The following is a 55720-nucleotide window of genomic DNA, read 5'->3' as shown; positions in this document are numbered from 1 at the left end:
CGCCATTGCTGTGACGATGACAACCCGCACACCAGTTCCGCCCCGAACAACACGATCATCCAGGACAGATAGACCCACAACAGAAACAGCGGCACTGCGGCAAACGCCCCGTAGATCAGCTGATAGCTGGGGAAATAGCTGACATACAAGCCGAACAATTGCTTCGCCGTTTCGAAAAGCACAGCGGTAAACGTCCCACCTACCAATGCATGCCGCAGCGGCACTCGAGTGTTCGGCACAGCTGCATAGATCAATGTGAATGCCGCGACACTGAGCAACAAGGGCATCGCTTTTAAAACGGTGCGCGCGCCAATCAGCGCATGCGGGCCCGATATCAGCGACAACGACGTGATATAGGTGCTCATGGCAAATCCCGCACCCAGCAGCAACGGGCCGAGACTAAGGATCGCCCAGTACAGCAGAAAGCTTGAGATCCCGCGGCGCGGTTGGCGCACCCGCCAGATCACGTTGAACGCCTTTTCGATGGTCAAAAGCATCATCAGCGCGGTTGCCATCAGAAACCCCACGCCGAACCAGGTCAGCTGCCTCGCCTGATCAGTGAAGGCAACCAGATAGTCCTGAATGGTAGCGCCCGTGGAAGGAATGAAGTTGCTGAAGATATATATCTGGATCTGCTCGCCGATCCCCTGAAACGCAGGAATGGCGGAAAGCATGGCGAATGTCACCGTCATCATCGGCACCACTGCGAACAGGGTGGTATAGGTCAATGCGGCAGCGCTGTGTGGGCCGCGATCCGCGAGGAAACGCTGCACCAAGAAACGACCGAACTCCACAAAATCCTTGATCCGCTGTTGCATTCAATCCCCTCGGTGTCAGTCGCGATCGCCGAAACCCGGTTATCCGCAGGCCTGTAGCAAGTAAAAGCCTACCTTGGCAGACAGCCCTCCGCGACCACCGTTTCAAGCGCCACAGCTTTGAGGGTTAGAATGGCCACCTAAATTGGCGCGAAGCAACCCAAATGACCGAATTGATCCTTTACCACAACCCACGCTGTTCGAAATCACGAAGTGCCCTGGAACTGCTCGAACAACGCGGCCTCTCCCCTTCCGTCATCCGGTATCTCGAAACGCCTCCGTCGGCTGCTGAGCTCCAGCAGATACTTGCCAGGCTGGGCATCAGCCCACGCCAGCTGCTACGCAGCGGCGAGGAAGAGTACAAAACCCTGAACCTCGCCGACCCGACGCTCACTGATGGGCAGATCATCGACGCCATGGTCGCTCACCCGAAACTTATCGAACGGCCGATACTGGTAGCCGGTGATGTGGCGGTGATTGGTCGACCGCCGGAAAAGGTACTGGAGATCCTGCCATGAGTGCACCGTACGTCCTTGTGCTGTATTACAGCCGTCACGGCGCCACTGCGGAAATGGCCCGGCAAATTGCCCGAGGCGTCGAACAGGCAGGGCTTGAGGCACGATTGCGCACCGTACCGGCCGTGTCTGCCGAATGCGAGACGGTTGCGCCTGCGATTCCCGAGCATGGCGCCATTTACGCAACGCTGGATGACCTGAAGCATTGCTCCGGCCTCGCTCTTGGTAGCCCGACCCGCTTTGGCAACATGGCCGCCCCGCTGAAATACTTCCTCGACGGCACCAGCGGACTCTGGCTGACCGGCGAACTGGTCGGTAAACCTGCTGGCGTGTTTACCTCCACCTCCAGCTTGCATGGCGGTCAGGAGACCACGTTGCTGTCCATGCTATTACCCCTACTGCACCACGGCATGTTGCTGCTCGGCCTGCCGTACAGCCAAAACGCCTTGCTTGAAACTCGTGGCGGCGGCACCCCCTACGGCCCCAGCCACCATGCCGGAGCAGATGGCAAGCGTGCATTAGATGAGCATGAAATCAGTCTTTGCCGCGCACTGGGCCAACGCCTCGCCGAAACCGCCAAGCGTCTGGAGAATAACCGTGGCTAGAAAGCCGAAACCCCTGCCGTCGCTCGAATGGCTGACGCCACGGGTAAAACTCAGCCGCGCGATCAGCCTGGCCAGTTTCATTGGACTGGCCGTGCTATTGGTGGTCTGGAATCTGGCATTTGCCGATCTGCACGGCGCGCGCACCTGGGTGGTGGTCAGCATTCAGCTGATTCCGCTCCTTCTGGTGGCCCCTGGCATGATCTCCGGAAGCCCGCGCGCCCATGCCTGGACCTGTTTTATCGTCAATCTGTACTTCATTCAGGGCGTGCTTGCCGCTATCAACCCCGCCCGGATGGTATACGGCTGGCTGGAAGCAATCATCAGCCTGACGCTCTTCATAAGCGCCCTGCTCTATACCCGCTGGGCTTATCAGTACGGTCGCAAAGCGGCAGGTGAAAGCTGAGACGAGCAGGAGGCACAGCGAGGCGAAGCGTCAGGTTCTCAGGTAACGTTGGACAGCGTCGGTGGGCTGAAGCCCACCCTACTCCAGCAGTTCAACCTACTCTCGGGTGAGCCGCATGACGACGTTTCGGTTCAGCTTGGCCGTGCTGACCTGCAAAGCCGGGCCGAACTCAACAGCCTGCTGCCAGCGTTCCTACCAGCCGAGCGTTTCCTTGAGAAACGGGATGGTCAGTTTGCGTTGCGCCTGGAGGGAGGCCTGATCGAGCCGGTCGAGCAACTCGAACAATGCGCTCATGCTGCGGGCACCGCGAGTCAGGATGAAGCGGCCTACATCGTCCGGCAGGTTCAAACCGCGGCGCGATGCTCGAAGCTGCAAGGCGCGCAGCTTGTCCTCATCCGAGAGTTCCTGCAGTTGAAACACCAGCGATAGACTCAAACGGGACTTGAGATCTGGAAGCTGTACAGCGATCTCTCGCGGAGAGGCATCGGCGGCGAGCAACAGGCGTCGACCACTGTCGCGAAGCCGATTGAACAGATGGAACAAGGCTTCTTCCCACACCGGATCGCCCGCTATGGCATCCAGATCATCCAGACAGACCAGCTCGCTCTGTTCCAGATCATCCAGAAGCGCCGGGCCGTATTCCGCCACTTCCGCCAACGGCAGATACACGGCCAGTTCACCACGTTGTTCGACGCGCAAACAGGCGGCCTGAAGCAAATGACTGCGCCCGACGCCAGTACCGCCCCACAGATAGATCAATTCATCGGACCAACCAGCCGCAGGCGAACAGACTCGCTCGACATAGCCAAGCGCGGCCGCATTGGCGCCCGGGTAGAAGTTGGCAAAGGTGGCATCGTCACGAAGACGAATGCCCAGGGGAAGCTGAATGGGTTTCATGGTTGGCGGGGTGGGTCGGCCGGCGGCTCTGCATAAAGATCCGAGAGTTTATAGAGATCATGCACATGGCGCAGCAGGACCATGATCACCGCCGCAACTGGCAATGCCAGGAGCACGCCGGTAAAACCAAACAGCTGCCCCCCAGCCAGCACCGCGAAGATCACCGCAACGGGGTGCAGGCCGATACGGTCACCCACCAGCAGCGGGGTTAGCAGCATGCCTTCCATCATCTGCCCTACTGTGAACACCGCCGCGACGCCCAGCAGGGGATAGAGCTCCAGACCAAACTGGAACAGCACGGCAATCACTGCTGCGCCTATACCCACCACGAACCCCATGTACGGCACGATGCTGGCGAGGCCAGCCAAGACACCGATCAACAGTCCCAATTCGACACCGACCAACATGAGACCAGCGGAATAGACGACAGCCAGCGCCAACATAACCAGCAGCTGACCACGCAGAAACGCGCCGATGACCTCGTGGCATTCGCGCATCAGCGCCATGACAGTATCCTCGCGCCGCCGCGGTAGAAGCGTGCGCAGTTTGGCCATGATCAGGTCCCAGTCCCGCAGTAAATAGAAACACACCACCGGCACCAGCAGGAGATTCGCCAACCAGGCCAGCAAGGCGATGCTCGACGCCGTAGCCTGACTGAGGATGATCGCTACCACGTCCTTGGTGCTGCCGAGATTGGCGGAAAACGCGCTCTTGAGCTGATCGACGCGCCAGAAATCGTCGTCGAGGCCAAACCGCGCTTGCACCCAGGGCAGCGCCGTCAGCTGCAGCCAGTCCAGGCCCAGCGGTGCAAGCTCATAGAGATGCATCAGCTGCTTGCCGAGCATCGGAACCAACACCAGCAGCAGCAACAGACACAGCAGTGTGAACAGTGAGAAAACCAGAATCACACCCCAGGTTCGGGACAGCTTCCAACGCTCCAGCCGGTCTACCAGTGGGTCGCCCAGATAAGCCAGCAGGATGCCGACCAGAAAAGGCGAAAGGATGGGTGATAGCTGATAGATCAACCAGCCAATCAAAAACAGCGCCACCAGCCATAGCCAGCGGTTGTTGTGGGTGATGGTCATGTTCTAAACGTCTTGTTTGGGTGATCTGAGGCCGCTGGCTACAGCAGGCGAAAGGGGAAACCGTGAATCGATGAATGCCATGGGTCGCAAAGCCCACTCCGACTTACTGTCGGGCGGATAACCTCTACCAACGGTAGCGCAGTAACGTGCCCTGATCTGCCGGCTCGGATTGCTCGCTTGCCGGTGCGCCAGGCTCGTCGAGAGGAGAATGGGTATTGCTTGGCTGCGCTTCAGCGTCGCCGGCCGACACGTCACCGTCGCCGATGGGCTCGACGTCAGCATCGGCGCCCGCGGCGTCTATCGTTTGCACGTCGATTTCATCGGGAGCGACTTCCTGCAGTCGCGCCAAGGCTAGCTGAGCCCGCAGTTGCTCTGGACTGGCGCTGAGGCGATACACCAGCCGATCGCTTTCGACCCGCTGCAAGCGTGCGCCGAAGGGTTCAAGCAGGCGATCTAGCTCGGCGAAACGCTCCACGTCAGCCCCAAGCACCTCTAGCGTGATCTCCGTTCTGTCGCCGGGCTTAACGCGGTACTGCGGCGCCAGGAATGTGCTTACGGCAAGCATGACCTCATCGGCCAGCGCGGATCGGGTGTCGCCACTCGCCTTGCCCTGCGTCTGTTTGTCGCCAACCCAGAGACGCCAGTTGGCTTGCCAGGTTTCGCCGGACTGTTTAGCCATGACGGTTAGCAGCCCATCTGCATCGTACCGCTCCGACACATCGCGAAGCGCCTGTGGATCCTTTGCTGTGACGGTCTCGGGGGTGGCCACGAGCTGCTCACTCAGATCGGCCAACGGCAAACGCAACGGCAGGCCACGATGCTGGGCGGCCGCCCGTAAGTCGGATGAGCCCTCCTGCGCATCGCCAACAAGCTGCGAGCCGTTAGCCGACTCGCCCAGCCACCAGGTCAGGATGCTCGGGCGCTCAGCGCCCCATAATGAAAGCCCCGCTGACCGCAGCGCACGCTCGGTAGTCACCGGATCGAAGTTAACGATGACTGCGTCGCCCTCGTAGGCATAGCGGCTCACCAATTGCTGCGGATCGTTGCGCAATTGCGCAACGGAGCCCTGATCAGAGCTGGTGTCGCCGGTCAGACGCAGCACCAGCGTATCGAAGGCGTTTCGTAGCGCCTCTTCGCGCTCGGCTGGTTGTTGGCTGGCAACCGGCTCACGCACTTTGTAGAGATCGCTGACGGGTGCCGCCATGCCATGAGCGGACACAACTGCGCAGCACAGTGCGAGAAGACGGGAAGTTACGCGCATATTTTAGAAACTCGCTGGCTAGCCAGTCATGAGGGCCTGCCGGCCCCCTGCGGCGACCGGGTTCGGAATGATCAAGCGTTATACCTTAAACAGGCACCTAACTCGGGGCAACCGCAGCAGTCACCGCCTGCGTATCGCACCGCGGAAAACCGCGCCTGTCTCTGGCAAACCTATTCGACATCACCGATCACGGGATGGTCGCTGTGCGGCAAGCCTGATAAAATCGCGCGCTTTCCGCAGACCGGTCCGGCGCCCTCGCAGCGTCGCGACAGAAACCTGATTCTGACCCGGTCGCCCCCGCACTTCCCTTCACAGGTCCGGATTCTTATGAGCAAGCAACCCTCCATCAGCTACAAGGACGCCGGTGTCGACATCGATGCAGGCGAAGCGCTGGTCGAACGCATCAAAGGCGTGGCCAAGCGCACCGCTCGTCCTGAGGTCATGGGTGGCCTGGGCGGCTTTGGCGCGCTCTGTGAAATTCCGGCTGGTTACAAGCAGCCCGTTCTGGTTTCGGGCACCGATGGGGTCGGCACCAAGCTGCGCTTGGCATTGAATCTCAACCAGCACGACAGCATTGGCCAGGATCTGGTCGCCATGTGCGTGAACGACCTGGTGGTCTGCGGTGCCGAGCCGCTGTTCTTTCTTGACTATTACGCCACCGGCAAGCTCAACGTCGACATCGCCGCAACGGTTGTAACGGGTATCGGGGCTGGCTGCGAACTGGCCGGTTGCTCGCTGGTGGGCGGCGAAACCGCCGAGATGCCAGGCATGTACGAAGGCGAAGATTACGACCTGGCCGGTTTTTGTGTAGGCGTCGTGGAAAAAAGCGAAATTATCGACGGCTCACAAGTAGCCGCCGGCGATGCTCTGATTGCCCTTCCGTCGTCCGGCCCACATTCCAACGGCTATTCGCTGATCCGCAAGATCATCGAGGTAGCCGGCACCGATATCGAAACCACACAACTCGACGGCAAGCCGCTCACCGAATTGTTGATGGCGCCGACACGTATCTACGTGAAGCCACTACTCAAGCTGATCAAGGAAACCGGTGCGGTGAAAGCGATGGCGCACATCACCGGTGGCGGTCTGCTGGACAACATCCCACGCGTTCTGCCCGAAGGCAGCCAGGCGGTCATAGATGTCGCCAGCTGGCAGCGTCCGGCTGTTTTCAACTGGCTGCAGCAGCAAGGTAATGTCGATGAGCATGAAATGCATCGCGTACTGAACTGTGGCGTCGGCATGGTGATCTGTGTCGCCCAGGATCAGGTCGAAGCCGTGCTCGCCAATCTACGCACCTCCGGCGAAAACCCCTGGGTCATCGGCGAAATTGGCTCGGCTGACGAAGGTGCTGAACGCGTCCTGCTGAATAACCTGAAAACCCAGTAATGCACGCACCTTGTAATGTTGTCGTGCTGATCTCTGGGTCTGGCAGCAATCTCCAGGCTCTGATCGAAAGCCTCGACGAAGACAACAGCCCCGCGCGTATCCGCGCGGTGGTTTCGAACCGTGCAGAGGCCTTCGGCCTGCAGCGTGCGCAAGCGGCCGACATCGATACGCACGTTGTGCAGCACAAGGATTTTGCTGATCGCGAAGCATTCGACGCGGCTCTGATGGAAATCATCGACACATACCAGCCGCAGCTGGTGGTGCTAGCCGGCTTCATGCGCATTCTCACCGCAGGCTTCGTTCGCCATTACCAGGGTCGCCTGCTCAACATCCATCCGTCCCTGCTACCGAAATACAAGGGACTGGATACCCACCGCCGGGCACTCGACGCCGGTGACCAGGAACATGGTTGCAGCGTGCACTTCGTTACCGAAGAGCTCGACGGCGGCCCTGTGGCCATACAGGCCTGGTTAAAGATTGAACCCAACGAAAGCATCGACAAGCTGACCGATAGAGTGCATGCAGCCGAGCACATCATCTATCCGTTGGCTGTTCGCTGGTTTGCCGAGGGCCGCTTGCGCCTTGCCAAGCAAGGCGCGATGCTGGACGACATGCTGTTGCCGGCCACCGGCCATCTATTAAGAATTTAGGAGACATTATGCGTCGTGCCTTGCTGCTCGCCCTCGCCGTGCTGGCCCTGCCGGTCCAGGCTCTTGAGCTGAAGCCTTTCTCCGCTAGCTACACCGCGGACTGGAAACAGGTACCTGTCAGTGGCACAGCCCAGCGCAGCCTGGAAAAACGCGATGACAATACCTGGGAACTGGATTTCGAAGCCTCGATGCTGGTCGCCAGCTTCAATGAGCGCAGCGTTTTCACAGTCGAAGGCGAGACCTTCCTACCACAGAAATACCGACTCAAACGCAGCGGGCTGGGCAAGGGCAAATCCATCGAGCACGACTTTGACTGGCAAGCCAAGCAGGTAGTCGGAGAAGACCGTGGTGACCCGGTGAAGCTTCCGCTGAATCGCGGCCTGCTGGACAAGTCCACCTATCAGATCGCTCTTCAGCACGCGGTTGCAGCGGGCGAGAAGAGCATGAGCTATCAGGTCGTAGATGGCGACGAGATCGAAACCTACGATTTCCGCGTCCTTGGTGAGGAAAAAGTCAGCACGAAGGCCGGTCAGGTCGATGCGATCAAGGTCGAGCGCGTGCGCGATCCGACGCAGAGCAAGCGACAGACCATCCTCTGGTTCGCGAAGAATTGGGACTACATGCTGGTCCGCTTGCATCAGGTCGAAAAGGACGGCAAGGAGTACCAGATCATGCTCGAAGAAGGTACCGTCGACGGCCGACCCGTCAAAGGTAGCTGACCCATCTGCGCCAGCCCCACTGGCGCAGCATTGCCCCGCCTGAATTCGAGCCCGCCCATGATCGCACCCCGCGCTTTACTGCTCAGTCTCCTACCGGTTTTTGCCGGGTGTCAGTCACTGCAATGGGACGACCAGCCTCCGGCGCGACCGACCGAGCGACTGCAGGGCACCATCACCCAGCAGGACGGCAGATTGCAGTTCAGCAGCTGCCAGGGCCGACGCAACCTCGCGTTGCTCGACAGCGGCGCGACAGGACTGCCCGACGATGCACAGCCGCTGATGGCCGGAAGCAACCAGCCTTTATTTGCTGACATCCGTGGCAGTTTGATCACCCAAATTGGCGAAAGCGACCAGTTTCAGCTGACTAACGTGTATCGCCTGCAGACAGAGGGGCCGGGTTGCAGCGACGACACTTTCAACCGGTTGCTCCTGCGCGCGACGGGTCACGAGCCAGGCTGGAGCGTGAAGATCACCAGCGGCGGCTTGCTCCTTGAACGTCCCGGCCAACCGGCCTTGGCCTTGCCCTATCTGGAAGAGCAACTGCCCGGTGGGCAGACCAGCTTCAGTACCGAAGCCAACGATCAGCGCCTCGATCTGTGGGTAGCCCCGCAACGCTGCCTGGACAGCGCGACCGGCGCAGTCAGCCATCTGACTGCCGAGCTACGCCTGGACGGCCAGACCTTACGCGGCTGCGCCTACTACGGCGGCGCCCGCCAAGACTGAATCAATCGAGGCGCAGCCTGGCGCCTCTCGACGTTTTGAAGACCTGACCATGAATGACGCCTTGACCCTGTTGCAGCCCTATCCTTTCGAAAAACTGCGCGGCCTGCTTGCCGGTGCGCAGCCGCCAGCAGACAAGCGCGCAATCGCGCTGTCGATCGGAGAGCCGAAACACCGCTCGCCGGATTTCGTCGCTCAAGCACTGGCCGACAACCTTGACCAGCTTGCGGTGTACCCCACCACGCAGGGCATCCCGGCGTTGCGCGAGTCGATCGCCCGCTGGTGCGAGCGACGCTTTGGTGTGGCTCAAGGCTCAGTCGACCCGGCACGGCATGTATTGCCGGTCAACGGCACCCGTGAAGCGCTGTTCGCCTTCACCCAAGCCGTGGTCAACCGCGAACAGGGTGCGCTGGTGGTCAGCCCCAACCCCTTCTATCAGATCTACGAAGGTGCGGCACTTCTGGCCGGCGCCACGCCGCATTATTTGCCTTGCACTGCCGAAAATGGCTTCAATCCAGACTTCGACGCGGTTTCGGCAGAGGTCTGGCAGCAGACGCAGATCCTTTTCCTCTGCTCCCCGGGGAACCCGACCGGCGCCCTGGTCCCGCTTGAAACGCTGAAGAAGCTGATCGCATTAGCGGACGAATTCGATTTCGTCATCGCAGCCGACGAATGCTACAGCGAGCTGTATTTCGACGAAGACCAAGCGCCCGCTGGGCTGTTGACTGCATGCGCAGCGCTCGGACGCAACGATTTCAAGCGCTGCGTGGTTTTTCACAGCCTTTCCAAACGCTCGAACCTGCCGGGGCTGCGCTCCGGGTTTGTCGCGGGCGATGCCGACATTCTCAAAGCGTTTCTGCTGTACCGCACCTACCACGGCTGCGCCATGCCAGTGCAAACCCAACTGGCTAGCATCGCGGCTTGGAACGATGAGGTTCATGTGCAGGCCAATCGGCAGCTGTACCGGGAGAAATTCGACGCGATGCTGGAGATCCTCTCGCCGGTGATGGACGTGCAGCGACCGGACGGCGGCTTCTATCTGTGGCCGAAGTCGCCAGTGGACGACCAGCTTTTCACCCGCGAGCTGTATGCACGCGAGCACGTCACGGTGGTCCCGGGGTCCTACCTGTCACGCGAGGTAGACGGCGTCAGCCCAGGAACGGGCCGTGTGCGCATGGCGCTTGTGGCGCCGCTGGAGGATTGCGTCGAGGCCGCGGAGCGAATCCGCGCGTTCATCACGACGCTTTGACGTCATAGCCGGACGCCACGGCGTCCAGCTCAGCGCGTCAGGCGACACCTGGCGGAATCATGTCTTTGCCATAGTCGCGCAGTTTCTCCAGATTTTCCGGCTTCATGTGTTCGGGAACGTCAGCCTTCGTGTTTTCATCCTGCTTACCCTGCTCGTCCGTGTTCGGCTTTTCCGATTCGCTCATGACACCCTCCCGTCAGATCGCATTTTCTTCCCAGATCAGCTCACCTTCATCGCTGACCTCCATGACCTTGGTCAGCGCTGCCTCCGCGGCCACGTCAGCCTCGGACGCGAGGTCGTAACGGCGCCCGTTAGCGACTTTGAAAACATGTGCATTTTCGTCCGTGCCGCGACGCTTGATGGCGATCACCGCCTCGAACCCCTCATCAGCAGGAACGGCGGATGAAATGGCCTCGTGGTTCTCGAAATGCTTGCGTGCCATACATGACCTCATCGTTACGATTGTGATCAATGGACAACATCTTGGGGGGAAAAGGTCGAGCCTCTTTACTCGGGTGGCAAGCGCATGCGACAGGGAGGTCAGGCCGGCTTCGCGCCACAGACGGCAGGCTTCGTCTCATCGTGGCATAATCCGCGGCCCAGTTTGGCCGGAGAATGCGGAGCTGTTATGCCCGATAAAAGCAAAGGACGCTGCCTGTACGGCATCAAGGCGTGCGACACCATGAAAAAAGCCCGTACCTGGCTCGACCAGCAGGGGCTAAGCTATGAATTTCACGACTACAAGAGCGCTGGGATCGACCGCGCCCACCTGGAAGCCTGGTGCAATGAACATGGTTGGCAGATCGTACTCAACCGTGCTGGCACGACCTTCCGCAAGCTGGACGATGAGCAGAAAGCCGATCTTGACCAGGCAAAGGCCATCGAACTGATGCTGGCCCAGCCGTCGATGATCAAGCGCCCAATTCTGGATCTGGGCCACAAGACGCTCGTTGGCTTCAAGCCAGACACCTATGCTGCCGAGCTGGCAGCCAAGAACTGAGACCCGCTCGCCGAGACGAGCGCGACTGATAAAGGACTCCCCCTATGAGCAATTCCCTCTTCAGCCTGGCGTTTGGCGTCGGCACCCAGAACCGCCAGGGCAGCTGGCTGGAAGTTTTCTATGCGCAGCCACTGCTGCACCCGAGCGGCGAGCTGGTCGCCGCCATTGCGCCCCTGCTGAATTATGAAGGTGGCAATCAGGCCGTCACCATCAATACCACCCAGGCGGCTCAACTGGCCGATGCCATCAAGCCACTCGACACCGCTCAACATGCATTGTTGACCCGCCTTGCCGAAAGCCAGCGCCCGTTGGTCGTGACCTTGCTCGCCGAGGATGCAGCACTGACCTCCACCCCTGAGGCCTATCTCAAGCTGCATTTGATTTCCCATCGTCTGGTCAAGCCGCACGGCTTGAACCTCACTGGCATCTTCCCGCTACTGCCTAACGTCGCCTGGACCAATCAGGGCGCCGTCGATCTGGCCGAGCTGGCCGAGCGCCAACTGGAAGCGCGCCTGAAGGGCTATCTGCTGGAAGTCGTCTCGGTCGACAAAATCCCGAAGATGACCGACTACGTGGTGCCGGCCGGTGTTCGTATCGCCGACAGCGCGCGTATCCGCCTCGGCGCCTACGTCGGTGAAGGCACCACGGTGATGCATGAAGGCTTCATCAACTTCAACGCTGGCACCGAAGGCCCGGGCATGATCGAAGGCCGTGTCTCCGCTGGCGTGTTCGTCGGCAAGGGCTCGGATCTGGGCGGCGGCTGCTCGACCATGGGCACCCTGTCCGGTGGCGGCAACATCGTCATTTCGGTCGGCGAAGGCTGCCTGATCGGCGCAAACGCGGGGATCGGCATTCCGTTGGGCGACCGAAACACCGTGGAATCCGGCCTCTACATCACAGCCGGCACCAAGGTGAATCTGCTTGATGAGCAAGGCGAGCTGGTCAAGGTCGTCAAGGCGCGCGAACTGGCCGGCCAGACGGATCTGCTATTCCGCCGCAATTCGCTGAGCGGTGCGGTCGAATGCAAGACGCACAAGTCTGCGATCGAGCTGAACGAGGCGCTGCACGCGCACAACTAAACGCAGCGTCAAAACGTCGACAGGCCGGCGCTAGCTCGCCAGCCTGGTTTACGCAGTTCCTCCATCAGGCGTCCCGTCCTGCCTTCAGGAGTCCCCATGCCGCTGACATCCCCCTGGCGCGCCGATTTTCCCGCCTTGGCTATCCTTGAGGCGCAAGGTCAGACCTATCTGGACAGCGCTGCCACTTCGCAGAAGCCGCAGGCACTGATCGATGCCCTCACCGGCTACTACACCAGTGGCACCGCCAATGTGCATCGAGCCCAACACCAACCGGCAGAACGGGCGACCCGCGCATTCGAGGACTCACGTATCAAGGTGGCGCGCTGGCTCAACGCCGCATGTCCGACCGAAATCGTTTTTACACGCGGCGTTACCGAAGCACTGAATCTCCTGGCCTACGGGCTTGAGCACCTGATTTCAGCTGGCGATGAAATCGTCGTCAGCGCCCTTGAGCACCATGCCAACCTGCTGCCTTGGCAGCAATTGGCCAAGCGACGTGCCGCCAAGCTTGTCGTACTGCCGCTCGACGAGCGCGGCATTATCGACATCGAGGCAGCAGCCAGCCTGATCGGCCCGCGCACCCGCCTGCTTGCCGTCAGCCAGCTATCGAACGTGTTGGGCGCGTGGCAGCCATTGCGCGAGTTGCTGCCAATGGCCAAGGCGCAGGGCGCGCTCAGCATAGTCGACGGTGCCCAAGGCGTGGTTCACGGCCGACATGACCTGCAGGCGCTGGACTGCGATTTCTATGTGCTCTCCAGTCACAAGCTGTACGGCCCGGAAGGTGTTGGCGCGCTCTACGGCCGGGGCGAGTCATTGCTCAAACTCAAGCATTGGCAATTCGGCGGGGAAATGGTCCGTGTCGCTGATTTCCAGCATGCCGACTTCCACGCGGCCCCATTGGGTTTCGAAGCCGGAACCCCGCCCATCGGGGGTGTGATCGGCCTGGGCGCCACGCTGGACTACCTGTCGAAACTGGATGCCGATACCGTTGACCGGCACGAGCTCGCCCTGCATAGCGCGTTGCGCACAGGTTTGACCGAACGGGCAGGCCTGCGACTGCTCGGCGATCCGCAGCTGGCGCTGGCAAGCTTTACGGTCGACGGCGTCCATCACGGAGATCTGGCCCACCTGCTGACCGAACAAGGTATCGCCATACGCAGCGGCACCCATTGTGCGCAGCCCTTGATGAAAAGACTGGATATCGAAGGCGCGATTCGCGTATCGCTCGGGCTGTATAACGACGGACTCGATCTGGAGCGATTCTTCGATGCGCTGGATCGGGCACTGGAAATGTTGCGATGACCGCGCTTCCCGAAGCCGCCGCCGAAACGCTGCAAGCCTTTCAGTTGGCTGCCGGCTGGGAACAACGGGCGCGGCTGTTGATGCAATGGGGTGATCGCCTTGAGCCCCTGAGCGACACCGAACGCAACGCGCTCAACCTGGTTGCCGGATGCGACAGCAAGCTCTGGCTAGTCGGCGAGCGACAGGACAACCACTGGCATTTCCGCGGCACCAGCGAGGCGCGTCTGTTGCGTGGGCTGCTCGCCGTGCTGCTGGTTCGCGTCAATGGCCTGAATGTCAGCGAGCTACAGCAGCTCGACATAGCGGAATGGTTCAGCCAGCTTGGCCTCTCACGTCAGCTTTCGCCATCACGGGCCAATGGGATGAATGCCGTTATTGGCAGAATGCGAGAGCTGGCAGCCGCTACCTGACCGGCGCTAACAGAGGCCAGACAAACGCCGCTATCAGGTTTTCAGACGCTCCGCCGGCCGCCGCGCCCCGGCGACCAGCTTGTCTACCGCCTTAGCCGCCGCGACCAGACCGAAACTGGCCGTCACCATCATCGACGCGCCGAACCCGCCGGCACAGTCGAGCTTCACCCCTTCACCGACGAAGCTTTTGCTTTGACAGACGCCACCATCTGGCTTGGGGTAGCGCAGCTGTTCGGTGGAAAACACACACGGCACGCTGTAGGTCCGACCAGGGGTTCGAGAGAAATTGTATTCACGCCGTAATAGCGAACGCGCTTTCGCCGCGAGGGGGTCGTTGAACGTTTTGTTCAAATCAGCGACCTGGATCTGGGTGGGGTCCACCTGTCCGCCCGCGCCCCCAGTGGCGATGATCTGGATCTTGCGACGTTTGCACCAGGCGATGAGCGCGGCCTTGGCCGGCACGCTGTCGATGCAGTCAATAACGCAATCCAGCTGCTCGGTGATGTACTCGGCCATGGTTTCGCGAGTCACGAAGTCGGCCACGGCGTGAACCACACACGCCGGGTTGATCGCCTTTATCCGCGCCGACATTTCATCCACCTTTGGCTTGCCCACCGCGCCTTCGAGCGCATGGACCTGCCGGTTGGTGTTGGTGATGCAGACATCATCGAGATCGAACAGACTGATTTCACCGACGCCACTGCGCGCCAGCGCTTCGGCCGCCCAAGAGCCGACCCCGCCGATACCGACCACCGCGACATGCGCAGCCGCTAAACGCTGCAGCCCCTCGGAGCCGTACAGACGGGCAATGCCGCCGAAACGTTGATCGTCGATAGACATGTCATACCTCAAACAAGACGTTTGCCGATTATAGGCCCGAGCCCCACGTCGTCGCAGCCAGGCATACCGAGGCGTTTCGAAAACGGGTCTTTCCGGTCCGCTGCTGCCCTCATTTTTAATTTAATATGGCGCCTTTTCCCGCCTTGCCCCGGAGCTGTGATGATCGCCGCCGCCCTCTCACCGACCCTCGAACTCGCCTGCGAGCTGATCAATCGGCCATCGGTCACTCCGCTGGATGAGGGCTGTCAGCAACTGATGAGTGAGCGCCTCGCCGCCTGCGGCTTTGCTATCGAGCCGATGCACATTGAGGACGTCGAGAACTTCTGGGCAATCCGTGGCACCGAAGGTCCCGTGTTGTGCTTCGCCGGCCATACCGACGTGGTCCCTACCGGCCCGATACAGGCGTGGCAGAATCCTCCGTTTGCCGCGCGAATCGACGAAAACGGCATGCTTCATGGCCGTGGCGCTGCCGACATGAAAGGCAGCCTGGCGTCGATGATTGTCGCGGTCGAGCGCTTTACCGCTGAGCATCCGGACCACAAAGGCCAGATCGCTTTCCTCATCACCAGCGACGAGGAAGGCCCTGCGCACCACGGCACAAAGGCTGTGGTAGAGCGCTTGCGTGAGCGCGGCCAGCGGCTTGACTGGTGCATCGTTGGTGAGCCATCGAGCACTACGCTGGTCGGCGACGTGGTCAAAAACGGCCGCCGCGGCTCGCTCGGTGGCACGCTTACGGTTCGCGGCCAACAGGGCCATGTGGCTTACCCGCATCTTGCCAAGAACCCGATCCATCTGGCGGCACCGGCACTGGCCGAACTGGCGGGTGAACACTGGGACGATGGCAATGACTTCTTCCCGCCGACCAGCTTCCAGATCTCCAATCTGAATTCGGGCACAGGCGCCACCAACGTCATCCCCGGCACGCTGGAGGCGGTGTTCAATTTCCGTTTTTCCACCGAATCCACCGTCGAAGGGTTGCAGCAACGCACTGCGGCGATTCTCGATAAACACGGTCTCGACTGGAACGTCGACTGGGCCCTTTCGGGCCTACCCTTCCTGACTGAACCCGGTGACCTGCTCGACGGCGTGGCTGCGGCAATCCGCAGCGTCACTGGCCGCGAGACCACACCGTCCACCAGTGGCGGCACCTCGGACGGGCGTTTCATCGCGACTTTGGGCACCCAGGTCGTCGAGCTGGGCCCGGTCAATGCAACGATTCATCAGGTGGATGAGCATATCCTCGCCAGCGACCTCAACCTGCTCACCGAGATCTACTACCAGACCCTGGTCAACCTGCTCGCATGCTGACCTGTCCTATCTGCCACGCCGAGCTCAGCGCGGCGGACAACGGCGTCGCCTGCCCGGCTAATCACCGATTCGATCGGGCCCGCCAGGGCTATCTCAATCTGCTGCCAGTGCAGCACAAGAACAGCCGCGACCCGGGCGACAACCAGGCCATGGTCGAGGCGCGGCAGCGCTTCCTCGAGGGGGGTTACTACGCACCGCTGGCGAGGCGACTGGCACAGCTGGCAGGCGAACGCTCACCGAGTCGCTGGCTGGATATCGGCTGTGGCGAAGGTTATTACACAGCGCAGATTGCTCAGGCTTTGCCCGATGCGGACGGCTACGCGCTGGACATCTCCCGTGAAGCCGTCAAACGCGCCTGTAAGCGTGCGCCGCAGATCGAGTGGCTGGTAGCAAGCATGGCACGGGTGCCACTGGCTGATGCCAGCTGCGATCTGCTGGCCAGTGTATTCAGCCCGCTGGACTGGACCGAAGCACGGCGTCTGCTAGCACCCGGCGGCGGTCTGCTGCGCATGGGTCCGACTAGCGAGCACTTATGGGAATTGCGAGGTCTGCTGTACGACGAAGTCCGCGACTACGACGATCAGAAGCATCTTTCGCTGATCCCCGAAGGCATGCACCTCGCTCACAGCGAGACACTGTCCTTCGAGCTGCAACTGGATGACCCACAAGCCCGTGCTGATCTACTGGCGATGACCCCGCACGGTTGGCGCGCCAGCGCCGAACGCCGCGCAGCAGTCATCCAAGCGCCATTGCACGTACGGGTTGCGATACGCTATGACTGGATTCAGCGAGACTGATCAGGTTATCCAAACGAATACGGCATCGGCTTTTGGGTCGATCCAATGCGTCTGATGCAGCCTTCTAGGCTTCAACAGTCAACATCAACCGGCTGCAACATCAGCCAGACAAGGCCATCCCATGCGTCAACCGGATATCGAAATTTACCTAAGGGACGCGAGCCAGGACGCCGTCACTGAGTGGCTGAACCAGGCGGTCGGAAGCTGCTCTGCCTGGCAAGCCAAGGGTAAAACCTTCAAGTGCAGAGCCGGCGACATTCCAGTGATCTGGCTGCCGAAGGCCGTGGGAAAGTGGCACAGCCTGTTGCTCGAAAGCGACTCGACACCCTGGGAAGATGATGTCGCCTGCGCCCGCGACGCCTATCAGGCACTAGGAGTAGAGATTCGCTGCGCGCCGGGCGGTTGGCAGGAAGAAGAATCGGTGGAAGACGCCGACCGCTGGATCAGCGTCAGCGAGCGCGGCGAAGCCGAAATCCTCTGGCGGACCGACTAATCACCCATTGGCACAGCACGCGCGATACGGCTTCCTTCTGTAGCGATACGCCCTATTCGAACTACTCGGAGCGACCGATCGGGAAAAACTGGCCTTGGCTCCAGACCCCCAGCCAATCGCCGCCATCGATTTCACGCGGCACGGCCAGTTCCACCAACTGGTAGAACACGTTGCGATGAATCAGCGCTTCGAGGTTGGCCCGCACATGAACGTAGGGTGCTGGCTCCTGAGTATCCGGATCTAGCTCGACCCGGATTGGGTGCTCTGCTCCCGCTTCGGTTTCGTCGCCGACATTGGTGATAAAGCGCAGCACCTGGGCTTCTCCGCTTCCCTCTGCCACCAGTTCAACCGCCACGAACGGCGCATCATCCACCTTGATGCCGACCTTCTCGACTGGGGTCACCAGGAAGTAATCATCGCCGTCTCGCCGGATCACCGTGGAAAACAGTCGCACCATAGCAGGCCGCCCGATAGGCGTGCCCTGGTAGAACCAGCTACCGTCGCGCATGATCCGCATGTCCAGATCACCACAGAACGGCGGATTCCACAGGTGCACCGGTGGCAAGCCTTTCTTCTCGGCTTTGGGAATCTGACTCAACAGATTCGCAGCTTTTCCCGCATCGCTCATATTGGCTCCTCAGCGCCCCAGGCCTATCAGACGCCGGGCGTAATCACGCAAGGGCGGACCCAACAAGACCTGCGGTGTCGCGTCATAGATGTTTAGCAATCCGCCGCGACTGCGAATACTTGCCGTATCGGCCAGATACCTATTGCCGGTCTCGATCAGCATCAACTGAACCGTGCTCGTATCAACACCCAGTCGATCAAGCGCGCGTTGGTCATCAAACTCATCGAAACTGCCGATACGGTCGTCTGCTGCGGCGAATCGTGTGTACAGCAAGTAATGGGCACCAGCGATTGCCGCCTGGTTCAATGCTTCTTCCAGTCCTACAGGTTCTGGAGCACGCCGGACCAGCGGAAAGTACAGAACAAAGCTCTCAAACGCCTCTTCGGCTACTACGTTCGGGCGCGGATAGGCGCCACCTGGGGGAACGAAGTGACCCTGCGCAATGTAGATGAACGAGTCGGGCTGCAGGCGCCACGAGGCGGACCTGACAGTCTCGCTATGGTCGAGAATACCAACGTCGCGCAGCTGATGGCGGGTCCCCTCAGCCATGTCGCTTACCTTCATGCAGCCGCTTAACAGGAGTGCGGCCACGATAAGGCTAAACACATTCATCTCTCGCTCCAGACGTGACGGAAAACCGACTATTAGCGAAGCAATGCAGCAAACACGCCAGTTCGACGATGCGCCGTTCACTATCGCCTTCCGTCGTGCAGCAATGAACTAGTGCCGTCAATTGATGGGGTGCCACCGATATCCTGCGAAGCGAATAGTAGCCCGCCATACGTGCATGATTGGCACCATGGCCCTGCGGATAAATCAACGGCACGAGCGCATTAGCATCGCTCTGGCCATTTGAGTCTTCGCTTCTCGCCTTAGGGTGTACTATCGACACCTGCCCCATCAGATATCGGCTAGCCATGTCCACGCGAAGCGAAGAGAGCCATGAGATTGTAGATTCTCTGACGCGTCGCGTTGGCCCTAACCCTGACGCCGCAGCAGTTGCCCAGGCGATCATCTCCATACTGCAGGACATAGACTCATCGCTGACCCCCATCGTTGGGCAGCAAGGCGTTGCTGCCCTCTATCGCCGTAGCCTGCACCTGTGCCTCTCTCACCACCCACACCTGGCCAGCACTTATGACGGGATGCAGGCTTCTCTCGACCTGACTGTTCTGCAGGCCGTGCTCGTTAAGCAAAGCGAAGCCGAAGCGCTGTTTTTTGGTGAGGTGTTGCTAGTTACATTCCACGAGCTGCTGACCACGCTTATCGGGTCGTCGCTCACTACACGCTTGCTTCGCGGTGTGTGGGAACCTTCTTCGAGCGAAACCCCTGCGCAGGAAAAATCGCCATGAGCACCAAAGCGACTATCAACCGCCTAGCCACCGGTGTGCCGGGGTTGGACGAAGTGCTTGGCGGAGGGTTGCCGGAGTTTTCCTTCAACCTGATCGCTGGCCCCCCAGGCTGTGGCAAAACCACCCTGGCTCACCAGATGATGTTCGCGCTGGCGACCCCAGAACGCCCCGCGCTTTTTTTTACGGTGCTCGGTGAGCCACCGCTGAAAATGCTGCGCTATCAACAGCAGTTCGAGTTTTTCGACAGCGAAGCGATTAACAAGTCGATCCGCTACATCAACCTGGCTGACGACACCCTCGCCGGCGATCTGGACGAAGTGCTGCGGCGTATCGTCAGCGAAGTCGAAAGCCATTCGCCCGCGCTGGTGTTCGTCGATTCGTTCCGTTCGGTAGTGCTGGCAAGCCAGACCCAGAACAACCCGAACAACAATCTGCCGCAGTTCGTTCAACAACTGGGCATGCTGATGACCACTTGGCAGGCAACGACCTTTCTGATTGGTGAGTACTTCACCGAAACCGATACCAACCCGATTTTCACCGTGGCCGATGGGCTGATCTGGTTGCGCCAGAGCGTTCAGCGCAATTCCATGGTACGTAAGATGGAAATCATGAAGATGCGCGGCCAGCCAACGTTGCCCGGGTTGCACACGTTCCGCATCGCCACATCGGGAATCAAGGTATTTGCACCCGCGGCGTCTAGTACCGTCGAGGCACCGCGAACCTTCCCTATGAAGCGCCTGAACATGGGCGTACCGCGGCTCGACGATATGATGGGCGGGGGCCTCCCTCGGGGCTACTCACTGCTCGTGGCCGGGCCATCGGGTTCTGGTAAAAGCATTCTGGCTGCTTCTTTTCTCGCCGAGGGTGTTCGCAATGGCGAAACCGGGGTCATCGCCGTATTCGAACAACGACCCAATCGCTCGCAAAATGCCACCCTTGCCGATTTGATCAAGCACGACCAAGTCGGTTTGGTCGACAGTCGTGCCCCGGACCTATCCATCGATGAAATCGTTTCTCAGCTGTTGAGCGAGATCGACCGATTGAAGGCGACCCGCGTGGTAATCGATTCCCTCTCTGGCTTCGAGCTGCCGCTGGCACCTACATTCCGTGAAGACTATCGGGAATCGCTTTCAAGGATGGTCACCGCACTGACCTCTGTTGGGGTCAGTGTGCTGATGACCTCGGAGCTCGAAGATCGCTACACGGACTTGCGATTCAGCCCTTACGGTACGGCCTTTCTCACCGACGCCATCATCGTCCAACGTTATATAGAAGTAGAGAGCCGCTTGTTGCGCATCATGGCGGTGGCCAAGGTGCGCGCCAGCAGTCATTCGGATGAGTTACGCCTGTATCGCATTGACGATGACGGTCTACAGATCGGTGAGATGTTGTCAGATCAAGAAGGTCTGCTCGGAGGCCGACCTACCCAACGGCGTCTCAGTGGGAACGTGGGGTGAACACAACCTCGTGAAAACGACCAGTGCCGACAACGCTCAAGCAATGGCTACCGCCTCCAGCGAACTGTTCCGACTCGGGCAGCAAACCGTTGAAGCGCGTGCGGTGCTGGCGGCATTGCATAAAGAGCTCAACGACACCAACGCCCAGCTCGTCGACAGTCAGCAGATGGAGCAGCTGATCGAGGCCAACCAGCAATTGGTTCTAGCGACCCTGTTAGCGCAGTCGGATGCAAAAAGATCGCAGCTCACGCAAGCAGAGCAGCAGCTATATGAGGATATGCGTGAAGCCAACGAACAGTTGGTTACGGCCGCCTTGAGCGCAAAAGACCTACAGGCCTCAGCCGAACTCGCCCTGGAGCAGCAACGCCAGGTACTCGCATTGGTAGCTCACGAACTGCGCAATCCCCTGACTCCCATCAGCATGATCGCAGGGCGTCTGGGTCGTGTGCCCAGTGAGGAGCTGCCGCGAATGCAGGCCTTGATCGAGGGACAGGTGCGCCACATGTCTCGACTGGTAGAAGATCTGCTCGACCTCGCGCGCGCCAGCACCGGCAAGTTTCGACTCAAATGTTGCGTTGTCGATCTGGTTCAGATCATCCATGAAGCTGTAGATCTCTGCAGTCCGGTAATGATCGCGCGCAACATACACTTGAGCACAATACTCCCCGACGGGGAGCTGGCAATAAACGGCGACCCCATGCGGCTCGCCCAGATTCTTGGCAACCTGTTGGGTAATGCGGCCAAGTACACGCCGGTCGGTGGCTCGGTCAGCCTTTTGGCGACTGCCGAAGCGGACATGGTGGAGGTCAGCATTCGCGATAACGGCATCGGGATCACAGCACAAGCGCTACCGTTCATTTTCGAGCCATTCGTGCAGGATGTGAATGCGGTTGGTTTCAACGGCGCAGGGCTGGGCATCGGTCTGACGGTAGTGCGCGAGTTGGTCAAGGCACACGGCGGGACGGTGACCGGCAAGAGTGAGGGAAGCGGTAAAGGAAGTGAGCTGGTCGTGAGGCTTCCTTTGGTGAAGCATCACACTTCGTTGGGACGCTGAATCTGAAATCCAAATGCTGAGATGGTTTTCCAGCAGTAACGACCAGGGCAGTCGCGAAGGCACAGCAGCGGTCGAGGAAGTCCGCTGCCCTATATAGCCCGAATGCCCCGTTTCAGTCACCAACCTTTATGCGTTCTCAATTCTAGAGAATGCTCCGCGACCCTATCATTAGTACGCCACCACATTGCAGAGACTGGGCTAGTCTCGCTTGCGCTTGTTGCCCATACGCACGCCGATATCCATAAGAAACTGGAAGAAGCCTTCTTGATCCTCCAGAACATTGCTCCAGAACGGCGAGTGGTAGAGCGCTACAGCCCCATGTACCAAGGCCCAGGCTGCGCAATAGTGGAAATAAGGCGGCACGTCCTCCAGCTTTCCTTCGGCAATGCGCCCTTTGATCAGCTGAGTTAGGTGCTCGAAGTTGGAGGCACGGATACGGTGCAGCTCCTCGACCATTTCCGGTACCTGATTACCCTTGACCACCTTTTCCTCGAGACGGTCGAACAACCGATAGCGCTGGGGATCGCCCATGCGAAACTCGAAGTAGGCGCGAGACAGCGCTTCTTTGTCCTGATCAAGACTCGGTGAATGCAGCAGCTCGTTCAGATCCCGCTCGTAGTCGAGCATCAGCCGCAGGTAGATTTCGGCCTTTGATTTGAAGTGCTTGTAGATGGTGCCTTTGCCGATCCCCACCCTGTCGGCGATCATCTCGACGGTGACGCTGTCTTCTCCCTGTTCGAGGAACAACTGGAGCGCCGTGTCGAGAATCTCTTGTTCGCGACGGCGAAATTCGCGGACCTTACGGGATTCATTTTGCATAAGTGGCTGCAGTGTGAAAAATCGAAGCAGATGATTATGCCTGTTTAGTCAGAAAATGCACGGAAGATTGCCTATGAGTACATTGAATGACGAATTCCCCCAAATCGACGGCTTGCGGTACCTGAATCACGCGGCCGTCTCGCCCTGGCCTCGCCGTGCGAGCGATGCGGTAACCAGATTTGCCCAACAGAACATCACGATTGGCGCGCGCGACTACCCGCAGTGGCTGGCGGTCGAAACCCGTCTGCGAAATCGCCTGGCCAGATTGCTGAACGCACCAACCCCAGCAGACATAGCGCTGGTCAAGAACACCTCGGAAGCACTGTCTTTCGTAGCCTTTGGACTGGAGTGGAAGCCCGGTGACCAGGTCGTCATCAGCGACGAGGAGTTTCCCTCCAACCGTGTAGTTTGGGAGGCGTTGCGGCCGCAAGGGGTCGAGGTCATCCAGGTCAGCCTCAAGGGAGAAGATCCCGAAGGCGACCTGCTCGCGGCCTGCGGGCCGAACGTTCGCTTGCTGGCGATCAGCGCCGTGCAGTACGCGAGCGGCCTGCGGCTAGACCTGCCGCGACTCGGTGAAGGCTGCGAACAACGTGGCGTACTGCTGTGCATCGACGCAATCCAACAGCTGGGCGCGCTGCCATTCGATGCTCAGCAATGCCGGTGCGCATTTGCGATGGCCGACGGACATAAATGGCTGCTGGGCCCAGAAGGCCTGGGTGTGTTCTATTGCCGGAGCGATCTACGCGATCAGCTCAAGCTTCACGAGTACGGCTGGCATATGCTCGAGCACGCCGGCGATTATGACCGCAGCGATTGGCAGCCGGCGAGCAGCGCGCAGCGCTTCGAGTGCGGCAGCCCGAATCTGCTCGGCGCCATGGCATTGGAAGCCAGCCTGTCCTTATTGGAAGAGGTGGGAATAGTCACGGTGGCACAGGCACTGGCCGAACGCATCGACCACCTCCAGCGAGAGCTATCGGCCATGCCGGGGGCCGAATTGCTGAGCCCAACCGATCCAGCTCGGCGAGCCGGCATTCTGACGTTCCGTATCGATGGGATAGACAACTCGACGCTCTTTCAACGCCTCAAGGAGGAGCAGGTCGTCTGTGCGCTTCGTGGTGGAGGGATCAGATTCTCACCACATTTCTACACGCCGCCAGCGGTCATCGAGCAGAGCTTGGCGGTTGTTCGCGGGCTGCTCGCGAAGTGAGCGATCAGCCTGGACGCGACTATTCCAAATCCGTTTAAAAATCGCCGCAATCGCTCAGCAGCGTTGAGGATTCGGACCAATACTGCAATCACTGGCCGCGCAATCCCCCCACTGCTCGGCCAGCTGAGGGAGCGAGGACGTGACCTCATACTCCTAATGGTCTTGACCCGGCTCCTAGCGACGCCGGGTTTTTTTTGTTCGCTGTGGCCATACGCCTCAACGTATCAACCATGCGCGGCACGCCGGCTCGAAAGCCGCAACCGGAAGCACAGCCAGATAAACAGCGCCCAAAATGGAATCGCGATGATCGAAGTTCGCAGACCGGGCATCGACAACATGATCGCGGCAATCAATGCTACGAACGCCAGGCAAATGTAATTGCTGAGCGGATACCAAAAAGCCTTGAACGAAGGCTCGATGCCCTGCGCTTTCATTGCCTTGCGAAACTTCAAGTGGGCGAGACTGATCATCGCCCAGTTGATCAGCAGCGCCGCAACCACCAACGACATGAGCAACTCAAGCGCTGTTTGCGGCAGCAGGTAGTTCACCAGCACACAGAGCATGGTGACGAGTGCAGAGACAGCGATTGCAAGCACCGGCACCCCACGACGGTTAACCGTCATCAGCACCTTCGGCGCATCGCCCTGCTCCGCCAGGCCGTACAGCATGCGACTGTTGCAATACACGCCGCTGTTATAGACAGAGAGAGCCGCCGTCAGCACCACAAAGTTGAGAATGTGCGCAGCCGTGTCACTGCCGATCAGTGAAAAGATTTGCACGAAAGGGCTGCCGCTGTAGGGGTCGCCGGCCGAACCCAGCGTTTCCAGCAGACTGTCCCAAGGATAGAGCGCGAGCAGAACGCTGAGCGCGCCAATGTAGAAGATCAGAATCCGATAAACGACCTGATTGATGGCTTTGGGAATGACTGTCTTCGGGTCGGATGCTTCAGCTGCGGTGATCCCCACCAGCTCCAAGCCGCCGAATGAAAACATGATGATTGCCAAGGCCATGACCATCCCGCTGATGCCGTTGGGGAAGAACCCGCCGTGGCTCCAGAGGTTGCTGAAGCTAGCCTGTTCGCCACCCGCGCCGCTCAGCAAGAGGTACAGGCCGAGCGCAATCATGCCGACAATGGCTCCGACCTTGACGATCGCGAACCAGAACTCAGTCTCACCAAAGGTCTTAACGTTGACTAGGTTGATCAGATTGATCAGCACAAAAAACACCGCAGCGGTGGCCCAGGTCGGCACCTCCGGCCACCAAAACTGGACGTACTTGCCCACCGCGGTCAGTTCGGCCATCCCCACCAGGACATACAGCACCCAGTAATTCCAACCGGAGAGAAAGCCTGCATAAGGGGCCCAATATTTGTGCGCAAAATGACTGAAGGATCCCGCAACCGGCTCCTCGACGATCATCTCGCCGAGCTGACGCATGATGAGGAAGGCGATCATCCCACCGATGGCATAGCCGAGGATCATCGACGGCCCGGCGCTGCGCAGCACGCCGGCTGAGCCAAGGAAGAGCCCCGTTCCAATAGCCCCACCGAGCGCGATCAGCTGAATGTGCCGGTTTTTCAGGCCGCGTTGAAGCGGCCCGGTGTGCAGCGTATCGCTGGACATGGCGTCACCTAGTTTGGTCTGTGACGAAGAAATGACGAGACTGACGGAAGGCTATGCTTTGAGCGCCAACCCAAACCCTCGTATCCGCATGCCGGCAACCGGCATGTGCATTAAGCGGCGCGGATTGTACACGGCATGTGCAGAGAAGGCCCGCCAAGCACACCGCCTTGCACGCGCTCGCGTTCTTCAGTTCTTGACGCGCGCCAAGGGAAACAGCCGCTTGAAGTTGTCCGTAGTCTGCGACGCCAGCATCTCGAAACCGACCCCGCGCAGATCAGCGAGATACTCGGCGACCTCGCGCACATACTGCGGCAGGTTCGGTTTGCCGCGGTAGGGGATCGGGGCCAGGTAAGGCGAATCCGTCTCCACTAGCAGGCGATCCGCAGGAACACGGCGAGCGACATCTCGCAAGGCATCGGCGTTGCGAAATGTCACGATGCCGGATAGCGAAATATAGAACCCGAGATCCAAGGCAGACTTGGCCATGTCCCAGTCTTCGGTGAAGCAATGCAGTACGCCGGCCTGCGGCAACGAAGCTTCGCGGAGCAGCGCCAGCGTGTCGGCACGAGCCGCACGAGTGTGGACGATGACTGGTTTACCGCTGATCCGTGCGGCATCGAGATGCAGACGGAAGGATTGCTGCTGCAACTCGGCGGCTTCAGGCTCGTAGTGGTAGTCAAGCCCTGTTTCGCCGATCGCCACGACACCGGGCGCGTCCAGTTCCTGCAGCAACCAGTCCATGGCAGGCTCGGCACCGGGCTCGAGGTCCAGCGGGTGCACCCCCACCGAACAATCGACGTCGTCATAGCGCTGCGCAAGCGCTTTGACCGCAGCAGTATTTTCGGCGCTGACGCCGATACAAAGGAAATGCCCAACACCACGCTGACGCGCAGCATGCAGAGCTGCATCGAGGGAGTTGTCGTGCAAGGTAAGGTCGAGACGATCGAGGTGGCAATGCGAGTCGATCAGCATGGAAAAGTACCCGAACCGAAAACGCGCAATTGTAGAGCAAAGCAGCCCATCGGTTGCAGTCAGGTCAGATCAGCGCGGCGGAAAAAGCGACGGCAAAAAGAAGTTGAGCGAACGGATCGCTTGCGATGACGCTACATGGTGTGCGTTGGGCGGTCTGATTTCATCGCGCCGGCGAGGTAGGTTTCAATCTTGTTGCGAGCAGTCGAGTCACCCTCATTGAACTGCACGCCAACGCCTGCGGCCCGGTTGCCTTGGGCGCCCTTGGGCGTGATCCACACGACCTTACCCGCGACAGGGATCTTTTCCGGCTCGTCCATCAGGCTCAGCAGCATGAACACCTCGTCGCCAAGCTTGTAACTCTTGTTAGTTGGGATGAACAATCCGCCATGCTTGATGAACGGCATGTACGCCGCATAGAGCACTGACTTGTCCTTGATGGTCAGAGACAGAATGCCGTTACGCGGACCAAGGTTTGCAGGCAGGCTCATGCGGTATTCATTCCTAACAACAGTTCGATGGATTCTAGCTTGGCCCGGGCAAGCTTGCCCACTGCACCAGAAGCGCTTCGAGAAGCAACACACGATTAAGATTGGCTTTGCCCAGGACCTTCTGTCGATGGGCAAGCAACCAATCCTGCAGCACCAGCAGCCGGTCGGGTGACGACTTCTCAGCCAGGTATTGAATCACCTTATGCATATCGGCTGCGCCAAGCCCTTCTTCATCGCCAGTCATTTGAAAGCGCAATATCAGATGCGCCCATTCGCAAAACCAATCAAACAACAGGATCAGCGAATGTGAATTCCAGGCCTCAGCCAGCTGACTGGGAGATTGCTGCCGTTTGAGCAGTTTCTTTACCCCGTCGACTATCTGCACCCGCATGTCGAGTACGCCCGCACCCTGCAGCTTGAGCGCGGCCAATGGCGAATTGGCAGACAATGCAAGCAGCTCCTCACGCTGCGCGGGCGCCACATCGGGAAGTTGGACCGCCAGCCAATCAAGGCTCTGCTGGCGCCCAGGCAAGGGACAGCTTTGTTGCACGCAGCGACTCTTGATCGTCGGTAGCAGCCGGCTGGGCTGATGACTGATAAGCAACAGAACGGTATCGCCTGCAGGCTCCTCGAGACTCTTGAGCAACGCGTTGGCAGCGTTCAGATTCATCGCCTCAGCCGGCTCGAGCAGCACGACTTTGCGCCCACCCAATTGTGCGGTCTGAGTGACGAACCCGACGAGCTGCCGAACCTGGTCGACCCGGATGGCCTTGTCGACCTCCTCGGGTTCCAGAATGTAATGGTCTGGATGAGTATGAGCGGCGAGTAACAGACAGCCTTTGCAGCTGCCGCAAGCGCGGTGCGCCGCCGGTCGCTGACAGAGCAACAGCGCCATCAACTGTTCGGCTAATGCGCGCTTGCCGATGCCCGCCGGACCGTGCAGCAAATACGCATGAGCATGCTGTTGACGACCGGCCAGCAACTGCCAAAGATCAACCTGCCATGGAAGAATGCCGTCAGCCAAGCGCACGCTCCAACATCTCAGGCAGAAGCCTGTCCAGACTCTGTTGCACTGCGGCTAGAGACTGGCCTGCATCGACCACACGATAGCGCTGGCGGTCCTGCTGCGCCCGATTGAGATAGGCACTGCGCACGGCCTCGAAGAATTCGAGCCCCTCCTGCTCGAAGCGATCAAGACGTCCCCGTGCAGCGGCGCGGCTCAGACCGATTTCCACTGGCAAATCGAAGATCAGCGTCAGGTCCGGACGCATCTCACCCTGAACAAAGCATTCAAGCTGCTCGATACGCGGGGTGGGGAGACCGCGGCCACCGCCCTGATACGCGTAGGTAGCATCGGTAAACCGGTCGCACAGCACCACAGCGCCTCGCGCGAGTGCGGGCCGAATGACCTGAGCAAGATGCTGTGCGCGTGCTGCGAACACCAATAACAGCTCCGTATCGCTGTTCATGGGCTCGTCTGCAGGTGCCAACAGCAGTTCACGAATGCGCTCAGCCAAAGGCGTGCCCCCGGGTTCACGCGTCAGGACGACGTCTAGGCTGTGTTCACGCAAGCGCTGCGCGAGGTACTCACGGTTGGTGCTCTTGCCCGCGCCTTCGGGCCCTTCCAATGTAATAAAGAGTCCTGTCACTGGGCATTCTCAATCGGCGCCGGGGTTTGCCGGGGCGGTGGGCTGGAACGATAGTCTGCTCGACGCTTGAGTTGATATTCACGCACCGCGCGATTGTGCTCGCTCAACGAATCACTGAACACGTGGCTGCCATCCCCCCGCGCGACGAAGTAGAGGCTTTTTCCTTCAATCGGGTGCAGCGCAGCGTGAATCGCTTCCCGGCCAACCATCGCGATCGGCGTCGGTGGCAACCCGCTGTTGGTATAGGTGTTGTAGGGGGTCGGCCTGCGCAGATCGCTGCGGGTGATCCGCCCCCTATATTGTTCGCCCATACCATAGATCACCGTCGGGTCTGTCTGTAGCAACATGCCTTGCTCCAGCCGGCGAACGAAAACGCCAGCGATTTCGCCGCGCTCTGACGGAACCCCTGTTTCCTTTTCGATGATTGAAGCCATGATCAGCGCCTCATACGCGTCCTGATAGGGCAAGCCTTCGCTACGCTGTTGCCATTCCTCGGCCAGCACCGTTTCCAGCCGTGAATAAGCGCGCTGGAGCAGTTCGAGATCGGTGACTCCGCGGGTGAAGCTGTAGGTGTCAGGGAAAAAGCGGCCCTCGGGATGCGAGCCGGCTTGGCCGAGTCGCGTCATGACTTCATCATCTGACTGACCAACAATCGTCTGCTTCACCGTAGGCAGCGCCTCAAGCGCGGCGCGCACCTGGCGAAAATTCCACCCTTCGACGATGGTCAGAGTATGTTGCACAACCTCGCCACGCTGCCAAAGCCCGATCATGTCGCGGGCAGTCATCTCTGGCCGCAGTTGATATTCGCCGCTGTGCAAGGTGTGTCCTGAGAGCTTCAGCCGCCAGTGCAGCCGCAACCAGAACGAGTCGCTCAACACGCCGTCTCGCTCCAGCCGTTGCAACAAGCCACTGGGCGTATCCCCAGACTGAACCTCAAGCGTTTGCGCTGCGCCAAGCTGCAGCGGCTGCCCCAAGGCGGAGTGAAGCTTCCAATAGACCAGGCCGAGCGCCAGCGCAGCGATCAGCAAGGCGCCGAGGAGCACAAAAGACAGTTTTCGAATCACGTATTGCTCGACAGATCAGCCACCAGGCTTTGAAGTTTACGTGTGACAGGCCCCACCGGCCATACACTGGCATCCAATTGACGAACAGGCCAAATGCCATACAGGCTGTTACAAACGAAGACCTCGTCAGCGCGATATAGCTGCCCTAGCGAAAGATCGCCGACCTGGATCAGCACGCCGGCAGTCCGCGCACGCTCCAGCACCTCTTCGCGCATGACCCCTGCGACCCCGCAGCGCTCAAGGGACGGTGTCATCAACCTGTCCGATTCGACGATGAACAGATTGCTGAAAACGCCTTCGATGACCCGCCCGGAGGTGTCGCGCATCAAGCCTTCGGCGTAGACCGGATCCTGCCACTCGGCTCGGGCCAGCACTTGCTCCAGACGATTGAGGTGCTTCAGACCGGCCAGAATTGGCTGCTCGGCAAGACGGGTCGTACAGGGGTACAGGCGAACGCCCTGTTCGGCATGTGCTTTCGGGTAGTTCGGAAGGGAGGATCCGGTAAGGACGGTTCGAGGCATACAGGGGACGGGCGGAGCATAGCCTCTCTTGCCCTCCCCTCGACTGACAATGAGCTTAGCGACACCCTCTCCAAGCTCGGCACTGAAAGCGATGAGTTGGCTACCTACACCATTGATGTCGCAGGGGATCGCCAGACGCCGGCAGCCATGTTCCAGCCGCTGCAAATGCCGATCGAGCAGTTCGGGGCGGCCGGCCAACACCTTGATTGTTTCAAACAGGCCGTCGCCGTAAGCAAGTGCTCGATCATGAATGGGCAGCCCTTCAGCTGGCTGCCCATCCACCCAGCTCAACGTCACTCGGCGAACCGGCGGAACACCAGCGACCCGTTGGTACCACCAAAACCAAAGGAGTTGGAGACCGCAACATTGATTGTCCGCGGCTTGGCCTCATGCGGGACGAAATCGAGGTCGCATCCTTCGCCGGGCTCATCAAGGTTGATCGTCGGCGGCGCCACTTGGTCGCGTATGGCAAGCACGCTGAAGATTGCCTCGACAGCGCCTGCCGCACCAAGCAGATGGCCGACCATCGATTTCGTCGAACTGACCGACAGCTCGTAAGCGTGATCACCGAATACCGTTCTGATCGCAGCAGCTTCCGCCTTGTCCCCGGCCGGCGTCGAGGTGCCATGGGCGTTGATGTAGTCGACTTGTTTGGCATCGATCCGCGCGTCCAGGATCGCGTTACGGATGCAGCGAGCAGCACCCGCGCCATCATCGGGCGGTGAGGTCATGTGGAACGCATCTGCGCTCATGCCGAAACCAATCAGCTCGGCATAGATCTTCGCCCCGCGAGCCTTGGCATGCTCGAGCTCCTCTAGCACCAACGCGCCCGCGCCGTCGGACAACACAAAGCCATCCCGGTCCTTGTCCCACGGGCGGCTGGCTGAAGCGGGATCATCATTGCGGGTGGATAACGCACGAGCGGCGGCGAACCCACCTATTCCAAGCCCGCTGGCCGCCATTTCCGACCCGCCAGCGACCATCACATCAGCCTCGCCATAGGCGATGTTGCGCGCAGCCATGCCGATGCAATGCGTACCTGTCGTGCAGGCCGTAGCAATGGCGTAATTGGGGCCTTGCAGACCTAGATGGATCGATAGAAAACCCGAAACCATGTTGATGATCGAGCCCGGCACGAAAAACGGCGATATACGGCGCGGCCCCTGCTCGATCAATGCCTTGCAGCTGTTTTCGATATTGGTCAGGCCACCAATGCCCGAGCCCATGGCGACGCCGACACGCTCGCGATTGGCATCGGTGATTTCCAGCCCGGAATCACGTACTGCCTGGAAACTGGCGGCCAGTCCGTACTGGATGAAAAGGTCGAGTTTGCGAGCCTCTTTAGCGGGCAGGTATTGCTCGACATCGAAATTCTTGACTGATCCGCCAAAGCGAGTGGAATAGGCGGAAAGGTCCATATGCTCTATAAGGCCGATACCACTGCGGCCGGCGAGAATCCCCTGCCAGCTGCTTGGCACATCGTTACCCAGCGGTGAGAGCATGCCCATACCGGTAATTACGACGCGTCTACGCGACACAGCAATTCTCCTTGCATTCATTCGACTCGCCCTGTTCCGCTCGCATCTGTAACGGAAAGAGAGCCGCCTTCACAGATGTCGGCCACGGGCACGACCAGCTGCATTCAACTAACTCAAACAAAAGCCGCACTGCCCTTTCGAGGCAGTGCGGCTTACTGGTTCGAAGCAGGACTACGACTTACTGCGCGTGCGCGTTGATGTAATCGATAGCTTCTTGAACAGTGGTGATCTTCTCGGCTTGCTCGTCAGGGATTTCGGTCTCGAATTCCTCTTCCAGAGCCATCACCAGCTCAACGGTGTCAAGGGAGTCGGCACCCAAGTCTTCGACGAAGGAAGCGCTGTTGGTAACTTCCTCTTCTTTGACGCCAAGTTGCTCGGCAACGATTTTCTTGACGCGTTCTTCGATGGTGCTCATACCTTGTTTTCACTCCTATGGAAAAATCAGGCAGCTGGTCTGCGCGGTAGTGTATAGAAAGCGTTTTCCGCATTTCAAGCTGAAAGCGGGCAAGCATGAACCTGCTTTCAACCATCTGTCTATAAACAAACCACAGTTTTATAACGAAACTAATCAGCCGTTATGACTGCTTACGTGCGTTGGGCGTCACATTAGCTCATGTACATACCGCCATTCACCGGGACAGTGGCCCCCGTGACATAAGCGGCGCCGTCAGAAGCTAGGAAGGCGACGACCTTGGCAATCTCTTCCGCCTGACCGAGGCGACCCAGCGGGATCTGCCCCAGTAATGCGTCACGCTGAGCTTCCGGCAGCTCGCGCGTCATATCTGTGTCGATGAAGCCCGGAGCCACGGCATTGACCGTGATACCGCGCGAACCGACTTCACGTGCCAACGCGCGACTGAAACCTTCGAGCCCGGCTTTGGCCGCGGCGTAGTTTACCTGTCCGGCGTTACCCATGGCACCCACCACGGAACCGATACTGATAATTCTCCCCCAACGGGCTTTAGTCATGCCCCGCAGAACACCTTTGGTCAAACGATAAAGGCTACTTAGATTGGTATTGATCACCTCGTGCCATTCGTCGTCTTTCATCCGCAACATTAGGTTGTCCCGCGTGATGCCGGCGTTGTTGACCAGAATAGCCGGCTGACCGAGGTGCTGCTGAATATGCTCCAGGGTGGTGGCAACTGATTCATCACTGGTGACGTCCAACACCAGCCCAGCACCTTCGATGCCGTTCTCTTTGAGCGTCTCGGCAATGCGCTCAGCCCCTGACGATGAGGTCGCCGTGCCGATCACGATGGCGCCTTGACGGCCAAGTTCAAGCGCAATGGCCTGACCAATACCACGACTGGCGCCTGTTACCAGCGCGACCTTGCCTTGCAGATTCATACATATCTCCTTATTCAGAGCACTGCGCCACGGGTGGCCGCAAAACCTTCGGGGGTGTCCAGATTGTAGGTGCTGACGCCTTTGACGCAGCGCTTATTGAGACCGGAAAGCACCTTGCCTGGGCCGCACTCGACCAGACCGGTCACACCGTGCTCGCTTAATACAACAACAGTCTCGACCCAGCGAACCGGACTATAGAGCTGAGCCAGCAGATTGCGTCTAAGCGAGTCGAGATCCGAAACGATTGCTGCACTGACATTTTGCACCAACGGGATCTCGGGGGCCTGCCAGCCGGCGCCGGTCACGGCAGCGGCAAATCGCTCGGCTGCAGGGCGCATCAGGTCGCAATGAGAAGGCACGCTGACCGGCAGCGGCATGGCGCGCTTGGCACCTCTGGATTTGCAGACATCGATGGCTCGCTCGACCGCCGCAGCGTTGCCGGCAATCACCACCTGGCCTGGCGCGTTGAAGTTGACCGCACTTACGACCTCACCTTGAGCCGCCTCGCCACACGCTGCCAAAACATCGGCATCCTCTAGACCCAAAATCGCGGCCATGCCACCGGTGCCGGCCGGAACAGCCTGCTGCATCAGCTGACCCCGCAGCTCGACCAGTTTCACCGCATCGGCAAACGGAAGGCTACCCGCAGCAACCAGCGCCGAGTACTCGCCCAGGCTGTGGCCCGCGACGAAGGCCGGCTTCGCACCGCCCTCAGCCAGCCACAAACGCCACAATGCAATCGAAGCGGTCAGAATGGCCGGCTGAGTCTTGTCGGTCTGATTCAGTTGATCCTCTGGACCTTGCTGACAAAGTGCCCACAGATCGTAACCCAACACAGACGAGGCTTCGGCAAAGGTATCGATGATCAGCGATCGCTGGGCGCCATGCTCAGCGAGCATGCCTAGGGCCTGGGAGCCCTGGCCTGGAAAGACGAATGCAAGTGATGCGGACATGAAACGGCTCTCTTGTGGTTGTTCGTCAGAAAGAATACGCACTCGGGCGCAACGAATTGTTCAGTTGGATGCCGATCCACCGGGTGCAGTCACATCACCCGGGTCGCTTGTGGACCGATCAGTCACAAGCAAGTGCTCGAGACGGCTGCGCAATTGCGCCGGAAGATTTCGTTCCACATCCTGTGAGGCACGGCGTATAGCCGACCGAAACCCCTCGCCCCCTGCGCTACCATGGCTCTTCACGACAATACCCTGGAGCCCAAGGAAGCTGGCACCGTTGTACTGAGCTGGCCGCAGGTCCGCCCGCAACTGACGCAGCAAGGGCAGAGCCAGCGCACCGACTAGGCGTGCAATCAATGAGCGACGGAAAAGCAGCTCGACACGCTGGGCTACCATATGTGCCAAACCTTCGCTGGACTTGAGCAAAATGTTGCCAACAAAGCCATCGCATACCGCGACATCTGTTTCGCCGCGAAACAGCCCGTCACCCTCGATGAAGCCTTGATAGTTGATACAGCTAGCCTGCTGCAACAGCCCGGCGGCCGCTTTGACCTGTTGATTACCCTTGATTGCTTCGGTACCAATATTCAGCAACGAGACGCGCGGCTGCTCGATACCAAGACTTTGCGCCGCAACCGACCCCATGACAGCGAATTGATAGAGCTGCTCGGCCGTGCAGTCCACATTCGCGCCGAGGTCAAGCAACAGGCACGACCCCTCAAGCGTAGGAATCGCAGTCACCATCGCCGGGCGATCCACCCCAGGCAGGGTTTTCAATACCTGCCGAGCAAGTGCCATCAGCGCACCAGTATTCCCGCCACTGACGCAAGCCTGAGCCTGCCCATCACGCACCATCTCCAGAGCGATGCGCATGGACGAGCGCGGCTTGGCGCGCAACGCCTGCGCTGGACGGTCATCCATACCGATCACTTCATCGGCATTGACAATCGACAGACGAGCGTGATCCACAGCTGGATGCCGAGCGATAATTTCTTCTAACAGGGAGGATTGGCCAACCAAGGCCAGATGAAGCGAGGGGTTTTCAGCCAGACATTGGACACTGGCCGGGACAATGCAGTGGGGACCGAAGTCCCCACCCATTGCATCGATCGCTATGATCGGAGCAGACAAGGTTTACTCGTCAGCGCCCTTATCGATCACTTTACGACCACGGTAAAAACCTTCCGGGGAAACGTGGTGACGCAGGTGAACTTCACCGGTGCTCTTTTCCACGGACAGGGCGTTCGGCTCGAGTGCATCGTGCGAACGACGCATGTCACGGGCGGAACGGGATTTTTTGTTCTGCTGAACAGCCATTGGGATCAACTCCTAAACGTTTGGGTCACGCTTTAACTGAGCCAGTACGCTGAACGGGTTGGACCGCGATACCTCGTCCTCATTCGGCTCGGGCTCATCAGGCCCAGCCGGCGACTGGCAAACTTCTTGGTCATGGAGTGGAACAATCGGAAGAGCGAGCAGAAGCTCCTCTTCAACCAGCGCCAGCAGATCCAGAGGATCCTCTCCCACTTCCAGCACGTCATAACCCTTAGGCAGGTGCTGGCTGCTCGACCCTTCATTCACCACGGCATAATCGCATTCGCTGTGAATAGGCAGAACAACCGGCTCCAGACAGCGCTGGCAAATCATCGTGACCTCAACATCCAGCGCACTGTGGATGACCACAGTACGCTGCTCGTCGCGCCCAAAATCAAAACTGGCGCGCACCACACCCTGATCATCCTCAAGAGGATCGACGAGCCGCTTCAGCCCAGACAATTGCAGCTCACCCTTCAGGGAAGCCGCTCGGTCAGCGAGCTTGCGCGGATCTACGTGCGGAGGTATTGGTCCTTTCAACATAAGCGCGGCATTCTAGGGATGCGCCTGTCGACTGTCAAAGGAATTCAGCCGCACAATAGCGCTAGGCCGACCATCGATCAGTACCTATATATAAAGGAAGAAGAATGCGACCCCTGCTTCTCGCATCAAGCTCCCCTTATCGTCGCGAACTGCTTTCACGCCTTCAGCTTGAGTTCGCTTACCGCGCCCCGGAAATAGATGAAACCCCACTCACCATGGAGCTACCGGAACATCTCGTACGCCGCTTGGCCCTAGAGAAAGCCCAAGCCTTGGCACCCTCTCATCAGGATCATCTGATCATTGGTTCCGACCAGGTCGCCGCGCTTGGACAAACCATCCTTGGCAAACCTCACACATTCGATCGAGCAAAGAGTCAATTACAGAGCTGCAGCGGCAAAAGCGTAGTCTTTCTAACCGGCCTGGCACTGCTGGACAGTCGAACCGGGGCCACCCAGATTGACTGCATCGCTTTTACCGTTCACTTCCGGACGCTTGGTGATCAGCAGATCGAGCGCTACCTGCGGGCCGAACAACCCTACGATTGCGCCGGCAGCTTCAAGGCAGAGGGCCTGGGGATCAGCCTGTTCCGCAGCACTGAAGGAGCAGACGTCACCAGCCTGATTGGGTTGCCCCTGATCCGACTGGTGGACATGCTCAATAATGCCGGGATCGAAGTACCCTGACACTGCACTAACGCAGCTGAGGCCCCTGGAAACCCATCCACAGGGCAAGCTGCGAACCAATACTGACACCGAGCTGCTTGGTAAACCGCTCCAAAGGCGAGTCTTTGACGGTGAAATCCACCAGCTCAGCTTCCCCAATTACCTCGCGTGCGACATAGCTGGCATTGCCAAGACCATCAATCAACCCGAGCTCAAGCGCCTGCTCACCAGACCAGATGAGCCCGGAAAAGAGCTCTGGATGCCCGGCGACCTGCAATCGATCGCCCCGCCCCTGCTTCACGCTGTCGATGAACTGCCGGTGAGTGGTGGCAAGCACGCTGCGCCAGAACTCGGTTTCCTCTGGCTTTTCCGGCTGAAAGGGGTCTAGAAACGCTTTGTGCTCCCCTGAGGTATAGACACGGCGCTCGACGCCCAGCTTGTCCATTGTCTCGACAAAGCCAAAGGTCGCAGCGGTGACGCCGATAGAGCCAACCAGGCTCGACTTGTCGGCATAAATTTCATCCGCAGCGCTTGCGATGTAATAAGCGCCAGACGCCCCTAGATCGGCAATCACTGCATAAACTTTGATGGCCGGGTACTCCCCCCGCAACCGGCGAATCTCATCATAGATATAGCCGGACTGCACCGGACTGCCACCCGGACTGTTGATCCGCAACACCACACCCTTGGTATTTGAATCCTCAAAGGCCGCACGCAACGCACCGACAATGTTGTCTGCACTCGCCGCCTCTTCATCGGCAATCATTCCGCGGACATTGATGATCGCAGTGTGGGTATCACCAACAGCCTCCCCTTCCCCCATGTGCAACAGCGGCGAAAATATCAGCAGCGCCCCAAAGAGATAGACGAACGTCAACAGCTTGAAAAAGATCCCCCAACGCCGAGCTCGCCGCTGCTCCTGCACACCGGCAAGCAGCGTTTTCTCCAACAGCTTTAGACTGGTACGGTCTTCGTTAGACTCATTCACGGGTTTCCCCCATTCATCCGACATATGCAACCACCTCAGCGTGACCAGCAGCAGAGCACAGCCAGTCACCGAGCTCCGAAAAATGATTGATAGCCATGCACGGCGAACACGACAACAACACCTCGACGGGTTGTGCGCCGTAGGAAACCGCAACACTGCCTACGCCTGCGCGCCTCGCCATCTCCAAATCGAACACCGAATCCCCGATCATCAGAGCCCGCTCGGGCGCGACCCCACAGTGAGCGAGGATTTCGTGGATCATGAGCGGGTCAGGCTTGCTCGCAGTCTCATCAGCACACCGGGTCACATCGAAAAAATCAGTCCAACCCTGCCCTGCTAGGACCCTATCCAACCCGCGCCGCCCCTTGCCAGTCGCCACAGCAAGCTGATGCCCCTGATCACGGAACTGCTGTAACGCGCGCGCCACACCTGGATAAAGCGCCGAAGGCTCAGCCTCCAGTGACAAATAATGGTCGGCGTACGCACGACGGAACGCCTCAACCAACCTTCTGTCGGTGACGTTTGGATACAGCGCGGCTATCGCCTCGGGCAGACCTAGCCCAATAATCCCCTTGATATTGTCCTCATCCAGCCGCGGCAGGTCACACCGGGCCGCAGCAACCAAAATCGATTCAACGATACGCCCAATGGAATCCACCAACGTCCCATCCCAATCGAAGATCAGCAGTTCGTACTTATTCACCAAGCCTCTCCAGCGTCCGGGCCCAGACATCATCGACCGGCGCCTCCAAACTCAGTTCGCCACCGTCAGGCAAGGGAATCTTCAGCGCATAAGCATGCAGGAACAGGCGCTTACCACCCAGATCACGAATGAGCGCGGAAAACTCTTCATCACCATATTTATTATCGCCAGCGATGCTGTGACCGGCATGGCGGGCATGCACACGAATCTGATGCGTACGCCCGGTTACCGGCTTGGCCTCGACCAGGGTGGCGAAGTCGCCAAAACGGCGCAGCACGCGGAAAAGTGTCAGTGCGTCTTTGCCCTCGTCAGTGACCTCCACCATCCGCTCACCTGAACGCAGGGTATTTTTCAGCAGCGGCGCATTTACTTGCTTCTTGCCGGTGTCCCAGCGCCCCCGCACGAGCGCCATGTAACGTTTGTCGACCCCATCGCCCCGCAATTGCAGGTGCAAGTGGCGCAGCATGCTGCGTTTCTTTGCGATCATCAGCAACCCGGAGGTGTCCCGATCCAGGCGATGCACCAGCTCCAACTCCTTTGCATCCGGGCGCAACTGACGCAGCGCCTCGATAACCCCGAAGCTGAGCCCGCTGCCTCCATGCACCGCGATCCCTGCTGGCTTGTTCAACACGATCAAGGCTTTGTCTTCAAAAACGATTGCCGCCTCAAGCCGTTCTAGAAGCCCTTGCGCGAGCGGGACTGGCTCGTCCCGCTCAGGCAACCGAAGCGGTGGCACCCGCACGACATCACCCGCCTGAAGCTTGTACTCGGGTTTAATACGGCCTTTGTTTACCCGCACCTCGCCCTTGCGCAAAATGCGATAGATCAAGGTCTTGGGCACACCTTTGAGCTGGGTACGGAGAAAGTTATCAATGCGCTGGCCGGCAAGCTCCGGCGAGACCTCGAGCATTTGCACGCCGGAGGTCTGAGAGGGGGTATTGGTCATGCGCGGATGATATCAATTTTCCCTTATTTGAAGCACTTAAACATTACTGTTATAGTCCAGGCGCCGCCAAAAGCGGACAGGTTAGGGAATGCCAGCGAAACCGCCATCCCTGACCCAGCAATGTTCCAGGACGTGAGGCCGTCCAGCGGAGCTTTTCTCAAGCAGCAGAAGCTCCGAAACAAGCCTTGAAGACATGATGCGTGTTCCCGAAGGGGAATCACGATAATCGATAACCCGCTCCCGGATTCTGCGAGCGGCACCCGATTTTCAAAGTATGAGTGTTGGGTGGAGATGTACAGCCCTCGGATTGCGTAGTAAAGGCTTTCATAGACGCTTCATTCCGTCCGCTACCGATTGCTGATTCCTCCTCCCGAACCATTGCTTCTGTTCCGACAGTAAGCAGGAGACGTCGTCGCGACGCCGGCCCAACTGGCCTGAAATCGCTGGACACTGGAGTGCCTTACAACCATTCCTGACTCACCTGACACCGACCGCGAGAGTCGTGTGTGCCGAACGCCGTTTCCGCTGCCTTGGAAACCGACGGTACTACATGAAAAGAATGCTAATTAACGCAACTCAGCCCGAAGAGTTGCGTGTCGCACTGGTCGATGGCCAGCGCCTGTTCGACCTTGACATCGAATCCGGTGCTCGTGAACAGAAGAAAGCCAACATCTACAAGGGCAAGATCACTCGCGTCGAGCCCAGCCTTGAAGCCGCCTTCGTTGATTTCGGTGCCGATCGCCACGGGTTCCTCCCCCTCAAGGAAATTTCCCGTGAGTACTTCAAGAAGTCGCCGGAAGGCCGCGTCAACATCAAAGAAGTCCTGAGCGAAGGCCAGGAAGTCATCGTTCAGGTCGAAAAAGAAGAGCGCGGCAATAAAGGCGCTGCCCTTACCACCTTCATCAGCCTCGCCGGTCGCTATCTCGTATTGATGCCGAACAACCCGCGCGCGGGCGGCATTTCTCGTCGCATTGAAGGCGAAGAACGCAACGAACTGCGCGAAGCACTCAACGGTCTTGATGTCCCTGCCGATATGGGTTTGATCGTCCGTACTGCCGGTCTCGGCCGTTCAAGTGAAGAAATGCAATGGGACCTCGATTACCTGTTGCAGCTCTGGAGCGCAGTCAAGGAAGCCTCTCAGGATCGCGCCGCCCCCTTCCTGATCTATCAGGAATCCAACGTCATCATTCGCGCCATTCGCGACTACCTGCGCCAGGACATCGGCGAAGTTCTGATCGACAGCGTCGAAGCCCAGGACGAAGCGCTTTCCTTTATCCAGCAGGTCATGCCGCAGTACGCAAGCAAGATCAAGCTGTACGAAGATCCTGTACCACTGTTCAACCGTTTCCAGATCGAAAGCCAGATCGAGACGGCCTTCCAGCGCGAAGTGAAGCTGCCATCCGGCGGTTCCATCGTTATCGACCCGACTGAAGCATTGGTGTCCATCGACATCAACTCGGCGCGCGCCACCAAGGGCGGCGACATCGAAGAAACTGCCCTGCAGACCAACCTGGAAGCGGCCGAGGAAATCGCCCGCCAGCTGCGCCTGCGCGACATTGGCGGCCTGATCGTCATCGATTTCATCGACATGACGCCGGCCAAGAATCAGCGCGCCGTTGAAGAGAAGGTTCGTGAAGCACTGGAAGCCGACCGCGCACGAATCCAGGTCGGCCGCATCTCGCGCTTCGGCCTACTGGAAATGTCCCGCCAACGCCTTCGTCCATCGCTCGGCGAGACCAGCGGTATCGTCTGCCCGCGCTGTAATGGCCAAGGCATCATTCGCGATGTCGAATCATTGTCGCTGGCTATCTTGCGTCTGATCGAAGAAGAAGCCCTTAAGGATCGTACCGCCGAAGTCCGCGCCCGCGTTCCCTTCCAAGTTGCCGCCTTCCTTCTCAATGAGAAGCGCAACGCGATCACCAAGATCGAACTGCGCAGCCGCGCGCGCATCTTCATCCTGCCGGACGACCATCTAGAGACGCCGCACTTCGAAGTGCAGCGTCTGCGCGACGATAGCCCGGAAATTATCGCCGGTCAGGCCAGCTATGAAATGAGCCCAACTGAGGTTGAGGAAGTTCAGCCGGTCAGCTCGACGCGCACACTGGTTCGTCAGGAAGCGGCCGTCAAAACCACACCACAGCGTACCGCGCCCGCGCCGGCCCCGATCGCTGCGCCCGCTGAGCTGCCTGCACCCGCGACTCAGGAGCCAAGCCTGTTCAAGGGGTTGGTCAAGTCCCTGGTCGGCCTCTTCGCCGGCAAGCAGGAAACGCCAGCCGCTGAAGTCGAGAAGAAACCCGCCGCTAGCAGCCGCCCACAACGCAACGATGAACGCCGTAGTGGTCGCCAGCAGAACCGTCGCCGTGATTCGCGCAGCAGCCGCGACGAAGAGCGCAAGCCTCGTGAAGAGCGTGCCCCTCGTGAAGACCGCCAGCCTCGCGAAGAGCGTCAGCCGCGCCCTCCACGCGAAGAGCGCAAGCCACGGGAAGCTCGCGAACCGCGTGAGTCTCGTGAGCCAGTCGAAGCCAGCGAAAATACTGCACAGCCGCAACAGCAACAGCAACAGCAACCACGTCGTGAACGCACCCCGCGCGAAGATCGTCAGCCGCGAGAAGAGCGCAAGCGCGAATTGCGCGCACCGCTCGATGATAACGCTCAGACCGCACCAGTCGCGGCGAATGGCGAAGAAAGCTCTGAGCGCAAGCCGCGTCCGCCCCGCGAAGAGCGTAAACCTCGCGTAGAACAAGCCGAGAGCGCAGAGGAACAGCAGAGCGAAACCGCGGAGATCGCTCAGGAGGAGCAGGATTCGCCAGAAGGTAGCGATCGCCCACGCCGCCGCTCTCGTGGCCAGCGTCGCCGCAGCAACCGTCGTGATCGTCAACGCGACGCCAATGGAAACGAGATCGACGACGAAGCCCAAAGCACCAACGCCGAGGTTAGCGAAAGCAATGCACCGGTGAAATCTGAACAGGTCGCCATTGCCGCAACTGCCGCCGCTCTCGCGGCGAACACCGCAGACACCGACACCGCGCCCACTGAGATTCAAATTGAAACAAAGGAAGCGGAAGCCTCAGCTCCAGCCGTGGCCGTCAATCAAACGACCGAAGCTGACAAGCCGGCCAATGTTCCCGTAACTCAGGATAGCGAAGCCGTGACACCGGTTATCGCAGAAGCGGAGCCAGCTCCGGCGGTGCAGAAAGCCAGCGAGCCCGAAGCGTCAGCAACGGAGACCGAGACTTCGCAGTCTGTGGCCACCCCTGCTTTCGAGGAGCCGGCCCAGACCGCGACCGAGACTGAAGCGCCGGTCGTGACGGCTAGCGGTCGTGCACCTAACGACCCACGTGAGGTCCGCCGCCGCCGCTTGGAGCAAGAGCGTCTTGCTAAAGAAGCAGCCGAGGCCGAAGCGAAAGAGAAAGCGACAACCGAAACCCAAGCTCCGGCAGAACTGGCCAGCCCTGAAATCGTTGTCAGCGAACCGGACACCGACGCGACAATTGAGCAGCCAGCCAGCACGGCGAATGGCAATGCAGAGCCAAGCGTCGCCCAGAAGCCGGAAACGCCACCTGCCGAACCTGAAGCCGAACAGGCCGTGACCGAGCTGCTCCAACCCGAAGTGGAGGCGATCAAGCCCGCCACTGAAGCTGACGCGAATGTGCAGGAGGAAGTCGATCCGCAGGGCCTCGACAAGCGCCAAGACTGACAGGACCAGCGATGTAAAAGGGGATGCTCCGGCATCCCCTTTTTTATTTGTTGGCGGACAGTCGTTGAATGATCGCGGCGCCGCGCTTTTGTGGAGCGCTCAGATACCCAGAGAAAACCTGCCTACTCGACCCTTACTGTTTCCGGCTGTAGCCGCGGAGATCAGGGAGATCCGTCACCCTTAAAAAGCTCAGAACGGGCACGGCATAGCCGAAAGGTGCAGAGTCAGACGACGTTCGGCTCGATTTCCAACTTCACACCGAAACGCTCTAGGATGTCAGCTTGGATCTTTTCGGAAAGTTGCAGGATTTGCTGGCCGGTTGCTTGGCCGTAGTTGACGAGCACCAACGCTTGCAGCCTGTGGACGCCCACATCCCCCTGTCGATAACCCTTCCAGCCTGCACGATCAATGAGCCAGCCAGCGGCAAGCTTGACCTGCCCGCCACCTTGCGGAAACGCCACCAGATCGGGGTATTGCTCGAGCAAGGCGTCAGCTTTCGACTGAGGAACCAAGGGGTTCTTAAAAAAACTGCCTGCATTGCCCAGAACCCTAGGGTCTGGCAGCTTCTCACTGCGGATCGAACAGACCGCACGACTCACATCCATCGGTGTGGGGGACTGGACATCATGCTGCTGCAGCCACTTACGGAGCGGGCCATACTCAAGACTTAGTTCCGCAGTCCGGTGAAGCATGAAACGCACCCGAAGAATCACATAGCGTCCCGCCTGACGTTTGAACAGGCTGTCGCGGTAGGCAAATTCACATGCCGCCAAATCGAACTCCACCAAACTGCCAGTTTGGCGGTCCAGTGCAGTCAGCCCAGCGAAGACATCCTTTATCTCGACCCCGTACGCCCCGACATTCTGGATGGGTGCCGCACCGACCGTACCGGGGATCAGGCTGAGGTTTTCCAACCCAGCCAAACCAAGCTCTAGGCTCCGCAATACGAACGGATGCCAAGGCTCGCCAGCCTCCGCTTCTATCACTACTTGCTGGCCGTCATCCTCAAGAACTCGAATGCCCCGGCTAGCCATGTGCAGCACCAGTGCTTGTACATCGCCGGTCAGTACCAAATTGCTGCCGCCGCCGAGGATCCATAGCGGAACGTCGAGACGGCAGGCCTCATTGATCGCTTCGGTTACTGCTTGATCGTCCCGGGCTTCAGCGAAATAGGCGGCATGGGCTTCGACCGCAAAGGTGTTGAGCGTCTTGAGTGAATAACCCTGCTCGATGAGAAGGCTCATTGACGCCCTCTGATCTCATCGAGCAATCCAGCAGCACCACGCTCGATCAGGTCGAGCACCTGCTCGAAGCCGTCCTCCCCGCCGTAATACGGATCGGGTACAGAGCCCGTGCCCAATTTGTATCGGCGCAGAAATAGATCGAGCTCACCGTGTGAGTCTGCTGGACGCAGGGCCTGCAGCCGCTTTAGGTTGTCGTGATCCATCGCCAGGATGAGATCGAAACGCTGAAAATCGTCGGCGGTCACCTGACGCGCCTTAAGAGCGCTGAGGTCGTAGCCTCGTTTGGCTGCAGCCTGGCAAGCGCGCTGATCGGGCCCCTTCCCGGCATGCCAGTCACCGGTTCCAGCCGAATCTATGGCGATTCGACTGTCCAGCTGAGCACCCTGTACGTACTTGCGCAGCACAGCCTCAGCAGTGGGCGATCGGCAGATGTTACCCATGCAAACGAACAGAACCTTCACGCTCAAGCTCCGAGCAGCTTGCGGACGCGGTCAAGATCTTCGGCGGTATCGACGCCAGCCGGAGGCGCCTCGACCGCATCGGCGACATGAATGCGCTTGCCGTGCCAGAGCGCACGTAATTGCTCCAGGCACTCAGTATTCTCCAGCCAGCACGGCCCCCAGGCCACGAAGTCAGCCAGGAACCCGGCCCGATAGGCATAGATGCCGATGTGTCGACGGTACGGAACATTACTCGGAAGCGCACCGGGCTTACGAGCGAATTCGTCCCGCGCCCACGGCAGTGTCGCGCGACTGAAAGTCAGCGCCAGCCCATTGATATCGCTCAGCACCTTCACCACGTTCGGGTTAAAGAGCGCGTGCGGATCGCTGATTGGCTCGGCAAGCGTGGCGATCGCGGCTTCGGGGTGAGCAGCCAGATTGAGTGCCACCTGGTCGATCAGCGAAGGCGGAATCAATGGTTCATCGCCCTGTACGTTGACGACTATCGCGTCAGCCGTTAAGCCCAGCTGGCCCGCCACCTCGGCAAGCCGATCGGTGCCCGAATTGTGGTCGACCCGGGTTAGCAAAACCTGCGCACCGAAGCCTTCGCAGGCTTGCAATATGCGCTGATCGTCCGTGGCGATCACCACCCGCTGCGCCCGGCTCTTGCAGGCCTGCTCCCAGACATGGCGAATCATCGGCTTGCCAGCAATGTCCTGCAGAGGTTTGCCCGGAAGGCGCGTGGATGCGTAACGCGCCGGGATGACCACGGTATAAGCGTTAGTCATTTGTCCAGACGCTCATCCACGTCGAGGGTGCGGGCTTCGCTTTCAAGCATCACCGGGATGCCGTCCCGGACCGGAAAAGCCATGCCGTCGGCCTTGCAGATCAGTTCGGACTTGTCATCGGTCAGCTTCAGCGGCCCCTTACAGAGCGGGCAGGCAAGAATATCGAGCAGTTTGGTATCCATGGTGTGCAGTCCTTGGATGCAGCCGACCGCACCTGGCAGATCGAGCGGCTTAGGGATGAACGGGCAGCAAACGGTCCAGCTGGGAATCAAACCAAGTGACGAAAGCTGCGGAAGGCTCGGCCTGGACTTGGAGATAACACCAGCCCGGCAGCGCAAAAGCCCGGCATTTGACCGCATCCTTCTCGGTCATCACCAAGGGTAGCTCTGGACTGAAACTCAGCTGCTCCAGGCTATAACGAGCGTGATCGGCGAAGGCATGCGGAATCGGCCGCCAGTGTAGCGCCTCGAGCGTGGCGAAGAAACGCTGTGGATTGCCGATTCCAGCGACTGCATGCATCCGCTGGCCTGCCGGAAAATGGCCAAGAGGCCAGACCTGCCCAGTGCTCAACTCGATCAATTTCGATGGTTGCAAGGCAAATGAAAAACCCGAGGGACTATCTGCCTGCGCGCCGTTTATCAGCACCGCATCGACCGACTCCAGTCGCTCCAGTGGCTCACGTAGCGGGCCAGCGGGCAAACAGCGTTGATTGCCCAGTCCACGAGCAGCATCAATGAGGACCAGCTCCAGATCGCGCCCCAACCGGTAATGCTGCAGTCCATCGTCGGAAAGGATCAGGTCCAGCAGCTCAAGTTCGAGCAATTTACGAACCGCGCGGGAACGATCAGGATCAATCATCACCGGTACGTTTGTTCGTTGCGCGATCAGCAATGGTTCATCGCCAACCTCGACTGCAGAATGCTCGGGCTCTACCCGCCACGGATATTCCGGTGGTCTGGCACCGTAGCCACGACTGACTACACCGACTTTCAGGCCGCGTCGCTGACAGTGCTCGATGAGCCAGAGAATCAGGGGGGTCTTGCCGGTACCGCCAACGGTGATATTTCCGACCACCACCACAGGCACGGGCGCCCGATAGCAATCGATCACTCCGCTGATGAACCGCTTTCGCTTAGCAATCACCACGCGGCGGTAGAGCATTTCCAACGGTGCGAGCAGCGCCAAGGCAGGATGCCCTTCGTACCAGGCCCGCTGGAGACGATCAGCAAAGGACATTAGGGCTCCGGCTGGGCCTCAATGGTAGTGATGCGCAGGTGCGCGAAGCCCAGTTTCCCGGCTGCGTCCATGGCGGTAATGACCGCTTGGTGCGGAGTTTTACCGTCGGCACTGATGATCATCGGCAAACTTGTATCGCCGCCCGACTCCTTGCTGAGCGCCGCCATTAATGTGTTCAGGTCATGCTTGACCAACGACTTGCCATTGAGACTGAAGTTGCCACTGACGTCGATCACAACCTCCAGCCGCTTCTGCTCAGTTTCCTGCGGTGGCGACCCGCTCGCCGCCTCCGGCAGATCAACCTGCAGTTGGGTTTCGCGAGTAAAAGTGGTGGTCACCACGAAGAACAACAACAGAATGAACACCACATCGATCAGCGGGGCCAAGCCGATGTCGACATTTTCCCGCGCCTTGCGACGAAACTTCACGCCCTGCCCTCACCTAGGTCGACGTCACGGTCACCCTGCACAACTTCAACCAACTTGATCGCTTCCTGCTCCATACCGACCACGAGTTCTTCTACTCGGCGCAGGAGGAAGCGATGGAAGAACAGTGCCGGTATGCCGACCATCAGACCCGCCGCGGTAGTAATCAGCGCTTTGGAAATACCCGCTGCGAGCAACGGTGCGTTGGCCATGCCAGAGCCCATGAAGGCACTGAAAATTTCGATCATGCCCAGCACAGTACCGAGAAGCCCGAGCAAGGGAGCGATGCCTGCAATCGTACCCAACGCGTTGAGGTAGCGCTCGAGGTCATGGACGACGCGGGCGGCCGCTTCTTCGATGCATTCCTTCATGATCTCTCGACCATGCTTGGAGTTAGCCAGACCAGCAGCCAGTATCTCCCCCAGCGGCGAATCCGCGCGCAGCTCCTTGAGCTTTTGATTACTGAGCTTCTTGTCCTTGATCCATTTCCACACCTGGCCAAGCAGGTGTGGTGGGGTCACTCGACTAGGCCGAAGCGTCCATAGCCTTTCGGCAACAATACCGGCGGCCGCGATGGAACACAGGATGATTGGCAGCATTATCCAGCCGCCCGCTTTAACCAGCTCCCACACGAGATGAATCCCCCTCGAAAAAGTGGCGCCACTCTAGCATAGGGCCGCCAGCCAGCCGACGGCCCCGGTTCTCATTTTTCCCGCCAGAATCGACGCTCGGTACGTAATCCTCGAGCAGGCTCGAAACGGCCGAGGCGAATCCGAATCGCTCCTAGCTCCGCCGTGTCATAAAGCCGCGCTCCGGCAGTGTGCAGCCGCTGCAACACTTCCAGATGCGGATGGCCGAATGCGTTATGCAAGCTGCGCGAGATGAGCGCACCTCCGGCACCTGTTGCCTCGATGAATGCGGCTGACGACGAGCTGCGACTGCCGTGATGTGGCACTAACAACCATTCGGCCTCAAGCGGCATGTTGCTCGTCAGGAGTACTTGCTCGGTATCCACGTCGATGTCGCCGGTGAGCAGCAGACGTTCGCCGCTCGCCTCGATCAGTAGCACGCAGGAGGACTGGTTTCCATCTCTGGCCCGTGGTGATTGCCAAAGCGTAAAGCGGACTCCACTCCATTCCCAGGCGTCTCCGGAACGGCACATCTCGGCGCTTAGCGAAGCAGGCAGTCTTGCCGGCTCACCACTGACCACTCGCCCAGCTTGCATCTGTCGCTGGATCGCAGAAGCGCCACCCGCATGGTCGCTATCGGCATGGCTGAGAATCATCAAATCGAGACCACTCACCCCCAGCGTGCGCAACGACGGCAATACAACCCGCTCGCCGATGTCGAAGTCACCATATCGCGGCCCTGTGTCGTACAGCAGCGCATGGTCATGCGTGCGGACCAGCACAGCGAGCCCCTGACCGACGTCGAACAGCCAGACTTCAGCCTGCCCTGCTGCCGGCTTGTCGATGGGTGGAAACAGCAGCGGCAGCAGAAACACCAGACCCAACGCCCGAAACGGTATTCCGGGCGGAAGCAGGATCAGCAGCGTCCCAAGCGCAACCAGCAGCCAAGCCCAAATCGGCAATGACGCTGGTAGCCACGCCGGCTGCCAGCCGGCAAGCCATTGCAGCGCATCAAAGAGAATTGCCAATAACCCACCTGCCACCCATAGCACCGGCTCGCCAACGCCTGGCAACCACAACAAGGACGTGCCTAACAACGACAGCGGAACGATTACCGCGCTGACCAGTGGGACTGCAAAGAGGTTGGCAATCGGCCCACTCAGGCTAACCGGCAAGCCTAGCGCCAGCAGGATCGGCAACAGGCCCAGGGCCATGCTCCACTGTGCACGGCCTAATGCGCGCCACCAACTCCAGCTTCCAAGCCGGCCGCGGAACACCAGAGCAAGAAGCGCCACCGCTAAGAAAGACAACCAGAAGCCCGACTGCAGCCCTACTAGCGGATCCAACAGCAGGACAGCATCAAGGGCAATCAGCAGTGGCAGCCAGACACCCAAATGCCGATACCGCAAACGCCACAGGAGCACCAGAGAGACCATCACCAGCGCTCGCTGGACTGGGACTTCAAAACCCGCCAGCCAGCCGTACGCAAGCGCTCCAGCCAAGGCCAGGCTACAAGCGCAGGGCAACCAGGCGACGCGCCGCGGCCAAATTCCCCAACGCGCTAACAATGCCACCAGGCCGTAAAGCAAGCCGGCCAGCATGCCCACGTGCTGCCCCGATATAACCATCAAATGAACGGTTCCGGTGTCCTGGAGCGTGCGCCAATCCGTGGTGGACAGGCCGCTGTCATCGCCCACTACCAGCGCGGCAATAGCGCCGGAGCGGCCCTGAGCATCGACCGCCAACAAGCGTTGCCGCAACTGGTCGCGCCATCCCGGTCCACCCTCTGCCACCGACACGCGCTCTCCGGCTTTGATCGTGCCGCTGGCACCGATCCGCCGAGCCAAGAGCCAGGCCTCGTAATCGAAAGAGTGCGGATTGACCAAGCCCCGTGGCTTTTTCAATTTGGCAGCGAGCCGCCATCGCTCACCCGCCTGCACCATGGGGCCGTCGTACCATGCCAAGCGAAGCCTGGACGGCAGGTCGCTATGCCGGGACGATATATTGACCAGTTCGAAGCGCACCACACCGCCACGAACATCCGGTAGGTCGCTCACCGTACCTTCGAGCCAGAACGTACGGCCATCACGCTCGGTTGAAAGGCGGTCATCCAGCGCCTCATGGGCGCTGAGACACGCCCATGCAAACCCGCAGAGAAAACAACCGATCGCTCGCCAGCGGAACGGAAGCAAGACCAGGCCCGCCGCCAATATGAACGGCAACGCTGAGACAGGCGGTAATTGCGGTAAAAAACGCAGCAGTAGAAGGCCTGCTGCCAGCGCCAGCATCGCTGTACGCATCGGTTCTCCTGGATTCCTTTCCCGTGACTGGCCGCTCCGGATAGGTTAAACCGCCGAGTCACATAGCCTGACCGACGTCCTGTCGGCACTCACAGTGTAGAATTTATGTCACAAACTCCTCTCAGCGCCGGGTCTCGTTTCAGGCATAATCGGGCGCGCTTCGCCCCGCCAGAGAATCTTCATGCCGCGTCGTTTTTTTAAACGCTACATGCCTCACCCCGACCGTCTAAAGGCGCACAAGTCTTTGCGGTTTCTCGGCACGTTGATCCATGACCCCAACCTGCTCCATCTAAACCGGCATTCGGTTTCCAGAGCGATGGCTATCGGTCTGTTCTGGGCCATGATCCCGATGCCCCTGCAGATGCTGGCGGCCGCGTTGTGCGCCGTGCCAGCAAGGGCAAACCTGCCGATCGCTGTGGGCTTGGTCTGGCTGACTAACCCACTGACGATGCCGCCGGTGTTCTATTGCAATTACAAGGTAGGCGCCTGGCTGCTGGACACGCCGGTTTCCCCGATGCCGATGGAGCTCAGCCTTGCCTGGGTGCGTCAGATGCTCGACAGCCACTGGCAACCGCTCTTCCTAGGCTCATTCGTTGTCGGCGTTGTGGTGGCGATATTGGGCTATATCGCCACTCAGAGCTATTGGCGCTGGTGGGTCGGACGCAGTTGGCGCAAGCGGCAAATGGACCGCCGCTAAGACTGTTCCTTACTCGTAGCGCAGCGCTTCAGCCGGCTGTGTCTGTGCGGCCCGCCAAGCGGGATAGACCGTCGCCAGGAAACTGAGCAGTAGCGCCGCCAGCGTTACCAGCAAGACATCTTGCAGCCGCAGTTCAGATGGCAGGGTGCTGATGAAGTACACATCCGAACTGAAGATGTGCTGTCCCGATACCTTTTCCAGCCAGGCCACCAGGGCACTGACGTTCATCGCACCAAGCACGCCCAGCACCGTCCCTATTAGGGTTCCCGTCATTCCGATGATGCTTCCCTGAACCATGAAGATCGCCATGATTTGCCGTGGCGTTGCGCCAAGGGTACGCAGGATCGCGATATCCGCTCGCTTGTCGGCGACTACCATGATCAGGGTGGCGATGATATTGAACGCTGCCACCGCCACGATCAGCAGAAGCAACAGGCCAATCATGGTCTTTTCCATCTTCATCGCACTGAACAAACTCCCCTGGGTAAGCGACCAGTCCTCACTGCGATAACCTTTGCCGAGCTCGGCGACAAGCTCGGTTGCGAGCTGCGGAGCCCGATAAAGATCAGCCAGCCTGACCCTCACGCCTTCGACCTGATCTGGCTGCCAACGAAGTATCTGGGCTGCATCAGCTCGGTGAATCATAGCCAAACTACCGTCCAGCTCAGCTCCCACCTTGAACACCCCGACGACGTTCAGACGCTGCATCCGCGGTGTAATACCACCAGGCGCATCGCTGAGCTCAGGCACGATCAGCGTGAGCTTATCGCCCAGCTTCAGACCAAATCGACGCGCAGTCATCAGCCCGACAATTACGCCGGATTCCCCAGCCTCTAGGTCGTCGAGACTGCCTGCGACCATCTTCGAGCCGAGGATAGACACTTCGCTTTCGGCCTTCGGATCGATGCCCTTGATTTCAATCGGCTGCATCGACCCCCTGTACGAAAGCATGCCTTCAAGTTGAGTGATCGGTGCCGTACCGAGCACCCCTGGATGCGCACGTAGCTGCTCGGCCAGCGATTGCCAGTCGTCCACCGGCCTTCCGTCACCGGCTATCACGGCGTGCGGCACCATGCCCAGGATGCGGTTGCTCATCTCGCGCTGAAAGCCATTCATGACGGACAGCACAATGATCATCGCCAGCACGCCCAACGACAGCCCGATCATGGACGTCAGCGAGATGAATGAAATGAAATGATTGCGACGCTTGGCTCGCGTGTAACGGCTGCCAATGAAGATGCTGAGCGGCCTGAACATTAGCCAGCCACCAACCGGCCATCTTCCAGGCGCAAGATGTGATCCATCTGGCCGGCCAATTGTGGATCATGGGTTACGACGAGGAAGGCCGTACGTAATGAGGTGCTCAGTTCCAGCATCAGGTCTTGAATCCCCTGAGCAGTATGGTGGTCGAGGTTGCCGGTCGGCTCATCGAGCAACACCAACGCCGGACGGTTCGCCAACGCACGGGCGATCGCTACGCGCTGACGCTCTCCCCCGGACAGCTCGGAGGGCTTATGAGCGAGTCGGTGGCCAAGCCCTACGCGCTGCAACAGTTCGGTCGCCCGCGTACGTGCTTCCGCTATCGGCGCGCTGCCTATCAGCAGTGGCATGCATACGTTTTCCAGAGCGCTGAATTCAGGCAGCAGATGATGGAACTGGTAAACGAAGCCAAGGGCACGGTTACGCAACAGGCCCCGGTCCTTCTCACTGAGTGCGGAAAGCTCTTCTCCAGCCAGCCATACGCTTCCTTCGCTAGGCGTATCCAGCCCGCCGAGCAAATTGAGCAGCGTGCTCTTGCCAGAGCCGGAAGTACCGACAATGGCGACCCGCTGGCCGGGAAACAACTCCAACTGAAGCCCGGACAGCACACTGACCGACTCCGGACCCTGTTCGTAGCGCTTGCCCAGGTTGCGGCAGCTCAGTACCGCGGCCTCGTTCGCAGACCGTTCATTCATAAACAACTCACTCATATCGTAACGCCTCGGCCGGTTGTGTCCGGGCCGCACGCCACGCCGGATACAGGGTGGCGAAAAAGCTAAGAATCAATGCCGCCACGCAGACCTGGACCACATCGGCGGTCATCAGTCGAGACGGTAAATAGTCGATGAAATACACGTCTGCGCTGAGAAATTTATGCCCGATCAACCTCTCTAGCGCCGCGACCCAACTGCTTACATTGAGCGCCGCGAAGATACCGAGTAATGCTCCGACCAGCGTGCCGACGACCCCTATCACCGTCCCTTGAACCATGAAGATCGCCATGATCTGCCGTGGCGTCGCGCCAAGCGTTCGCAGGATTGCAATATCGCCGCGCTTGTCAGTCACGACCATGACCAGCGTGGAGATGATATTGAAGGCAGCCACGGCGACGATCAGCAGCAATAGCAACCCGATCATGGCCTTTTCCATGCGGATTGCCTGGTACAGGTTGCCGTGGGTGCGGGTCCAATCCCGGGAGTAGAACTCATCACCCAGCTGACCCGCCAGTTCCCAGGCAATACGCGGGGCCTGAAACAGATCGACGAAACGCAAGCGCACCCCTTGGACCTGATCCGGCTTCCAGCGATGCAAGCGTGCCAGATCGGAGATGTTGGCCATCGCCACATAACCATCGATCTCACCGGCCCCCACGTGAAAAATACCGCGCACGGTGAACCGCTTCATGCGGGGAAATACACCGGCTGGCGTGACGGTAACCTCAGGGGCGACGAAGGTAACCTTGTCGCCGACCCCTACGCCCAAGGTGTTGGCCGCCTTGTCGCCGATAACAATGCCGAACTCGCCGGGGGCCAGATCGGCCAGCGTGCCTTCGCGAAAAAACTGGCCCACGATGGAGACTTCCGGCTCGATAACCGGGTCCACGGCGTTAATCAGAATTTTGGTGACCTGCCCGCGATGAGTCAGTAAACCTTGCATTTGTATGAACGGCGCGACCGCAGCGACCTGAGGATGCTGCGCGAGCCGCTCTGCTAATGTCGGCCAGTCGTCGATTGGGGTCGAGCTTTCGATCGTAGCGTGCGGCACCATACCCAACACACGGCTGCGCATTTCATAATCGAACCCATTCATCACAGACAACACAACGATCATTACTAGCACACCAAGCGCCAGCCCGATCATGGACGTAAAGGAAATGAAGGAGACGAAGAGGCTGCGACGTCTGGCGCGTGTGTAGCGCGCCCCGATATACACGGACAGCGGTCTGAACATAAATCGTTGGGTTCGCTTTCGCTGGCGGGAAATAACAAGCTGAATGACGATGCCAAGCGGCCTGATACACTCAGGTCATCACTGCAGCTCAGGGATCGACATGCCCACTGAAGACACCGAAGATCGCCGCGAATACTATCGTATCGAGGATATGATCGCACTTGAAATCCTGCCGCCGGAACACGCCGAAACAGTCTCAGGTAACGGTTCGACGCAACGGTTCGAACTGCTCGGCGAACTCCATCAGCTCGACTTTGAAGCTCAGCATCTGCTGCGTCAGATAGCCGAGGGCAACCGCACGCTGGCCAACTACCTGAAAGTGCAAAACAAGCGCATCGACCTAATCGGTCAGGCGCTCGCCCAGGACCTGTTGCAAGACCTCGGACCAGCTCGGGCGACCGTGCTATCGGAAGGTGGTATTAGTTTCACCAATGACCAGCCGCTTGACGAAGGCTCAACCTGGACACTCAAGCTGGCGTTGATGCCACAGGGCCTGGGCATGCTGCTGACTGCACGCATAGCGAGCTGCCAAGCGCTGGAGGGCGGGCAGTTTGCAATCGGTACATCCTTTGAAGCGTTGACCGATGCACAACGGCAACTCCTCGCGCGGCATATCCTGCAGAAACAGGCGACGGAACGACGCCTGGCTCGTGAAAGCCTGCAAGGAACCTGATGGATGCGCCCTTTTCTGCTCTTACTGCTGATTTTCAGCCTGAACACGTCGGCACACGCCGAAGACATCAAAATTCCGGTCGGCCAGCAAGGCCCGGCCGACCTTCAGCTGCCCAGCCGCGGCGATGCGAAAATCGACGTACTTGATCGTTTTGGCTTAGCCGATGAGGAGCACGAAGCTGTCGGTCAGCCACCTATCACTCGTTGGGATTACCGCGATTTTTCTGTCTACTTCGAGGGCAACCGGGTCATCAACAGCGTTATTCATCACCGACGCTCCACATCATTGCAATCAGAGAGACAACCGTGACGCTTATCTATGGCCACCGCGGCGCAAAGGGCGAAGCGCCTGAAAACACCCTGGCCGGCTTCAAGCAGTGCCTCGCCCATGGCGTGCGCCGATGCGAACTCGACCTGCACCTGTCAAAAGATGGCGAGCTGATGGTCATCCATGACCCGACGCTCAAACGCACCACGGGGCGACGCGGCAAGGTCGTCGAGCGTGATGCAGACGAGTTGATCCAGTACGACGCGCGCCACAGCGGCCCCCACTGGAAACACCCCTGTTCCATCCCGCGCCTAGCGGAGCTATTTGAGCAGTGCGACTTCGAGCATTGGCAATTGGAAGTAAAAAGCGCTTCGAGGGTGCGCGCCGCACGGACTGTCCTGGCGATCAAGGCACTGGCTGAGCACCATGGACTGACCGAGCGGATTACCGTCACATCCGGCTCGAGGGAGGTGCTCAGGGCCTTGAAAAGGCTGACACCTGAATTGTCGTGCGGCCTGGTGGCCGAGTACGCCTGGCTCGACCCGCTGAAAGTAGCCAAGCAGTACGGCTGCTCGCTACTGGCATTGAAATGGACCCTATGCACACCCGAACGAATCGCCAAAGCCCGCCAACTCGGCCTTCATGTATCGGTCTGGACGGTCAATGAGCCAGCTCTGATGCGTCGCCTTGCGGATTTCGGCGTCGACAGCCTGATCACTGACTATCCCGGCCTTGCCGTCACGACGCTGC

At 59.4% G+C, this 55720-nt stretch carries 63 protein-coding genes (2 of these 63 cut by a window edge); 26 read left to right on the top strand and 37 right to left on the bottom strand.

The window, feature by feature from the left end; genetic code table 11:
• A protein-coding gene (locus C1896_07485) for a hypothetical protein (GenBank protein ID AZZ44770.1) crosses the window boundary here: on the bottom strand, positions 1-818 show its 5' portion. It extends 403 nt beyond the left edge of the window; the window shows 818 of its 1221 coding nt (coding positions 1-818); its start codon is at positions 816-818; the stop codon falls past the left edge of the window.
• Positions 819-979: 161 nt separating this feature from the next.
• Between C1896_07485 and arsC the strand changes: the two genes are divergently transcribed.
• The 3 genes from arsC to C1896_07470 are packed head-to-tail and all read left to right on the top strand — an operon-like array spanning position 980 to position 2338.
• Positions 980-1333 (top strand): arsenate reductase (glutaredoxin), encoded by a 354-nt coding sequence (arsC, locus tag C1896_07480; protein AZZ44769.1) that lies wholly within the window; start codon positions 980-982, stop codon positions 1331-1333.
• Complete coding sequence (locus C1896_07475) at positions 1330-1935, top strand: NAD(P)H:quinone oxidoreductase (protein AZZ44768.1); 606 nt, start codon at positions 1330-1332, stop codon at positions 1933-1935. The genes arsC and C1896_07475 overlap by 4 nt, the downstream gene beginning before the upstream one ends.
• On the top strand, positions 1928-2338 hold the full coding sequence (locus tag C1896_07470) for a DUF2069 domain-containing protein (protein ID AZZ44767.1): 411 nt from the start codon (positions 1928-1930) through the stop codon (positions 2336-2338). The genes C1896_07475 and C1896_07470 overlap by 8 nt, the downstream gene beginning before the upstream one ends.
• Before the next feature lie 192 nt (positions 2339-2530).
• Here C1896_07470 and C1896_07465 read toward each other — a convergent pair whose 3' ends face one another.
• The 3 genes from C1896_07465 to C1896_07455 form a co-directional block, all read right to left on the bottom strand.
• Positions 2531-3235, bottom strand: a complete 705-nt coding sequence (locus C1896_07465) for a DnaA regulatory inactivator Hda (GenBank protein AZZ44766.1) — start codon at positions 3233-3235, stop codon at positions 2531-2533.
• Complete coding sequence (locus tag C1896_07460) at positions 3232-4320, bottom strand: AI-2E family transporter (GenBank protein ID AZZ44765.1); 1089 nt, start codon at positions 4318-4320, stop codon at positions 3232-3234. The genes C1896_07465 and C1896_07460 overlap by 4 nt, the downstream gene beginning before the upstream one ends.
• A 124-nt stretch (positions 4321-4444) precedes the next feature.
• A complete protein-coding gene (locus tag C1896_07455) occupies positions 4445-5581 on the bottom strand; it encodes a DUF2066 domain-containing protein (GenBank protein AZZ44764.1) in 1137 nt (378 codons plus the stop codon).
• A gap of 327 nt (positions 5582-5908) precedes the next feature.
• On the opposite strand from C1896_07455, the gene C1896_07450 reads away from it, so the two are divergent.
• The 5 genes from C1896_07450 to dapC are packed head-to-tail and all read left to right on the top strand — an operon-like array spanning position 5909 to position 10305.
• Positions 5909-6967 (top strand): phosphoribosylformylglycinamidine cyclo-ligase, encoded by a 1059-nt coding sequence (locus C1896_07450; protein AZZ44763.1) that lies wholly within the window; start codon positions 5909-5911, stop codon positions 6965-6967.
• Positions 6967-7617: a phosphoribosylglycinamide formyltransferase gene (locus C1896_07445; protein AZZ44762.1), complete on the top strand. Its 651-nt coding sequence runs from the start codon at positions 6967-6969 to the stop codon at positions 7615-7617. Before C1896_07450 ends, C1896_07445 begins: the two co-directional genes overlap by 1 nt.
• Positions 7618-7625: 8 nt before the next feature.
• On the top strand, positions 7626-8336 hold the full coding sequence (locus tag C1896_07440) for a DUF3108 domain-containing protein (GenBank protein AZZ44761.1): 711 nt from the start codon (positions 7626-7628) through the stop codon (positions 8334-8336).
• 57 nt (positions 8337-8393) lie between these two features.
• On the top strand, positions 8394-9059 hold the full coding sequence (locus tag C1896_07435; protein AZZ44760.1) for a hypothetical protein: 666 nt from the start codon (positions 8394-8396) through the stop codon (positions 9057-9059).
• 49 nt (positions 9060-9108) lie between these two features.
• On the top strand, positions 9109-10305 hold the full coding sequence (gene dapC / locus C1896_07430) for a succinyldiaminopimelate transaminase (protein ID AZZ44759.1): 1197 nt from the start codon (positions 9109-9111) through the stop codon (positions 10303-10305).
• Positions 10306-10501: 196 nt separating this feature from the next.
• On the opposite strand, the gene C1896_07425 is transcribed toward dapC, so the two are convergent.
• A complete protein-coding gene (locus tag C1896_07425; protein AZZ44758.1) occupies positions 10502-10747 on the bottom strand; it encodes a hypothetical protein in 246 nt (81 codons plus the stop codon).
• Positions 10748-10933: 186 nt separating this feature from the next.
• On the opposite strand from C1896_07425, the gene C1896_07420 reads away from it, so the two are divergent.
• The 4 genes from C1896_07420 to C1896_07405 all read left to right on the top strand — a co-directional run bounded on the left by C1896_07420 (position 10934) and on the right by C1896_07405 (position 14096).
• The gene (locus tag C1896_07420) at positions 10934-11305 is read left to right on the top strand and encodes an ArsC family reductase (GenBank protein AZZ44757.1); all 372 of its coding nucleotides are present in this window, start codon (positions 10934-10936) and stop codon (positions 11303-11305) included.
• Between the two features lie 44 nt (positions 11306-11349).
• Positions 11350-12384: a 2,3,4,5-tetrahydropyridine-2,6-dicarboxylate N-succinyltransferase gene (dapD, locus tag C1896_07415; GenBank protein ID AZZ44756.1), complete on the top strand. Its 1035-nt coding sequence runs from the start codon at positions 11350-11352 to the stop codon at positions 12382-12384.
• A gap of 96 nt (positions 12385-12480) precedes the next feature.
• Positions 12481-13686, top strand: coding sequence for a cysteine desulfurase CsdA (locus C1896_07410; protein ID AZZ44755.1), 1206 nt, complete (start codon positions 12481-12483; stop codon positions 13684-13686).
• Positions 13683-14096 (top strand): Fe-S metabolism protein SufE, encoded by a 414-nt coding sequence (locus C1896_07405; GenBank protein AZZ44754.1) that lies wholly within the window; start codon positions 13683-13685, stop codon positions 14094-14096. The genes C1896_07410 and C1896_07405 overlap by 4 nt, the downstream gene beginning before the upstream one ends.
• 33 nt (positions 14097-14129) lie before the next feature.
• On the opposite strand, the gene C1896_07400 is transcribed toward C1896_07405, so the two are convergent.
• Positions 14130-14936: a tRNA cyclic N6-threonylcarbamoyladenosine(37) synthase TcdA gene (locus C1896_07400; protein ID AZZ44753.1), complete on the bottom strand. Its 807-nt coding sequence runs from the start codon at positions 14934-14936 to the stop codon at positions 14130-14132.
• Between the two features lie 159 nt (positions 14937-15095).
• Between C1896_07400 and C1896_07395 the strand changes: the two genes are divergently transcribed.
• From C1896_07395 to C1896_07385, 3 genes are all read left to right on the top strand, one after another.
• Positions 15096-16244, top strand: coding sequence for a succinyl-diaminopimelate desuccinylase (locus C1896_07395; GenBank protein ID AZZ44752.1), 1149 nt, complete (start codon positions 15096-15098; stop codon positions 16242-16244).
• Complete coding sequence (locus C1896_07390; protein ID AZZ44751.1) at positions 16238-17041, top strand: SAM-dependent methyltransferase; 804 nt, start codon at positions 16238-16240, stop codon at positions 17039-17041. The genes C1896_07395 and C1896_07390 overlap by 7 nt, the downstream gene beginning before the upstream one ends.
• Before the next feature lie 121 nt (positions 17042-17162).
• Positions 17163-17534, top strand: coding sequence for a hypothetical protein (locus C1896_07385; protein ID AZZ44750.1), 372 nt, complete (start codon positions 17163-17165; stop codon positions 17532-17534).
• Positions 17535-17595: 61 nt separating this feature from the next.
• Here the strand turns inward: C1896_07385 and C1896_07380 are convergent, their stop codons facing one another.
• Together C1896_07380 and C1896_07375 are read right to left on the bottom strand one after the other, a co-directional pair.
• On the bottom strand, positions 17596-18162 hold the full coding sequence (locus tag C1896_07380) for a DUF1285 domain-containing protein (GenBank protein AZZ44749.1): 567 nt from the start codon (positions 18160-18162) through the stop codon (positions 17596-17598).
• 9 nt (positions 18163-18171) lie between these two features.
• The gene (locus C1896_07375; protein AZZ44748.1) at positions 18172-18774 is read right to left on the bottom strand and encodes a DUF4823 domain-containing protein; all 603 of its coding nucleotides are present in this window, start codon (positions 18772-18774) and stop codon (positions 18172-18174) included.
• Between the two features lie 419 nt (positions 18775-19193).
• Between C1896_07375 and C1896_07370 the strand changes: the two genes are divergently transcribed.
• From C1896_07370 to C1896_07360, 3 genes are read left to right on the top strand one after another with little or no spacing between them, the layout of a single operon-like run.
• A complete protein-coding gene (locus tag C1896_07370; GenBank protein AZZ47567.1) occupies positions 19194-19514 on the top strand; it encodes a hypothetical protein in 321 nt (106 codons plus the stop codon).
• Entirely contained in the window at positions 19511-20971 is a 1461-nt protein-coding gene (locus C1896_07365) for a protein kinase (GenBank protein AZZ44747.1), read from the top strand. The genes C1896_07370 and C1896_07365 overlap by 4 nt, the downstream gene beginning before the upstream one ends.
• 43 nt (positions 20972-21014) lie before the next feature.
• Positions 21015-22025 carry a sensor histidine kinase gene (locus C1896_07360; protein AZZ47566.1) on the top strand — a complete coding sequence of 337 codons (1011 nt, stop codon included), beginning with the start codon at positions 21015-21017 and terminating at the stop codon, positions 22023-22025.
• 198 nt (positions 22026-22223) lie between these two features.
• Here C1896_07360 and C1896_07355 read toward each other — a convergent pair whose 3' ends face one another.
• On the bottom strand, positions 22224-22844 hold the full coding sequence (locus C1896_07355; GenBank protein AZZ44746.1) for a TetR/AcrR family transcriptional regulator: 621 nt from the start codon (positions 22842-22844) through the stop codon (positions 22224-22226).
• Between the two features lie 73 nt (positions 22845-22917).
• Here C1896_07355 and C1896_07350 point away from each other — a divergent pair, with 73 nt between their 5' ends.
• On the top strand, positions 22918-24051 hold the full coding sequence (locus tag C1896_07350) for an aminotransferase (protein AZZ44745.1): 1134 nt from the start codon (positions 22918-22920) through the stop codon (positions 24049-24051).
• A 224-nt stretch (positions 24052-24275) separates the two neighbouring features.
• Here C1896_07350 and C1896_07345 read toward each other — a convergent pair whose 3' ends face one another.
• From C1896_07345 to C1896_07280, 14 genes are all read right to left on the bottom strand, one after another.
• Positions 24276-25673, bottom strand: coding sequence for an aromatic amino acid transporter AroP (locus C1896_07345; protein ID AZZ44744.1), 1398 nt, complete (start codon positions 25671-25673; stop codon positions 24276-24278).
• A gap of 186 nt (positions 25674-25859) precedes the next feature.
• Positions 25860-26645, bottom strand: a complete 786-nt coding sequence (locus tag C1896_07340) for a hydrolase TatD (GenBank protein AZZ44743.1) — start codon at positions 26643-26645, stop codon at positions 25860-25862.
• A gap of 131 nt (positions 26646-26776) precedes the next feature.
• Positions 26777-27133: a pilus assembly protein PilZ gene (locus tag C1896_07335; protein AZZ44742.1), complete on the bottom strand. Its 357-nt coding sequence runs from the start codon at positions 27131-27133 to the stop codon at positions 26777-26779.
• A gap of 34 nt (positions 27134-27167) precedes the next feature.
• Positions 27168-28157, bottom strand: coding sequence for a DNA polymerase III subunit delta' (gene holB / locus C1896_07330; protein AZZ44741.1), 990 nt, complete (start codon positions 28155-28157; stop codon positions 27168-27170).
• On the bottom strand, positions 28150-28782 hold the full coding sequence (locus C1896_07325; GenBank protein AZZ44740.1) for a dTMP kinase: 633 nt from the start codon (positions 28780-28782) through the stop codon (positions 28150-28152). Before C1896_07325 ends, holB begins: the two co-directional genes overlap by 8 nt.
• Positions 28779-29846, bottom strand: a complete 1068-nt coding sequence (locus C1896_07320; protein AZZ44739.1) for an endolytic transglycosylase MltG — start codon at positions 29844-29846, stop codon at positions 28779-28781. The genes C1896_07325 and C1896_07320 overlap by 4 nt, the downstream gene beginning before the upstream one ends.
• Complete coding sequence (locus C1896_07315; protein ID AZZ44738.1) at positions 29843-30658, bottom strand: aminodeoxychorismate lyase; 816 nt, start codon at positions 30656-30658, stop codon at positions 29843-29845. The genes C1896_07320 and C1896_07315 overlap by 4 nt, the downstream gene beginning before the upstream one ends.
• 2 nt (positions 30659-30660) lie before the next feature.
• Positions 30661-31905, bottom strand: a complete 1245-nt coding sequence (gene fabF, locus C1896_07310) for a beta-ketoacyl-[acyl-carrier-protein] synthase II (protein AZZ44737.1) — start codon at positions 31903-31905, stop codon at positions 30661-30663.
• 178 nt (positions 31906-32083) lie between these two features.
• The gene (locus C1896_07305) at positions 32084-32320 is read right to left on the bottom strand and encodes an acyl carrier protein (protein AZZ44736.1); all 237 of its coding nucleotides are present in this window, start codon (positions 32318-32320) and stop codon (positions 32084-32086) included.
• A gap of 191 nt (positions 32321-32511) precedes the next feature.
• On the bottom strand, positions 32512-33255 hold the full coding sequence (fabG, locus tag C1896_07300; protein ID AZZ44735.1) for a 3-oxoacyl-ACP reductase FabG: 744 nt from the start codon (positions 33253-33255) through the stop codon (positions 32512-32514).
• Positions 33256-33269: 14 nt separating this feature from the next.
• The gene (gene fabD, locus C1896_07295; protein ID AZZ44734.1) at positions 33270-34208 is read right to left on the bottom strand and encodes a [acyl-carrier-protein] S-malonyltransferase; all 939 of its coding nucleotides are present in this window, start codon (positions 34206-34208) and stop codon (positions 33270-33272) included.
• Between the two features lie 60 nt (positions 34209-34268).
• Positions 34269-35339, bottom strand: a complete 1071-nt coding sequence (locus C1896_07290) for a phosphate acyltransferase PlsX (protein AZZ44733.1) — start codon at positions 35337-35339, stop codon at positions 34269-34271.
• Between the two features lie 3 nt (positions 35340-35342).
• Entirely contained in the window at positions 35343-35525 is a 183-nt protein-coding gene (locus C1896_07285) for a 50S ribosomal protein L32 (GenBank protein ID AZZ44732.1), read from the bottom strand.
• Between the two features lie 12 nt (positions 35526-35537).
• Complete coding sequence (locus tag C1896_07280) at positions 35538-36065, bottom strand: metal-binding protein (GenBank protein ID AZZ44731.1); 528 nt, start codon at positions 36063-36065, stop codon at positions 35538-35540.
• 104 nt (positions 36066-36169) lie between these two features.
• Between C1896_07280 and C1896_07275 the strand changes: the two genes are divergently transcribed.
• Positions 36170-36748, top strand: a complete 579-nt coding sequence (locus C1896_07275; GenBank protein AZZ44730.1) for a septum formation inhibitor Maf — start codon at positions 36170-36172, stop codon at positions 36746-36748.
• Positions 36749-36755: 7 nt separating this feature from the next.
• On the opposite strand, the gene sppA is transcribed toward C1896_07275, so the two are convergent.
• Genes sppA through C1896_07260 form a run of 3 tightly spaced genes read right to left on the bottom strand, consistent with a single transcriptional unit; the run spans position 36756 to position 39364 of the window.
• Positions 36756-37739 (bottom strand): signal peptide peptidase SppA, encoded by a 984-nt coding sequence (sppA, locus tag C1896_07270; GenBank protein ID AZZ44729.1) that lies wholly within the window; start codon positions 37737-37739, stop codon positions 36756-36758.
• A complete protein-coding gene (locus C1896_07265; GenBank protein ID AZZ44728.1) occupies positions 37729-38418 on the bottom strand; it encodes an HAD family hydrolase in 690 nt (229 codons plus the stop codon). Before C1896_07265 ends, sppA begins: the two co-directional genes overlap by 11 nt.
• On the bottom strand, positions 38411-39364 hold the full coding sequence (locus tag C1896_07260; GenBank protein AZZ44727.1) for a 23S rRNA pseudouridine(955/2504/2580) synthase RluC: 954 nt from the start codon (positions 39362-39364) through the stop codon (positions 38411-38413). The genes C1896_07265 and C1896_07260 overlap by 8 nt, the downstream gene beginning before the upstream one ends.
• 6 nt (positions 39365-39370) lie before the next feature.
• Between C1896_07260 and C1896_07255 the strand changes: the two genes are divergently transcribed.
• Positions 39371-39553, top strand: coding sequence for a hypothetical protein (locus C1896_07255; protein AZZ44726.1), 183 nt, complete (start codon positions 39371-39373; stop codon positions 39551-39553).
• Between the two features lie 370 nt (positions 39554-39923).
• A complete protein-coding gene (locus tag C1896_07250; GenBank protein AZZ44725.1) occupies positions 39924-43061 on the top strand; it encodes a ribonuclease E in 3138 nt (1045 codons plus the stop codon).
• Positions 43062-43285: 224 nt separating this feature from the next.
• On the opposite strand, the gene C1896_07245 is transcribed toward C1896_07250, so the two are convergent.
• The 8 genes from C1896_07245 to C1896_07210 form a co-directional block, all read right to left on the bottom strand.
• Positions 43286-44305: a UDP-N-acetylenolpyruvoylglucosamine reductase gene (locus tag C1896_07245; GenBank protein ID AZZ44724.1), complete on the bottom strand. Its 1020-nt coding sequence runs from the start codon at positions 44303-44305 to the stop codon at positions 43286-43288.
• On the bottom strand, positions 44302-44766 hold the full coding sequence (locus C1896_07240; GenBank protein ID AZZ44723.1) for a protein-tyrosine-phosphatase: 465 nt from the start codon (positions 44764-44766) through the stop codon (positions 44302-44304). The genes C1896_07245 and C1896_07240 overlap by 4 nt, the downstream gene beginning before the upstream one ends.
• A 2-nt stretch (positions 44767-44768) precedes the next feature.
• Positions 44769-45533, bottom strand: a complete 765-nt coding sequence (locus tag C1896_07235) for a 3-deoxy-manno-octulosonate cytidylyltransferase (protein ID AZZ44722.1) — start codon at positions 45531-45533, stop codon at positions 44769-44771.
• Positions 45530-45715: a hypothetical protein gene (locus tag C1896_07230; protein AZZ44721.1), complete on the bottom strand. Its 186-nt coding sequence runs from the start codon at positions 45713-45715 to the stop codon at positions 45530-45532. Before C1896_07230 ends, C1896_07235 begins: the two co-directional genes overlap by 4 nt.
• Positions 45716-45764: 49 nt before the next feature.
• The gene (locus tag C1896_07225; protein AZZ44720.1) at positions 45765-46769 is read right to left on the bottom strand and encodes a tetraacyldisaccharide 4'-kinase; all 1005 of its coding nucleotides are present in this window, start codon (positions 46767-46769) and stop codon (positions 45765-45767) included.
• Positions 46769-47197: a biopolymer transporter ExbD gene (locus C1896_07220; GenBank protein AZZ44719.1), complete on the bottom strand. Its 429-nt coding sequence runs from the start codon at positions 47195-47197 to the stop codon at positions 46769-46771. Before C1896_07220 ends, C1896_07225 begins: the two co-directional genes overlap by 1 nt.
• On the bottom strand, positions 47194-47826 hold the full coding sequence (locus tag C1896_07215) for a MotA/TolQ/ExbB proton channel family protein (GenBank protein ID AZZ44718.1): 633 nt from the start codon (positions 47824-47826) through the stop codon (positions 47194-47196). The genes C1896_07220 and C1896_07215 overlap by 4 nt, the downstream gene beginning before the upstream one ends.
• Before the next feature lie 71 nt (positions 47827-47897).
• Positions 47898-50111: a DNA internalization-related competence protein ComEC/Rec2 gene (locus C1896_07210; GenBank protein ID AZZ47565.1), complete on the bottom strand. Its 2214-nt coding sequence runs from the start codon at positions 50109-50111 to the stop codon at positions 47898-47900.
• Between the two features lie 193 nt (positions 50112-50304).
• Here C1896_07210 and C1896_07205 point away from each other — a divergent pair, with 193 nt between their 5' ends.
• On the top strand, positions 50305-50820 hold the full coding sequence (locus tag C1896_07205) for a DUF2062 domain-containing protein (protein AZZ44717.1): 516 nt from the start codon (positions 50305-50307) through the stop codon (positions 50818-50820).
• Positions 50821-50829: 9 nt separating this feature from the next.
• Here C1896_07205 and C1896_07200 read toward each other — a convergent pair whose 3' ends face one another.
• From C1896_07200 to C1896_07190, 3 genes are read right to left on the bottom strand one after another with little or no spacing between them, the layout of a single operon-like run.
• On the bottom strand, positions 50830-52077 hold the full coding sequence (locus C1896_07200) for a lipoprotein-releasing system transmembrane subunit LolC (GenBank protein ID AZZ44716.1): 1248 nt from the start codon (positions 52075-52077) through the stop codon (positions 50830-50832).
• Positions 52077-52775, bottom strand: coding sequence for a lipoprotein-releasing system ATP-binding protein LolD (gene lolD / locus C1896_07195; GenBank protein ID AZZ47564.1), 699 nt, complete (start codon positions 52773-52775; stop codon positions 52077-52079). Before lolD ends, C1896_07200 begins: the two co-directional genes overlap by 1 nt.
• Positions 52776-52782: 7 nt before the next feature.
• Positions 52783-54030 carry a lipoprotein-releasing system transmembrane subunit LolC gene (locus C1896_07190; GenBank protein ID AZZ44715.1) on the bottom strand — a complete coding sequence of 416 codons (1248 nt, stop codon included), beginning with the start codon at positions 54028-54030 and terminating at the stop codon, positions 52783-52785.
• Between the two features lie 100 nt (positions 54031-54130).
• Between C1896_07190 and C1896_07185 the strand changes: the two genes are divergently transcribed.
• The 3 genes in view from C1896_07185 to C1896_07175 are tightly spaced (at most 3 nt apart) and all read left to right on the top strand, a layout consistent with a single transcriptional unit that may run on beyond the window.
• A complete protein-coding gene (locus tag C1896_07185; protein AZZ44714.1) occupies positions 54131-54703 on the top strand; it encodes a pilus assembly protein PilZ in 573 nt (190 codons plus the stop codon).
• 3 nt (positions 54704-54706) lie between these two features.
• The gene (locus C1896_07180) at positions 54707-55012 is read left to right on the top strand and encodes a phosphodiesterase (protein ID AZZ44713.1); all 306 of its coding nucleotides are present in this window, start codon (positions 54707-54709) and stop codon (positions 55010-55012) included.
• A protein-coding gene (locus C1896_07175) for a glycerophosphodiester phosphodiesterase (GenBank protein AZZ44712.1) crosses the window boundary here: on the top strand, positions 55009-55720 show its 5' portion. The gene runs 11 nt beyond the window's last position; the window shows 712 of its 723 coding nt (coding positions 1-712); its start codon is at positions 55009-55011; the stop codon falls past the right edge of the window. Before C1896_07180 ends, C1896_07175 begins: the two co-directional genes overlap by 4 nt.

Source organism: Pseudomonadaceae bacterium SI-3, assembly GCA_004010935.1.
GTDB lineage: Bacteria > Pseudomonadota > Gammaproteobacteria > Pseudomonadales > Pseudomonadaceae > Stutzerimonas.
This window is presented reverse-complemented; position numbering and strand designations above follow the sequence as displayed.

Coding starts and splice junctions, on each gene's coding strand:
- arsC (AZZ44769.1), top strand. CDS start 980: ATGACCGAATTGATCCTTTACCACAACCCACGCTGTTCGAAATCACGA.
- C1896_07475 (AZZ44768.1), top strand. CDS start 1,330: ATGAGTGCACCGTACGTCCTTGTGCTGTATTACAGCCGTCACGGCGCC.
- C1896_07465 (AZZ44766.1), bottom strand. CDS start 3,235: ATGAAACCCATTCAGCTTCCCCTGGGCATTCGTCTTCGTGACGATGCC.
- C1896_07460 (AZZ44765.1), bottom strand. CDS start 4,320: ATGACCATCACCCACAACAACCGCTGGCTATGGCTGGTGGCGCTGTTT.
- C1896_07455 (AZZ44764.1), bottom strand. CDS start 5,581: ATGCGCGTAACTTCCCGTCTTCTCGCACTGTGCTGCGCAGTTGTGTCC.
- C1896_07450 (AZZ44763.1), top strand. CDS start 5,909: ATGAGCAAGCAACCCTCCATCAGCTACAAGGACGCCGGTGTCGACATC.
- C1896_07445 (AZZ44762.1), top strand. CDS start 6,967: ATGCACGCACCTTGTAATGTTGTCGTGCTGATCTCTGGGTCTGGCAGC.
- C1896_07440 (AZZ44761.1), top strand. CDS start 7,626: ATGCGTCGTGCCTTGCTGCTCGCCCTCGCCGTGCTGGCCCTGCCGGTC.
- C1896_07435 (AZZ44760.1), top strand. CDS start 8,394: ATGATCGCACCCCGCGCTTTACTGCTCAGTCTCCTACCGGTTTTTGCC.
- dapC (AZZ44759.1), top strand. CDS start 9,109: ATGAATGACGCCTTGACCCTGTTGCAGCCCTATCCTTTCGAAAAACTG.
- C1896_07425 (AZZ44758.1), bottom strand. CDS start 10,747: ATGGCACGCAAGCATTTCGAGAACCACGAGGCCATTTCATCCGCCGTT.
- C1896_07420 (AZZ44757.1), top strand. CDS start 10,934: ATGCCCGATAAAAGCAAAGGACGCTGCCTGTACGGCATCAAGGCGTGC.
- dapD (AZZ44756.1), top strand. CDS start 11,350: ATGAGCAATTCCCTCTTCAGCCTGGCGTTTGGCGTCGGCACCCAGAAC.
- C1896_07410 (AZZ44755.1), top strand. CDS start 12,481: ATGCCGCTGACATCCCCCTGGCGCGCCGATTTTCCCGCCTTGGCTATC.
- C1896_07405 (AZZ44754.1), top strand. CDS start 13,683: ATGACCGCGCTTCCCGAAGCCGCCGCCGAAACGCTGCAAGCCTTTCAG.
- C1896_07400 (AZZ44753.1), bottom strand. CDS start 14,936: ATGTCTATCGACGATCAACGTTTCGGCGGCATTGCCCGTCTGTACGGC.
- C1896_07395 (AZZ44752.1), top strand. CDS start 15,096: ATGATCGCCGCCGCCCTCTCACCGACCCTCGAACTCGCCTGCGAGCTG.
- C1896_07390 (AZZ44751.1), top strand. CDS start 16,238: ATGCTGACCTGTCCTATCTGCCACGCCGAGCTCAGCGCGGCGGACAAC.
- C1896_07385 (AZZ44750.1), top strand. CDS start 17,163: ATGCGTCAACCGGATATCGAAATTTACCTAAGGGACGCGAGCCAGGAC.
- C1896_07380 (AZZ44749.1), bottom strand. CDS start 18,162: ATGAGCGATGCGGGAAAAGCTGCGAATCTGTTGAGTCAGATTCCCAAA.
- C1896_07375 (AZZ44748.1), bottom strand. CDS start 18,774: ATGAATGTGTTTAGCCTTATCGTGGCCGCACTCCTGTTAAGCGGCTGC.
- C1896_07365 (AZZ44747.1), top strand. CDS start 19,511: ATGAGCACCAAAGCGACTATCAACCGCCTAGCCACCGGTGTGCCGGGG.
- C1896_07360 (AZZ47566.1), top strand. CDS start 21,015: ATGGCTACCGCCTCCAGCGAACTGTTCCGACTCGGGCAGCAAACCGTT.
- C1896_07355 (AZZ44746.1), bottom strand. CDS start 22,844: ATGCAAAATGAATCCCGTAAGGTCCGCGAATTTCGCCGTCGCGAACAA.
- C1896_07350 (AZZ44745.1), top strand. CDS start 22,918: ATGAGTACATTGAATGACGAATTCCCCCAAATCGACGGCTTGCGGTAC.
- C1896_07345 (AZZ44744.1), bottom strand. CDS start 25,673: ATGTCCAGCGATACGCTGCACACCGGGCCGCTTCAACGCGGCCTGAAA.
- C1896_07340 (AZZ44743.1), bottom strand. CDS start 26,645: ATGCTGATCGACTCGCATTGCCACCTCGATCGTCTCGACCTTACCTTG.
- C1896_07335 (AZZ44742.1), bottom strand. CDS start 27,133: ATGAGCCTGCCTGCAAACCTTGGTCCGCGTAACGGCATTCTGTCTCTG.
- C1896_07305 (AZZ44736.1), bottom strand. CDS start 32,320: ATGAGCACCATCGAAGAACGCGTCAAGAAAATCGTTGCCGAGCAACTT.
- fabG (AZZ44735.1), bottom strand. CDS start 33,255: ATGAATCTGCAAGGCAAGGTCGCGCTGGTAACAGGCGCCAGTCGTGGT.
- fabD (AZZ44734.1), bottom strand. CDS start 34,208: ATGTCCGCATCACTTGCATTCGTCTTTCCAGGCCAGGGCTCCCAGGCC.
- C1896_07285 (AZZ44732.1), bottom strand. CDS start 35,525: ATGGCTGTTCAGCAGAACAAAAAATCCCGTTCCGCCCGTGACATGCGT.
- C1896_07280 (AZZ44731.1), bottom strand. CDS start 36,065: ATGTTGAAAGGACCAATACCTCCGCACGTAGATCCGCGCAAGCTCGCT.
- C1896_07275 (AZZ44730.1), top strand. CDS start 36,170: ATGCGACCCCTGCTTCTCGCATCAAGCTCCCCTTATCGTCGCGAACTG.
- sppA (AZZ44729.1), bottom strand. CDS start 37,739: ATGTCGGATGAATGGGGGAAACCCGTGAATGAGTCTAACGAAGACCGT.
- C1896_07260 (AZZ44727.1), bottom strand. CDS start 39,364: ATGACCAATACCCCCTCTCAGACCTCCGGCGTGCAAATGCTCGAGGTC.
- C1896_07255 (AZZ44726.1), top strand. CDS start 39,371: ATGATATCAATTTTCCCTTATTTGAAGCACTTAAACATTACTGTTATA.
- C1896_07250 (AZZ44725.1), top strand. CDS start 39,924: ATGCTAATTAACGCAACTCAGCCCGAAGAGTTGCGTGTCGCACTGGTC.
- C1896_07245 (AZZ44724.1), bottom strand. CDS start 44,305: ATGAGCCTTCTCATCGAGCAGGGTTATTCACTCAAGACGCTCAACACC.
- C1896_07235 (AZZ44722.1), bottom strand. CDS start 45,533: ATGACTAACGCTTATACCGTGGTCATCCCGGCGCGTTACGCATCCACG.
- C1896_07230 (AZZ44721.1), bottom strand. CDS start 45,715: ATGGATACCAAACTGCTCGATATTCTTGCCTGCCCGCTCTGTAAGGGG.
- C1896_07225 (AZZ44720.1), bottom strand. CDS start 46,769: ATGTCCTTTGCTGATCGTCTCCAGCGGGCCTGGTACGAAGGGCATCCT.
- C1896_07210 (AZZ47565.1), bottom strand. CDS start 50,111: ATGCTGGCGCTGGCAGCAGGCCTTCTACTGCTGCGTTTTTTACCGCAA.
- C1896_07205 (AZZ44717.1), top strand. CDS start 50,305: ATGCCGCGTCGTTTTTTTAAACGCTACATGCCTCACCCCGACCGTCTA.
- C1896_07200 (AZZ44716.1), bottom strand. CDS start 52,077: ATGTTCAGGCCGCTCAGCATCTTCATTGGCAGCCGTTACACGCGAGCC.
- lolD (AZZ47564.1), bottom strand. CDS start 52,775: ATGAATGAACGGTCTGCGAACGAGGCCGCGGTACTGAGCTGCCGCAAC.
- C1896_07190 (AZZ44715.1), bottom strand. CDS start 54,030: ATGTTCAGACCGCTGTCCGTGTATATCGGGGCGCGCTACACACGCGCC.
- C1896_07185 (AZZ44714.1), top strand. CDS start 54,131: ATGCCCACTGAAGACACCGAAGATCGCCGCGAATACTATCGTATCGAG.
- C1896_07180 (AZZ44713.1), top strand. CDS start 54,707: ATGCGCCCTTTTCTGCTCTTACTGCTGATTTTCAGCCTGAACACGTCG.